This window comes from Glaciimonas sp. Gout2 (assembly GCF_035018905.1).
Classification (GTDB): domain Bacteria; phylum Pseudomonadota; class Gammaproteobacteria; order Burkholderiales; family Burkholderiaceae_D; genus Glaciimonas.
The window spans coordinates 1-57,671 of record NZ_JASJXA010000028.1; the positions used below are offsets into that span (position 1 = coordinate 1).

Sequence of the window (57,671 nt, forward strand, 5' to 3'; positions counted from 1 at the left end):
GTCCCCATCCCCCAAGCAAATTCCCGCTCAAGAAACACCCCCAAGTGCGGAATCAACATCTGCAAAACCACTATCCCACCAAGCAACGTCAAAGGAAACCCTACCGCAAAAATACTCAACTGAGGCGATGCCCGATTGAGAATCCCCATTGCCAGATTTAACGTCAGCAATGCAGCAATTAACGGTAACGCCAACATCAGTCCGGCAGAGAACACATTCGCCCCTGCGAGAACTAAAACATACCAACCATTTGCACTGAGTGGCGCATCAGAAATTGGCAAGATATGAAAACTTTCCGCCAATGTAGCGATCACCATCAGATGACCGTCCAGTGCCAAAAAAATCAACATAGCTAACATGTTAAGAAGCCGCGACAAGACCATGGTATTGCCGCCGCTGGTCGGATCGAAAAAGGAAGCGAACGATAAGCCCATTTGCAGGCCTGCGTAATCGCCCGCTGACTGCACCGCTGCAAATACCATTTTCATGCAAAATCCCATCGCGCCACCGATTATTACCTGCTGCATCAAAATCCAGACACCGCCAGCAGATACTAATGGAACGTTCGGCATCGGACCGAGAGTAGGGCCTATCGCCATTGCCAGCAGCGCTGCCAGTCCGACCTTCAGTGGGCGTTGGACGATCGCTTCACCAAATATTGGGGCCGTGCTAATTAGCGCTAACATCCTTACAAACGGCCATAAAAATGCCGCTATCCAAAAGGTTAGCTGTGCAGATGTGACGGATAGAGCTGGCTGCATTAGCCAACCAGTTGTGGAATGCCGGAGAACAACTGACGCATGTAGTCGAGAATGATATTGAGCATCCATGGACCAGCAATAACCAGAGTGGCGAATACCGCAAGTAGCTTTGGAATGAACGAGAGCGTCATCTCGTTGATCTGGGTCGCCGCCTGGAACAGGCTGATAATAAGGCCGGTGATGAGCGCGACCAATAGTAGCGGAGCACCTAGTAACAAGGTGATTTTCATGGCTTGATAGCCAAGGGCCATTACTGTTTCAGGAGTCATTTTGGATAGGCAATAAACGGGAATAAAAAAGATGTGCTCTAGGTATAAAAACTTTGGGCCAGAGCGCCGACCAACAAATGCCAGCCATCAACCAATACGAATAGCATGAGTTTGAATGGTAACGCGATGGTGGCGGGCGGCACCATCATCATCCCCATTGACATCAGGACACTGGCGACGACCAGATCGACGATCAAAAAAGGGATGAAGATGGTGAAGCCGATCTGGAATGCCGTTTTTAACTCACTGATGACAAATGCCGGTACCAAAATCCTGAGCGACACTTCCTCTGGACCTTGCATTGGACCGGTATTGGCTAATCTGGCAAACAAGGCCAGATCGGCTTCGCGGGTTTGTTTTAGCATGAATTGTTTAAACGGTTGAACACCTCTTTCGAGTGCTTGCTCTGCGGTGATTTTATTTTCAGAGAAAGGTTTGTAACCGTCGGTATAAGCTTTATCGAATACCGGAGACATGACAAAGAAGGTCAGAAAGAGTGCTAATCCAACCAATATTTGATTTGGTGGCGAGGACTGTGCACCGATGGCCGTCCGTAATAATCCGAGCACGATGATGATGCGAGTGAAGCCCGTCATGGTCAGTAAAATTGCGGGCAGGAACGACAGCGATGTCAGCAGCAGCATCGTCTGGACACTCAGCGACCAGGTTTGGCCGCCTCCAGGACCTGGTGTGGTGGTGATGCCCGGAATTCCTTGTGCACTGGCAAGCGCAGGCATTAAGGCAAAAAATAGAATCAGGGCGGCAACCGTAAGGCGGACACCGGTGTCTTGACGAAATAGGTTTGGTGCTGACATTAGTCGGACTTTGAATTTTCTGCTGGCTTGGTGTTGAACTGGCTCATTGTTTGTTGGCCTAGCATCGATTTTTGTAGCTTTTGCGCAAAGCTGGCGGCAAGCCCGCTACCAAATGGCTTATTTGATAAAGCCGACCCAGCCGATACAACTGATTCAGTCGTCGCTTCAGCGGACATGGTATGTAGCGCATTGATTCGTCCCGGCGTGACGCCAAGTATGACCCACGTGCCAGCGACTTCGACAATCACAACCCGTTCGCGCTGGCCGACCATTGTGCTACTGACTACTTTGAGCAGGCTGCCGTTGCCTTGACGTTGCATACCCAGACGACGCGCCACCCATGCGCATAAAAAAATCAGGGCGAGGACTACAATCAAACCGAAAGCAGCTTGCAGTAATCCCGCAGCGCCCCAAGACGGAGAGCCGGCCACGCCAGCTCCCGAGGCCGCAGCGAATGCCGGCGCAGATGCTGCACTAACTGTTGATGCTAAAGGCGTTCCGATTGTATTAGATGCTGACGATGCGTTGGCTAGCGCCGGTACGGTCAGCAGCATGCATAAAATCGCGATCAATCGCTTCGCAGAGGTAGACGACAACATTATCGATTCAGTTTATGAATGCGTTCAGACGGTGTAATGATATCGGTCAGACGAATACCAAATTTTTCGTTCACGACAACGACTTCACCTTGCGCAATTAAATAGCCGTTAATTAACACATCCATAGGTTCACCGGCGAGCCCATCCAACTCGACTATTGAGCCTTGCGCTAGTTGTAGCAAATTCTTGATGGTAATGCGGGTGCGACCCAGCTCGGCAGTCAGTTGTACCGGAATATCGAGAATCATATCGATATCTGCTTTGGGAACATCGACGCCCACGCCTTCGCCGCGTAAAGGCTGGAATACGTTGGCTGTGCTTTCAGTCTTTTCTGCTGTGGTCATCGGAACGGGTGCCGTTGGTGATGATCCCATGGTTTGTTCCGCCAGCGCACTGGCCCAGTCATCGGCCGCATTGTTGGTTTTGTCCGATTGCTTGTCATCACTCATTGTCGTTCCCCTTACTTGCATCGCTTTCGCGGTGATTAATCATTTTCTTTACACGCAATGCGTAGCGGCCATTTGATGTACCGTAGCCACATTCCATCACAGGAACATTGTCAACCTTTGCCAGAATCGTTTCTGGCATATCGATCGGCAAAACGTCGCCTACTTTTAGTTGCAATAGCTGGCCGATAGTTGAGGGCAGGGTGATGAAATCGGCTTTTAGCTTGACGTCTGCACTTTGCACTTGTTGCGATAGTTGCTTCACCCATCGCTTGTCTATTTCCACTTCGTCCTGTAACGGATTGGAGAGCAGATCACGAATTGGCTCAATCATCGAATACGGAATACAGACGTGAAGCGCACCGCCAATCGGGCCGAATTCGATGTGGAACGTTGTATTGACTACGACTTCATTCGGAGTCGCAATATTGGCAAACTTGGTATGCATCTCTGCACGAATATATTCAAATTCGATGGGATAGACGGGTTTAAAAGCAGCGCGGTAGCTTTCCAGCGCCAGATCCAGCAAACGTCGGATGATCCGGTGCTCGGTTTGTGTGAAATCGCGCCCTTCAACCCGCATATGAAAGCGACCTTCGCCACCGAACAGATTATCGACTACCAAAAATACCAGATTAGGGTCGAAGACGAAAAGTGCCGTGCCGCGTAACGGCTTCATGTGCACCAGATTGATATTCGCTGGAACGGGTAAATGCCGGACAAACTCACTGTACTTCTGAATATTTACCGCTCCCACAGAAATATCAGCAGTGCGACGCATGAAGTTGAACAATCCTCTGCGCAATTGGCGTGCGAAGCGTTCATTGATAATTTCAAGTGTATGGAGGCGGCCGCGTACGATACGCTCCTGGGTCCCCAGGTTGTAAGACTGGACGCTGCCCGGTGCAATGGGTGGCAGCGGTGTGTTCTCAGAATCACCAGCGACGCCTTGTAGTAAAGCGTCTACCTCATCTTGAGACAGTAGCTGTTCATAAGCCATTGAATAATCTCATCATTACTATTGCACTTTATTAAAAGTCTGCTGTTTTCGCTAATTATTCATCTTCAATGGCCACATCTATTTGATCGTCCATTGGGGCGCTTTGGCTTCATATTTTTTAATCGCCTTGATTTAATATCTCTATATCAGAATGTCATTGCACCACGAACGAAGTAAACAGAACGTCGGTTATCCGCTGTGTCAGCTTGTCAGCTGAAAGAGGCTTGCTGAGCGTCTTAAGAATTTCGACGGATAGTTGTTTTTTGTCGTCTGCCGTGATCAGAGAATCTGGTGTTCGATCCGCTAGCATCAACAAAACCCGACTGCGGGCCTCAGGTAAATACTGTGCAATTGTGCTCTGTGATCCCGCATCTGCGACTTTTAGCGTGATGCCGATATGAAGAAAGCGCTCACGCTCATCCGAGCGCAAATTGACTGTGAATGGCTCTAACGCAACAAAAATGGGTGCTTCAATTTTGACTTCTTGCGGCGTACTCAGATTGGTGCGAGCGACGTTATTAATGCTGCCTATATAATAGGCAATAGCGCCAGTAATGGCCGCGACGAGCAATAGCGTTACGGAGAAAACAACCTTGGCTTTTTTCGATATTGCCGTTGGTTTGGTAATAATGGTCGCCATCATATGCCTGCATAAAATTCTGACGTTCATTGTTGGCGATAAGCGCCAGAAACTATCTGCTAATCAAAAGGGATAAATTACTTCAACTCAGCGCTTCGACTATTAGCTGTTTGCTCGAAATAAACCTTGTCCCACTTAGGCCCAATTGATTGTGATAAACATGCTGAAGAAATTGTTACCGCAAGCAGGAAAATATCGACGTACAGTTTCTGGAGTGTTCATTGTTAAAAAAAACACTTGATATCACTGCTTGGTGCTACCGCCTCATACAAATGTATCAACGCCACGGCTGCTTTGAGGGCGCAATGGTTGAACGGTCAGGTTCTGGTTTGTCTTCGACTGCGCCAACAATCCTGATTCTGTGCTTCCGTGGTTGCGCTGGCCGGATTGCTTTCCGTCATGTTGTGTAAAGGCGCTTTGTTGCTGTTGTTGCTGTTGTTGTGCATCGGCGCTGACTGACGTATTGCTTAGATTAATACCATTTTCCGCAAGTGAACTACGCAACTGCGGCAACGCTGCTTCGATGGCTGCCCGTACTGATTGATGGGCTGATATGAACTGCGCTTGTGCCTGATTGTCATTGAAAGTCAGCGTCACTTTTAATGGACCTAAGTCTGGCGGGTTCAAATGTAGTTCGGCGACGGGTTGGTTATTGTTGCCCATCCATACCACTTGTTTTCCTAACGCCGTACCCCAATCACCGCTGGCGACCGAAGGACCGAGGTGCAGTTGCACAGGATTGGTCAGGTTCGTGTCGAGGTTATTCATATTTGGCGATAACGGCGAAGAATGCACAACCGGTATCATTGCAGCTGATCCTGCAATATTAAACTGATCCAAAATAGGGCTTGTGTTGGCTGCAAGATCTCCTGCGATTGTCTTGGATGTTGCCGTTGCCAGCGCATGCTTTGCACTGGATTGCTCATCTTTACGGCTTTGGTCGTTACCTTTATCAAATTGCTGTTGGAATCCAGTCCCATTTGCAAGGATATTCTGTGCATGCGTTTTTTCAGCGGGCGAGGCTATCTTGTCTTCCGTGTTTGCTGTCTTGCTATCATTTAACGCGGTTTGCCTGTGTTCCGTCGATTGGCCAAACAACCTTTGATCAATACTCACATTGCTCTTGCTGAGGGCTGACTCAGCAGCAGTGCCGTAGTGAGTTTGATCACTAACCTGATCGTTATCTGTACTGAACTCTTTGGTAGTAGCGTGAGAATGATGGCGGTTGCTATTGTTGGTCGTCGCCATCGCATCTCGCAATTGTGTATCTGCCGCCGATGGAAGAGTGTTGAGAGGGTTGGACGGGACATCGGTTGTAACACCTTTTGCCGTTACAGCGGGCTTTTCACTGATCTCCATCAGGGCGAGCCCTAATGATGGCGTTTGATCTGGTGATGTTGTTTGATCGAGGCTCGTAAGTTCAAGGTGTTTTTTCAGCGGTTGATCCGATGTCTTTTCTGCGCTCGGGTCTGTGTCCTTGCTGGCGGACCGACTCTTTTCAAGAGACTGATCGAATTCTTTCCCAAAACTATGCGCTGCATTTTGGTCGATATTTTTAATCGAAGAACTGTCACTAACGAAATTACTTTGAGTAACGGCGATGGCCGCAAGAGCGAGAGACATGAGAGTTCCTTAAAAATTAGTCCGTCGCGGTACGCAACTGGAATTGTCGGGCGGCATGTTCGTCGCTATCGCGTTGTTCACGCTTGTTGATTATGCCAAGTTGTCGTTGTCGATTGCGTTCGGCTAAGGTGCCGAATGATGACAAACGACGTTTGTTCTGTTGCCAGTCGATACGGCCATTCGACAAGCGCGTATCCGCTTGCGCGGCAATCGCACTTTGCTGGTCGATAGCACCGTCTAATGTTCCGATGAAATGCTGAAAGTTACGCCACCGCGCCGACGGCACGCCATCGCGCATTTGGGCTTGCAGCTTATCGTAATACTCTTGTCGATATTCCAGTAGCAACGCCAATTTTTGCGCTGCGCTGGTGTGGGCATTTTGTAGTTGGCCGAGTCGACGAGTAGATTCGTCGGTTTTATTTTGAGCCAGTTCAATTAACATGGCGAGCGGTAAAGTATTGGACATGGGCTTCTTTCAGATCGGGTCAGGACCGGGAAAAGATGGCATTTAATCGGGCCAGTGACTCTTCGACACCGGTACGTTCATCCATCTCCTGCTGTAAAAATGCTTCGATTTCAGGATAGTGTGCGATGGCCTTATCCAATTGCAGGTCATTACCGGCGGCATATGCACCGACACTGATCAAATCACGATTACGTTGGTAGCGCGATAGCATTTGCTTGAAGTGCCGAACCGATGCAAATTGTAGTGGCGTGATCAATGCGGTCATGGCGCGGCTAATGGATGCCTCGATATCAATTGCAGGATAGTGGCCCGCTTCAGCCAGGCTGCGCGATAGGACGATGTGACCATCCAGAATGGCACGGGCGGCGTCAGCGATGGGATCTTGCTGGTCATCGCCTTCTGTCAGCACTGTATAAAAAGCGGTAATCGATCCACCTTGTCCACTGGCGTCGCGTGCACCGTTACCGGCTCTTTCAACCAATGCTGGCAACTTGGCAAATACCGATGGTGGATACCCCTTAGTCGCGGGTGGTTCGCCGACCGCTAACGCAATTTCACGCTGTGCCATAGCATAGCGCGTCAGTGAGTCCATGATCAGTAATACATCTTTGCCTTGATCGCGGAAAAATTCAGCCAGACAAGTTGCATAAGCGGCCCCTTGCAGACGGAGTAATGGCGATGTGTCTGCTGGTGCGGCAACGACTACTGCACGCGCCATTCCTTCTGCGCCGAGCGTGTTTTCTATAAAATCTTTTACTTCGCGGCCGCGTTCGCCGATCAAGCCAACCACTATTACGTCAGCGCTCGTATAGCGCGCCATCATGCCGAGCAATACGCTTTTACCGACGCCGGAGCCGGCAAATAAGCCCATGCGCTGACCGCGCCCGACTGTCAGTAAAGCATTGATGGCGCGTACACCGACATCCAGCACTGAGTCAATCGGCGCGCGGGTCAATGGATTGATTGGCGCAGCAGAAAGTGGCACTTCACGGGAAAAATTGAGCGGCCCTAAGTCATCCAGTGGACGTCCCATAGCATCGACCACACGTCCCAGCATGCCCGAACCGACTGGCAAACGCTTGGCACCGTTCTGTATTATTGGCTCATCAATATGGCCTGATTCAGCATCGTTTGCTATCAACGAGGAGGGTGCTGCCGTCATTGGATAGACGCGTGCACCGGGTATCAAGCCAGCGACTTCACTCCGTGGCATCAAAAAGGTACGGTCACCGGCAAAGCCGACGACTTCGGCTTCGGTGGTACGTTGGGAATAACCTTGAGGCAATTCGATCAGGCAATCACTGCCGACCGGCAAACGTAATCCGACCGCTTCCAACACCAAACCGACGGCGCGCGTCAGCCGACCGTAAGTGCGGATTGGTGTGCTGCGAGCAATATCGATACTGGCACTACCAAGACTCCGCCGCCAGGTTTGAAGATGGGCGTTGGTCGCCGCCGAGGCGGCAAGATCGGTATCGGCGTAGTTATCGGTTTCGTGGAGGTTCATTTTAATCATGGCGAATGATTAAGATTTTTTTCGCTGCGACCAAGTGCAGTCGTTATCCGGTGCCAGCGTGTTTCTAGTGTGGCGTCGATTTCACCGCTGGTCGCATGCACTCTACATCCGCCGCGGTTCAGACTGGGATCAGCGCGCAGCAACCAGCCCGCGGTTTGCAGGTCATCAGACAGATATTGTTTGACCAGCGTCAAATCTTCCGGATGCAGTAAAAGTCGGGGGTTGCCACTCAGGGCAGGCTCAGTTTGCAATAGCGACCGGACTGCTATCAGAATCAATTCTGGATCAGTCGCGAGTTCCCTTAAAACCAATTGTCGCGCAATGTCCAGCGCCAGCGTTATCAGATCATCGGCGATTTCTTTATCTACATTGCGTAAGGCGCTTGATAGCGAAGCCGTGAGCACACGCAATTGGCTTGCTTCACTTTCGCCCAGGGCAATAGCGTCGGCATAGCCTTGCTTTTGACCTTCGAGGTAACCTAACTTAAGGCCTTCTTCCTGGCCCGCCTGAACTGCTTCGGTCCGCAGTCGTGTCAGTTCGGCCTCATCAATCAGAAGCACGGGTTGGAGTTGTTTTAGAGTAGGTTCTTCATTAGCCGAAAGGTCTTGACTGGCGCTGCCGGGTGGAGGTGCGGCAGGTCCGGTTGTCTGGAATGATCCCATTTCCCAACGTTCCCACGCGCTTAAAGACTCTTTGGACTTTAAGGCGGTGGGTCGCTTGGCAAGCGACTTCGGTGGTGCTGACTTATGATCGAGATCAGACAAACGCGTCATCGCCTTGCCCGCCCATGATAATTTCACCAGAATCAGCTAAGCGCCGGACAATTTGTAGAATCACTTTCTGATGGGTTTCTACTTGAGACACACGTACCGGCCCACGTAGTTCTAAATCGTCACGTAACATTTCTGCAGCGCGTTGTGACATATTGTTGAGGAATTTGTCGCGTAATTCCTGCGGTGCACCTTTGAGAGCGATGATGAGTGTTTCCGATTCGATTTCTTTCAACAGCATTTGAATGCCGCGGTCGTCGATTTCCAGCAGGTTTTCGAACAGGAACATCTCGTCAACAATGCGTTGTGCCAAATCGTCATCGTAATTCCGTACGTGTTGAATGACCGACTCTTCCTGCGCACTACTCATTAAATTAAGCATTTCTGCGGCTGCGCGGACACCGCCAAGTCGACTGCGTTTTGTGCCATGTCCGGAAAGCAGACCAGACAATACTTCGGTTAGTTCATTCAATGCAGCAGGTTGTACACCACCAAAAGTAGCAATCCGGAGAACCACATCATGACGCAGACGTTCGTCGAGTAATTCCAATACTTTGGATGCCTTGCTGCGCTCCAGATGCACCATCATGGTGGCGATAATTTGCGGGTGTTCGTCGCGAATCAGTTCGGCGACTTCAGTCGCTTCGAGCCAGTTCAGGCTTTCGATACCACGCGTATGGTCGGCCGAATTGAGAATGTCTTCCATTAGGTCGGAGGCACGATCGCCGCCGACCGCTTTATTCAGAACGGCACGGATATAGCTACTTGAATCCAGACTGATGGCCGAGAATTGCTCGGTCTCTACCCGAAATTCGTCGAGTACCGTTGAAATGTGATCGCGCTTTACGTTACGCAATTGGGACATAACTACACACAGCGCCTGCACAGCCTGCGGTGTCATATGTTTAAATACATTGGCGGCGCCATCCTCGCCGAGTGATAACAGGAGGATTGCGCTTTTTTTGATTCCCTCGTTATCCATTGGCGTTCTTCCCTGAGTCCATCCAATTTTTAATCACCATCGCCACCAACTTTGGATCTTTTTCTGAAAGAGCTTTGGCATGCGTCAGATTTTCCTGATGACGCATGTTGGCACGCACTTGGGCTTCCGCACTCAAGGAGACAGTTTCTGCCGGGATGTCTTCGGCCGGCTCAGCATTGATTGGCAATGCCTGCGGTACTTCTAATGGTGGTGCCAGATATTTGCGCAATAATGGCCGTAGCACGCCAAACCACAACCAGAGGCCAAGTACAGCAATGAGCAGGTATTGGCCCAATGTCTTCCCCAGAGCGATATTTTCAGGTTGCTGCCACCATGGCAATACCGGTTCTACAATCTCGGAGGAAACAAACTGGCTATTGACAACATTGAGCGAATCGCCACGCTCAGTGTTGAAACCCATTGCTTCCCTGACGAGATTGCGCACTTGTTCTAGTTCAGCTGGCGGAATCGCTTGTGCAGCTATTTTTCCCTGAGCATTGCGAATGCCACGGTAATTGACGACAACAGCAACCGACAATCGTTTGATCCCGCCAGCGCTCTGCTGAACATGACGAATTGAGCGGTCAACCTCATAGTTGGTAGTGACATCGCGGCGTACGTTGCTGGAACCGCCAGTACTTGCAGGCCGATTGGCTGCGCCGATTGGATTTGCGCTTGCCTGCGTGGTTGATTGACCACCGGCGGCGGCCGTTGCGCCCGGCAATGGTCGGTTGGCGGCTGCGGTGACAATCGGTGCTGTTGGGTTGAGTGGCGGTTGATTCGATAAAGCGCCGGGAACGCCGCCTGCCGGAGTGGCGCCCTGTTGATTAGAGTCACTCGATTGCTGACTGCGGATTGCTGCTTTTTCCGGATCTTGATTTGGGCGATATTTTTCGTCGGTATTTTCGACTGTTGCAAAGTCAATGTCGGCCACAACTTGGGCCTTCACATTTCCAGAGCCGACAATTGGTTGCAAAATTGCTTCTATGCGACGAATATAGCTTTGCTCTATTTCCTGAGAAAACTTGAGTTGGCTCGCGTCCAGCCCGCGATTGCCTGCGCTTGGCACCGAAAGTAGATTTCCTGCTTGATCGACTACCGTGACGTTATTCGCGTTCAAGTCCGGCACACTGCTGGAAATCAAGTGAGCAATGGCGCTCACCTGGCCCTCATCAATTGCGCGCCCGCGATGTAGTGTCAGGATCACTGCGGCGCTTGGCTTTTGCTGATCACGGACAAATAACGATGGTTTAGGAATGGCGAGATGAATTCGCGCGGTAGCGACGGAAGAGATGGACTCTATCGAATGGGCAATTTCACCTTCTAATGCGCGTTGATAGTTAACCTGCTCAGCAAACTGACTGACGCCGAATTTTTGATTATCCATCAATTCGAACCCAACCGAACCGCCTTTTGGCAGCCCTTGCGAGGCCAGTTTGAGACGCGCGTCGTAGACTTGATCGGATGCGACCAAGACAGCGCCACCGCCGTCTGCAAATTTGTAAGGGATATTCATTTGCTGCAATGAAGCGATGATGGCGCCGCCGTCACGGTCTGACAGATTGCTAAACAGTACGCGATAATCGGGCGCACGCGTCCACAGCCAAAGGGCGACAATCGCGGCAATCACCGCCGCGCCGCCAATAATTATTGGTAACTTGGGATTAGCACGCAGCTGTTCTAATAATGAAAATTTATTTGTATCTGCTGCATTTTCTTTAGCGCCAGTCGAAGCTACGCTCATTCGTAGCCTCCGGAATTAAACGCGGTGGGCGTCAATAAAGATCGAAGCTGCGCTAGTTTCGATGTAAAAAAATGCAATATGTTTTTTTCGTTCACTTGTCGTTTCTTTACCGTTTTTTTGCCGTTTTTTTGTCGCTTCTGCTTAGGTGATAAAAAGCAGATTTCCTCATTTTTGAGAACGTGTTCCGGTTTTTGTATCGATTCAGCATCGATGCAAAATGCGCTGCCACTACTAATCTGTGCGGACAGCCTGTACGACTTTAACAATTGTCGACGCCTTGAGAGGCTTTTGATCAGTGGAATAGGATTGATTTTTGCCATCACTTGGCGCTTTGCCTGATTGGCATAGCTGGTACGCTTCATCACTTCGGGATGCTAGGTGGATGAATGTGCCCAACAATAGAGGAGAGCAACATGGCGATAGCGGCAATTGAGTCGGTTTTGCAGCAATTACGGGCTACCGCGCAAGTTGCGGGAGCGTCTTCGTCTAGTGCCGCTAATCCTGTTGGGGAGTCGATTGGTGGTGGCTTTGCAGGTGAAATGAAAAAATCATTGGAGCGTATTAGCAATGCGCAAACGCACGCGATGGGTCAGGCGGAGTCGTTCGAACTAGGCAAACCGGGAGTTGCGCTCAATGACGTCATGGTGGATTTGCAAAAAGCCAATGTAGGCTTTCAAATGGGACTACAAGTTCGCAATAAAGTGGTAAGTGCTTATCAAGAGATTATGAATTTGCCTGCTTGATAGATTAGGTGGCTAACCTGAGCGTGTGGCGTTTTCCTAAGTGTGTGAGGTTTTTTTGAAGCGACCCTACAGTTTTAGATGTCTATTGCCGATAACCTGATTAACGGTGGCTTGCACATAATGGTGGCTTGCACAATGTACAGGTCCAACGTTACGGCAACGTAGCCGGCATCCATCAATTTTGCAAATAGGAGTCGTACCATGGCATCAGTCATTAACACCAATTCCCTTTCGCTGCTGACCCAAAACAACCTTACCAAGTCACAGTCTTCGTTGAGTACCGCGATTGAGCGCCTATCGTCCGGTTTGCGGATTAACAGCGCTAAAGATGATGCGGCAGGTCAAGCAATTGCTAACCGCTTCACAGCAAACATCACCGGTTTGACCCAAGCCTCACGTAACGCGAACGATGGTATCTCGCTAGCGCAAACCACTGAAGGCGCGTTGACCGAAGTTAACAATAACTTGCAACGGATTCGTGAGCTGGCGGTGCAGGCAGCTAACGGTAGTAACTCCGGCAGCGATCTGAAGTCGATTCAGGATGAAATTACCCAACGTTTGGCGGAAATTGACCGTACATCGGCACAAACTGATTTCAATGGCGTCAAAGTATTAGCCTCAAACAAAGCGCTCTCCATTCAGGTTGGTGCAAACGATGGTCAAACCATTGACATCAATTTGCAAAAGATGGACACCACTGCGCTAGGTATGAACGGCTTTAACGTCGATGGCTCAGGAACGGCGAACTCAACGGCAGCGGTTAAAGACTTAAAAGCAGCGGGTTACGCAGCTGGGACTGTTACCAACGGCACGACAGCGTATACCAAAGCATATGGCGCATCGGACGCTGCGACGCTGTCGACAGTATTTGGCAAGATTGCAAGTGGCGACACGGTCACGGATTCTGTTAATCCAACCGCTTCGTATAAATCTAACGGTACAAGTTTTGACTTTGCCGATACGGCACGTAGTCTTGCCAAAGTACGCACGGATTTAAAGCCAGCTGCAGGCGCATTCACAACAATCAATGTAAAAATTGGTGGTACCTCACAAGATGCCAAAATTGATTCAAGTGGTAAGTTAACGGCAGCCGATGATGGTTCCGTTCTTTATCTTGATGCAACTGGAAACCTGTCAAAAACTAATGCTGGTAGTGATCCGCAAGCGAATATCAATGGCGGTACGGGTACCGGTGATATTCTTGAAAGTATGAGTAAGACAGGTGGTACAAGTGGTGTAATCACTTCAGGCGCAGCCAAATACACACTGACTGTAGCCACTGCTACTGTAGGATCTACTGGTCTCAATATATCCAACTCAGCGTTGAGTTCGCAACTTAGTGCTAGCAGCGCTACTGTTGGTAGTACGATGGCTATCACGCTTGCTGGAACTAAGTACGATGTCAAAAATACTGCTGGTACTGTAGCAGTCACTGATGATGCTTCAACCAAAGCAGTGAATGTTGATATGAATGGTGCGCTAACGACTGATACTGCTGCAACATTGTATGTGCATGACAATGGCACTGTCACCGATAGCGCTTCTAACCAGGTCTACAACGACTCTGCACATGCTGATAAGTTCACGTTAAATAAAGGTAGTGGCAGCACTGCTACCGCCAACGCGTTATCGGTCATTGATGCTGCGCTGTCGAACGTTGACGGTTTGCGTAGTTCATTGGGTGCGGTACAAAACCGTTTTGCATCCACGATCTCTAACCTTGGTACAACTATCGTCAATTTGTCTTCTTCACGTTCACGTATTGAAGATGCAAATTACGCGACTGAAGTGTCGAACATGACGCGCGCTCAAATCTTGCAACAAGCCGGTACTTCGGTGTTGTCGCAAGCGAACAAGACAACGCAAAGTGTTCTGTCGTTGTTGCAATAAATTTATCAGAAGTTGCCGTCAGCGATTAGTTCGCTGACGGCAGTGGGGTGATCGATTATGTTGCTGGATCGTGAATCCGATAAACAAGCATTTAGACAGTCCTGGATTGCCTATCTGCTTGTGTTGTCTGCTTCCCTTACTTACGTTAACCAGTCTGGCTTTTGCTAATTGTCAAAGGCGTGAGTGGTTAGCGAATGGTTGAAGTGCTGCACGTGACATATCGATTTAATTTGGTTAGCAGTATTGCCGCTAAAAAACGGTAAGTCGCGAATCTAATATCTATACCGCTTAATTAGCTTTTGCATAAGTTAATAGAGCGACGCAAATGACAGAATTTGGAGATTTATCATGACAGGGATTGTTACCGATGGTATTGGGTCTGGACTTCAGCTTGGCCCTTTGCTGGATCAGTTAAAGGCCGCTGAGCAGATTCCACTTCAGGCGTTGCAGGCGCAGTCGGTCAGTTATACCTCTAAATTGTCAGCCTACGGGACGTTGAGTAGTCTGCTGAATAATTTCCAGACGGCGTCCAGCGCGCTTGCTGCATCCGCTTTGTATCAGACAGTGAAAGCGACTTCAGGTTCGGCCAGTGTGCTGACGGCAGTTGCGGGCGCGAACGGCGCTGCCGGTTCATACGCTATTAACGTATCGCAATTGGCGCAAGCCCAAACGCTGGCAGCTGTCGGCCAGGCCAGTGCTAAAACGTCGATTGGTAACGGCACGGTGACGATTCAGTTCGGGAAAGTGTCCGGCGGCACGCTCGATCCATCGACTGGCAAATATAGTAATGCGACGTTCGCGGCAGATGCTAGTCGTGCTGCCGGTTCGGTGACGATTGATAGTTCCAGTAATACGTTAGAAGGGATTCGTGACGCCATTAATAAGAGTACGACGCTGGGAGTAACAGCGACCATTGTGAATGATGGTGGTACTAACCCAAACCGTTTGGTACTGACATCAAATACGACTGGTGAAACTTCCAGTATGCAGATTTCGGTAACTGGTGATGCGGCATTGGAAAATCTTTTGTCGCAAAATGTGGGTGGTGGCAATCAAAATATGCAGGAGACGGTGTCTGCCATGAATGCGAAACTGACCGTCAATGGCATCGCTATTACGAGCGCCAGTAATACGGTGACGGATGCGATTCCAGATGTGAGCATGACCCTTGTTTCAGCAGCTAATACGACACTTACCGTGGCGCGCGATACCACTGCTGTCTCGACAGCCGTAACGGCGTTCGTAACTGCTTATAATAATTTACAAAAAGCCGCTACGACCTTGACTGCGTATGACGGGACCAGCAAAACTGGGGCTGTACTATCAGGTGACTCCGTCTTACGCTCAATACAGAGCGGCATTCGTTCATTACTGACTACGCCGCAAAATGTCACTGGAGGTAGTACAGGTGGATTCGCCTCCCTCTCGCAAATTGGTGTTTCTCTTCAGACCGATGGCACGTTGTCCATCGATTCAGTTAAATTGAGTAAGGCACTGAACACTAATCTGGATAGCGTTGGAGAATTATTTAGCGGGACCACAGGCAATAGCGGCACTGGTTTGGGGACGCAGTTAACGTCATTGTTGAAAGGTTTTAACGCTACAGATGGGATGTTGACGGCGGCTACTTCCGGTGTCAATAAGACGCTGGATGATCTCAGCAAGCAATACAAGGTCATGTCTGCGCAAATCGACGACACGATGGCGCGCTATAAAAGTCAGTTCACTGCGTTGGATTTGATTGTCACCCAACTAAATGCGACAAGCACCTATTTGACCCAACAGTTCGACGCAATCAACAATACGAAATAAGGTAGATAGCCATGTACTCGTCCCAAGGTTCCAAGGTGATCAATTCAGGCGCACAGGCCTATGCAAAGATGGGTGTCGAAAGCGCCGTTATGAGCGCCTCGCCACACCACCTCATTACCTTGCTGTTTGATGGTGCCAGGACCGCTATTAACATGGCACGCCATCATATGGTTAATAAAGAGATCGTTGCCAAGGGCAATGCCATTTCTAAAGCGATTAATATTATAGATAACGGCCTGAAGGCAAGTCTTGACGCTGAGATAGGCGGTAAGGATGGCGCTGAACTGGTAGCGAATTTGTCGGCTTTATATGACTATATCAAGCAGCGTTTGATGTTCGCCAACTTGCGTAACGATCCTGCGCTGTTGGATGAGGCGGCTCGCTTACTGGAAAATATTGGCTCAGCGTGGCGTGAAATTGATCCAAATAAGAAGAGTTGAAAGAAGCCCCGACGATACCGCTGGAAATTTCAGTAATGGGTACTCGTCTGGCAACTCAGTCAAGCACGCCGTTTAGTTTCAACATTGCGCTAAAGTGAACCGATAGAGCAGCACAACAAGAGAATGCGATGAGATGTCAAAGCGATGTAATACATTGTTACGAGCAAATTAAACCCATCACCGGCCGCATGCTGGCATTGGCTCGGGCTGGTGATTGGGACGCAATGCCACCGCTGGAGGAGGAATTTAGAAGATATGTTAATCATCTCAAAACGATAGAGTCGAGCTATCCACTTGATCCGTCTGAGTTGGAAAAGAAATACTTATTACTCCGACAAATATTGGCTGATGATGCCGAGATCCGCGATCTGCTGACGCCGCAGGTTGCACGATTAGGTATTCTGATGGGAAATCTACGGCGTCAGCAGAATCTCAATCAGGCCTATGGTCGATAGCGTTGGTCTGGTCGTATGAGTGGCATTACACCTATCGTCGATACGCTGCTGGCAACGACATTGACGCAGCGCCTCGATCTGGTTCCCCTCAAGTCTGCGTTGCAGCTTTCCGAGCCCACCGCGGTGACCAATGCTGGCGCAGTCAACAACGACCTTCGTCTTCCTTCCCGCGCTGCAACGGACACGCAATTGGGTCGAGGTTTGCAGCCAATGCGTGGCGCTGCAGATGTGGTTTTGTATTCCGCTGAGACGCCACCCACATTGAGTGCCACCGCGCGGGCTATTAGTGCTATTTTGGGCGGCCCTCAAAATGGTCCCGGTTCAGCGGTCTTCATTAAGGGAGAAGCGCCGTTATTGCCGGCCATGCCGATAGATGGTCGCGCCTCTTTGCCATTGCACTTGCTGGCATCTGTTTTGGCGAGAGTGGTATCCCACAGTGGCTTGTTTTACGAATCCCATCTGTTGCAATATTCCAGCGGCCGTCGTTCACTGGCACAAATGGCGCAGGAGCCACAGGCGCGACTCGGCACACTGGTGCAAAGCCGTCCAGAGTTATTTGGCGCGAATGGGACGCGTGCAGATTTGCCGTTATGGGCCGAGCAGGCCAGGGGAATGTCTTCTGTACTCGCCACGACTACGAGCAGCCGTTTATCCGGTTTTTCGATGACTTCCGGTTCACAGGATCCGACAGGGATAATGGAATCTGACCATGGCGTCACCACTGACCGCTCCTCGGCAATCGCGCCGCATGTACCACAGCAATTGACTAATCCTTCTCTACCTAATACGTTGGGTACCAGCATGCTGAGAGCTTACAGCGGGCAATATACGCAAAAGGATACAGATCCCTCAAAAAGTGATTCCAGCGATGACAATGGGGCGAACGACATACTATTGTCGGAGAAAAATTCGGCCCCCTCGATATCTCAAAATGATAAAACGTCTGTTATTAATTCTATGACCGCAGAAATGCGTCCTGATGCGGCAGAGTTGGTCCGTCAACAACTTAATTTTCTGGCGTCTCCGGTGTTTCGTTGGCAAGGCGAGGCATGGCCCGGTGCGTCTATGGAGTGGGAGTTGAACCAACAGCATACGCAGCGTAAAGATCAACCCAATTCACAAAATGCCCAGATTGATCCAGCGGTAGTTGGATGGAGTACCTATTTGAAGCTGAATCTGCCTTCTTTGGGAACGTTGGAGTTACGATTGCATTTGGCCGGACAAAGCATTGAAACCAACATCGTGGTCGGCGATAACACAAACGCTAACCTGCTGCGCGATCACACTGCTGATTTGCGTAGTCGTTTTATTGCTAGTGGCCTGGATGTGACGTCGTTACAGATATCAACCTCAGAGTCAACGGGCGCGGATGTTGAGGATGATAATGTTGTAAAAAAACGTTAAAACTATTTAAACAATCTAACCAGCAGAATAAATCTCGCCGATACTGTAATATTATAATAGAGAAACATTTGTGCAGTTTAAAACAATATCATTGAATTTTGTCTAAGCATAATCGGCGCAATGCACGCAGGTTGCGATAGAAGCCTGGCAAATAAAAAGGTTGAGTATGGAGGCTTTTGATGTGGCGAAGCGTCATAGTGCGGTAGCGCTCTCCTACTCAGGCAAAGAGTCGGCACCAATTGTTGTGGCTAAAGGTTACGGCGTTACTGCTGAAGCGATAGTGGAACGCGCACGAGAACATGGTCTATACGTTCATTCGTCACCGGAGTTATTGAATTTATTAATGCATGTTGCGCTGGATGAGAAGATTCCTCCCCAGCTTTATCATGCAATTGCGGAGTTGCTGGCATGGCTCTATAGGCTTGAGGGAGGCCCGGTAAGGGAGGCCCGGTAAGGGAGGGGATGCCGAATGACAAACGATAAAGGGTGGTGGGGACATGCGCAATCGTTTGCCTGGATTGATATAACGTTATCTAAACACAAATAGAGATTCTGACGCAAAAAAAAGCGAGTCTCTTTACATGCGGGATGTTCGCTGAAGGAGTGTGCTCTACGATTGCGGCAATCTAATGAAATTTCCTTTTTTTGGAAATTTATTTATAGTTGAACACAACAGGTGCTTTGGTATCGATGGACTGGTGACGTAAATTGTTTAAATAAACGTTGCACCATCCACGATAGCGAGTTGCCATTGTCTGGCAAAAAGTAATGAATACGAACGTTGTTTCATCAATCCGGGTCGTGATTGCAGATGATCACCGGATTGTCAGAAGAGGGTTAGCGCACATTTTGAGTGCGAGTCCGGGCATAACAGTGGTTGGGGAGGCCAGTGACTATGTCGGTATAACGCAGATATTGCGAGAACAACCTTGCGATGTATTATTGCTCGATATTTCGATGCCGGGGAAAGATGGTATCGAAATTTTGCATTTGCTCAAAAAACGTGAGCCCATGTTACGGATCATGGTTCTCAGTAGCCACGGTCCGGAAAAATTTGCAGTGCGTGCGCTGAAAGCTGGCGCTGCCTGTTATCTGACCAAAGATGAGGCACCAGACGAACTTATTGAAGCTGTTCGGGTGGTCGCTCGCGGTAAAAAATATATTACCGAGGGAATGGCAGAGTCTCTGGCGAATCACGTTGTCGATGAAGATGACCTGATGCCGCATCAAACGCTTTCTGATCGTGAGTTTCAAACCGTCCGGATGATCGCATCAGGACAAACACGCACTGAAATTGCCCAAACTTTATCGATCAGCCCTAAAACTGTCAGCGTGTATCGCTCACGGGTATTTGAAAAAATGGGTATTCGTACCAATGCGCAGCTAACGCAATATGTCATTAAGCATGGCTTGCTTGATTAAACCGAAAGGTATCGCAGATATCAAGTTTTAATAATTCACTTTCGGAGGTCTTTTAAGTCATCGTCAGTGCGGCCTTTAGATAAATCTGGCGCCGCCAACAATGATTGGATTATCAGCTAACGTCGTCTAGAGCGGGAACTAAGTCTGATTGATAGTCCAAATTAAGTTCTATTCCATGCCTTTTTCCCCGTATCAGCATGCGGTGGATGTGTTTATATTTGATGTTCCAGTGTGATTGTTATGCGCGTGTCGGTGCCGAGACCCCTGTGAACTAAATGATGCTTTACATTTGACAAGGATGAAGTCTATGCCGCATACCGCAATAACCGCAGCCAAAATGCTAAACCAACCTCAGGCACAGTTTCATACACGAAAATCTGCTGCACGGCAGGAAGCTGTCGGACGTGAATTTTTGATTTTTACTTTGGGTAAGGAAGAGTACGGGATCGATATTTTAAAGGTGCAAGAATTACGTGGTTACGACAACGTCACCCATATTGCCAATGCTCCTGATTTTTTAAAAGGGGTCATCAATCTTCGTGGAATTATTACTCCGATTATTGATATGCGCATCAAGTTCGGGCTTCACGCGGACGCCTACGATCAGTTTACTGTCGTCATTATCTTACGTCTCTACGACCGTGCTGTGGGCATCGTTGTTGATAGTGTTTCTGACGTGATTACCCTGTCGTCAGAACAGATCAAGCCAGCGCCTCAAATGGGGATGCTGGTCAATACCGACTATTTGATCGGATTGGGTACGGTTGATGCGCGTATCCTGATTTTGATGGAAATTGATAAGCTGATGTCATCCGATGAAATTGGCATGATTCAGAAACTGACAACATGATCAGGTTTTAACGGCGTGTGGTCATGACCATTCCGAAGTATCGATGTCAGTCTGGTTATATTATATGAATGGTGCGTAGTCTCATTTATTAACGCCTTATTGACGCCACTTCACGACATCCTTTTTTCATTTCGCTATAGCGATGATTTTATCTGAACCGATAGTCTGGCAACCGTAATGCAACGATTCAACCCTCGCCGATCACACCGGTACAATCAGACCAAGACTGGAAGTATTTTTTCTGGAATCCGGTATTTTCGACTTCTCAACGTCATCGTGATAATGGTTGTCGTGACGATCGGTTATATCTGGCTGCATGCCGGTTATCAAATCGGATTTGAATTTGATAGGGATCTTAATGAAGCCCAGCGCGACAGGGTGGTATTGGTTGGGCATTATGTGAAGCACCTCGTCCACGAGATTGACGAACGAGATCGTATGTTAAGACAGGTGCGTGCGGACTATGGCATTAGTAGTGAAAAATTTACACAATCGGCGCAGGTCCAGGAAAATCACTTACCAGCGCGCGCATTGTCGGCGCGCTCGTCCTCGCAAATTCCTCCTCAACCATCTTTAACGCAAAGGTCCTTAACTCAGCGCTATGCTCCTGCATATGCCGGTCTTTATAACGAGTTAGCGATTGTTGGTGAAAATGGACACGTGGTCGCATCAACAGCGATTCCGACAGTGACTAAAGTAAAGATGGCGGAAGGTGTCGATCTGAGCCGGCAGGAACTGTTTATAGCGAACCGTGATAGCAGCGAAGATATCCTGAGAATAGGAAAACCATATCAGACACCCGGAACCAGTCAATGGGTGATGACCATGTCGCGTCGCCTATTGTCGCCAGCTGGCGAGTTTGCCGGTATTGCACTGATACGATTTCCTATTGAGCAGATGTCCTATTTTTATCGCAATACTGAGCCTCTCAGTAATAGCGAAATATTTGAACCTGGACATGTAAATCTGGACGCCGAAAGTGCGATTGAGCGAGTTGTACTATCTTCCATCATAGGGCTGCCGGTGTTGACAGATGGGGCTTCAATGGTGAAGCCGATTGATCAATCTCATAATCCGAGAAACGCGGGTGATGGTTTTCCTGCCGCAGACCCGTTGGCGTCGCGCGCAATCGTTTATAAACTAGGTCCTTATCCCATTTTGGTATCGGTCGTTTTTGCGCAATCGGCGGTAATTCCCTCGCAATTTACGCATCAAATTACTAACTACATCACGTTTGCTTTGGTGCCGACTTTATTGATATTAATCCTCGTATTCTTTATTTATAGAACGATTAAACGACAGTATTTTGTTGTCAAAAAATACGATATCATGCGGCGCCGCGCGGTTGATGCAACCAAGAGAAAATCACGCTTTCTTGCCACTGTAGTGCACGAGTTACGGACGCCACTAACTAGCATACAAGGTTATTCAGAGCTGGTACGTGATGGTAGTACGGATGATTTGAGTCGAGAATTTAACGATCTGATTCATCAAAGTGCAGTCCATCTTCATAGCTTGTTGAACACTTTGTTTGATCTGGCAAGAATTGAGGCTGGAAAGGTGGTGATATTTCGGGAGTCTATTGATTCGGTGACTTTCTTTAACTATATTTGCGCCGTACACCAACCGGCAGCAAAAAAGAAAAGTTTGAGTTTTGGCATGCTGCTGGCTACAGATTTGCCAATACAATTCTTTAGTGATCGGATGCGACTCTCACAAATACTAAACAATTTGTTAGACAACGCAATTAAATTTACGGCAAAAGGGGGCGTCTCGCTAGAAGTCGTTGTGGTGAAAGGAAAAATTCGGATCAAAGTGCTAGATACCGGTTCTGGTATAGAAAAAAAGGATTTGGCGCATTTGTTTGAATATTTTTACCAAACAGATACGGTGAGAGTGCAACGTGGCGAAGGCTTGGGGCTTGGACTGTCGCTCGCCAAGGAGTTCGCAGAACTTATTGGTGGCGCTATCAGTATCGAATCACAGTTAGGTGTTGGTACCGTTGTGGAACTCACCATTCCTATCGATTCACGCTAGTCACCAGCCTTCATTTTGCGTAATGCCGGAGTACTTTTAAATCGGCGCAGTAACACATCGCATGATGTAGGGAATAGTGCATTCTGCTGCTGGTTCACTCAAGAAAGTAATTATGAGACTATACAAATGTTGTTACTGAGGGCATCACCGCTGTTACTATTATTTCAGCCATACCAGCAACCGCAGCGGTTGCTGCGACGACCGCCATTTGTCTTTTCATCAGTGAATCACTGACACGCGATGTGTTCCTACCTTATTCTTGTCGTCGAAGACAATCCCATTAATCGTCGCCTGTTGCAAGTGCAACTGGCGTCTGAGGGCTGGCAAAGCGAGGTCGTAGAGACAGGCGCAGCGGCGCTGTCCTGGTTACGCAAACGTCATGCTGATAAACAAGCCTGGCCTTCAGCGATGGTGACGGACTATGTGCTGGAAGATATGACGGGCGTACAACTGCTTCATAGAGTGCGGGAATGGGAAGTGGAACTGGCGGGAGCTGATGCTATGGATAGTACGGCACTTGCGTCTATTCCCGTCCGATTACCGCTACCAATGATTCTATATAGTGGAATGTCTCTTGATTTTTTAAAGACCAAATCACGTGGGCTAGATTGCCTGGCCATTATCACTAAGCCGATTGGTCGCCGACAATTGCGGGATGCATTGTCACCATTGATCAACCGCCGTACATCCACGCGTTACTCTTTTGCGCGATCCAGATTGCCGAATGATCCGTCGCCCTTAGCTGAGTCGTATAACTCTCTCAGTGTGGTAATAGCGGATATGCCGATGGATTTGCTAATTGAATTGCTGCAGTTTGGTGAGGAAGGATTAATATGCATCCGCAATAGCCTTCGCATCGGGGCATTGGATCAGGCCGCGAGTGTCGCTCATGGAATAAGGGGAGCGGCGGGGATATTGCGGTGCGTTCAAATCGCACAATCGGCGACAGAAATTGAAACGCAGGCGCGGCTTGGAATCGCAACACATTTAGATAGAGGATGCAATCATCTTCAGATCGGGCTAGAACATCTTCGCCGACACATCGCCTTTTCGGAGCAAGTCCACAATACCCAGGTTAGTCGCTGACTTCCTGACCTAACTGACCCATTTTTCACACTCCGTGTATCCGATCAGGCCATTGCTGCGATCAATTTCGTTTGCATGGCTTGATCGTGAAATCGTGATCATTCTTTTTGTAGGAATAATTCCTACAAGCGATAGCCCAAATATTTCATTTAGATTAAGAAGAGTGCCGACTCTTTTTGCGTCAAATATATTTCATAATTGCCGTGTGGAAAGTTGAACTAAAATAAAACGTTATATTTTTTTCAGTTTTATGGAAGTGTTGTTGTCGTCTAGGGGAATTAAATGGGTGGCCTTGGCAGTGAAATCGGGGAAGTAAACTTATCTTATTTATTGTTGGCACAGCGCTTGTTAAGGGAGGACCGCGCAACAGCAATGTTCCGTCTGGGGTTGTCAAAGGAGTTAGCCGAGCTAATCAGTGATTTGTCTTTATCGCAAGTGATTAAACTTGCCGCTTCGAGTTTATTGTTATGTCGCTTCCGTTTCGATGACCACGCCATCTTGTCGTCATTAACCCACGAGGGCAAAGATAACAGTCTGCAGCAGGCACACGCCGCTATTCTGTTGGCTAGTCAAGAGGTTGAAGGCATTCATTGATGAAACTTCAACTTGATGGAATTTACGCAAGCTTTGATGACTATTGGCCTCTGAAAGTGCTTCATGGCTAGCAAAAGCGTGATTCTTGAAGCACAGGAAATTCAGCTGGCAATGGATTTGATCAAACTTGGTGCGCGCTTACAGTTTTTAGAGGCTGAGACCAGCTTGAGTCGTGATCGGCTCATAAAACTATACAAAGAAATCAAAGGGATGTCGCCCCCTAAGGGATTGTTGCCGTTCTCTACCGATTGGTTTATGACATGGATGTCTAATATTCATTCGTCTATGTTCTACAACATCTATCGTTTTATGATTACGCATGGAGAGTGTAAGCAGATTGTTGCCGTTATAAAAAGTTATCGGCTTTATCTGGAGCAGGTACAGCAACAAGGCGGTGAACCGGTACTCGATTTCACTCGCGCCTGGACGCTTGCCCGCTTTTTCGACAGTGGCATGTTGCAATTGACTCCTTGTAGCCGTTGTAAAGGCCATTTTGTGGCGCATGCGCACGATCCTCAACAGGGATTCGTTTGTGTCTTGTGTCGCCCCCCTTCGCGCGCGGGAAAGACCCGCAAATTAGCTGCTAGCAACAAAGCAGAAGCAGAAGCTCTACAGCACAAACTTAATCACCACCACCACGGAATACGCCATGCATCCGTGGCCTGACGGCGTCGTTGCTTTGAAAGATAGTGTGCAATTGCCGCTCTGCCAGCGCTGCCGGATTCATCAATACGTGGCACCGAAAGGTTCAGTTTCATAGATTGAACCCGCATATTGGCGGTATTTTTGCTGCCCGGTGTGGTTTTTTATAAGGGGATGGATAGTGCTGGTTTTAATTGGTTATATCGTGGTGGCGGTATCCGTATTCGGGGGCTATGCACTGTTGGGTGGCAACCTCGGCGCACTCTATCAGCCGGTAGAATTATTGATGATCGCCGGTGCGGGTATTGGCGCATTTGTGGTCGGTAATAATGGAAAGGCAATCCGTGCCACGTTGAGAGAACTTCCTAAGTTGTTACGCAGCTCTAAGCACGATAAAGCGCTTTACATGGAGTTGATGGCGCTAATGTACGTGCTGCTGGCAAAGGGCCGTAAAGATGGGATGCTGGCACTGGAGTCAGATATTGATGATCCATTGAATAGTCCGCTGTTTGCACAATATCCGATGATTTTGAGCGACGCTAACGTGATTGAATTTTTGACCGATTATCTGCGTTTGATTATCAGCGGTAATATGGATTCGTTCGAAATTGAATCCCTCATGGATCATGAAATAGAAACCTATAAACATGAATCCGAGGTTCCTGCCCAAAGTTTAGCTAAGGTAGGTGACGCTTTGCCTGCATTCGGTATTGTCGCTGCAGTCATGGGCGTAGTCCATGCGCTGGCCTCCGCCGATTTACCGCCAGCGCAAATGGGGATGTTAATTGCCAACGCGATGGTGGGTACTTTCCTTGGTATTTTATTGTCCTACGGTTTCGTATCGCCGCTGGCGACATTGATCGAACATCAGGTTGCTGAGTCTGCCAAACTATATCAATGCATGAAGGTAACTCTGCTTGCTAGCCTGAACGGATACGCGCCGCAACTGGCAGTTGAATTCGGTCGAAAAGTATTGTATTCGACAGAGCGGCCATCCTTTTCCGAACTCGATCAACATGTGCGCGAAGTGAAGAATCGGTAAGTGGATTATTGACCGGTTGCATGAGCGCCGCGCGCATAGACGGCGATCAAATACATAAAATAATTTATTAGGACGATGGACATGCGGAGATGGTATGAGTAAGGGGCAACATCGCATTGTCATAAGACGTTCCGCACCTGTCAAACCGCCACAACATGGTGGTAGCTGGAAGATTGCATACGCTGATTTCATGACCGCGATGATGGCCTTTTTTCTGGTGATGTGGTTATTGTCGATATCAACCCCGCGGCAACTTGTTGGCATCGCAGAATACTTTCGGACGCCGCTAAAGGTAGCCATTAACGGCGGTGACCGTAGCAGCATGAGTAATAGCGTGATACCTGGCGGCGGCCGCGATCCAACGCGATCGGACGGCGAAGTTAATCGGGCAGCAAAGGTTGCCGCTGATCTTGTCGGTGCAGGCAATGCTAGTGATGCCAGTGATAACAAACGCCTGCGCGAACTTAAGAAGCGGCTCGATTTGGTAATTGAAGCCAACCCTTTGCTTAAAAAATTTAAACCGCAATTACTGATTGATATTACGACCGAAGGTCTGAGGATTCAGATTGTGGATAGTAAAAAACGGCCAATGTTCAATCTGTCAAGCGCTACGGTCGAGCCTTACATGCGCTTAATTTTGCGAAAAATCGGGCCGGTTTTAAGCGAGTTGCCAAATAAAATTACTCTGTCTGGCCATACCGATGCCACGCCTTATGTGGCGAGTGAGAGAGCCTATAGCAATTGGGAATTGTCGGCCGATCGCGCCAATGCATCGCGTCGCGAGTTGATTGCCGGTGGGATGGCAGAGGACAGAGTGCTGCGGGTTATGGGGGTTGCTTCGAGCATGCATTTAAACAAGGCAGATCCATTCGATCCGATCAATCGTCGCATCAGTATTGTCGTGCTGAATCGCCATTCGCAGGAGCAGATTGAATATGAGAATGCGACTGGAAATGAAGTGCAAACAGTCGGTTCGAAGTCGCGCATAGGAAATGGCAGCAATGCTGGCAGCGACACCAGCGTTGGTACAGATACGGCCACGATCGGCCCCGGGCGTCCTGATGTGGTAACACAGTTACGCAAAATGGTACCGTCCAAACCGTCACCCTGACGTTAGAAGTTAGGCGACGATTTCGCCAATCCCTGGCAATCGGGCTGCGTGGTAAAGCATTTACTTCATCACCAATAAGCGCCGGCATATCCTCACAAAAAAAATTATCCTTTAGGTATTCAGAAAACCCATTTGCGTCCGTAATACCGTATGCAGCAGTATTTGCGAAGTAGCGAGCATGCCGTATTTAAGGCGTTAAAAAATAGGCAGTATTGAGCAAGGATGTGAGTGCCAATGGACATAACCGAGTTTTACCAGACCTTCTTTGAGGAGGCAGAAGAATTACTCGCCGAAATGGAGCAATTGCTACTGGGCCTTGATCTTGACGCCCCTGACAATGAGCATTTAAATGCTATTTTTCGTGCCGCACATTCAATTAAGGGTGGTGCTGCAACGTTCGGATTCGTCGCATTGACTGATACGACCCATCTTTTAGAAAGTTTGCTGGATCGGGTACGACATCAGGAGTTGATATTGCACAGCACAATGATCGATGTATTTTTGGAAACAAAAGACGTGCTACAAGAGCAATTAAATGCCTATCGGGTTGGCGTCGAACCAGCGCCGGAAATGGTCGCTCGTATTTGTTTGGTATTACAACATTTGGCGCAGGAAGAGCTGAGGAAACAAGGATTGTCAGACATTCCTGTTAGACCTGTATCCGTTGTGATGCCAATCACGCCCATTCTCCCTAATCCTCTAATCATCGTTGATGCAGAGGATTTGGCCCAGCAGAATGATTCATCAAAATCCATCTGTTTGAAGGTGCGATTTTCTGGTCTGGTCGACAGCGACCATTCGTGGTTGATCGCTGAAATGGCAAACTTAGGCGATGTGCTGGCACAGACGCAAAGTGACGATAGCTTGGTAGTCTGGCTTAGAACTTCCTGTGAACCCGATGACATTATTGCAGTATGTTGTTTTGTTATAGACCTGGATCAAATCGAAATTACACGTGAACTGGCGGAGAGAGTCGAGACTTTAGTCGCTGCACTACAATCCGAAGTGTTGCCATTGCCGCTGGTTTCGCCTCCATCTATTACCGAAGCGCAAATAAAGGTTTTGATTACCACCGCGGGTTTCAGCGATGTTGCGTCTGCGGCTACCTTAATGCCAAATATAGCTGCTGAGGCTAACGTTGATGCTCCTGAATCTATTATTTTCAATCCGGGTACGTCCGCGAGCGCTGGAAGTACTAAAGAATCGAGTTCAATTCGTGTCGATGTAGACAAGGTTGATCAAATTATTAATTTGGTCGGAGAACTAGTGATCACGCAATCGATGCTGGTTCAAACCGCTTCGACCCTGGATTCAGTCATCCACGAGCAGCTATTAAGCGGCATGGCGCAGTTACAACGTAACGCCCGTGATCTTCAAGAATCCGTGATGTCGATTCGCATGATGCCGATGGATTATGTATTCAGCCGGTTCCCACGTCTGGTGCGTGACCTGACCGTCAAACTAGGTAAAGAAGTGCAACTGGTGACGGTTGGTAAAACGACGGAACTTGATAAGAGTCTGATTGAGCGCATCGTCGACCCATTGACGCATCTGGTACGAAATAGTCTCGATCACGGTATCGAGCGAGCAGAGCAGCGAATTGCTGCTGGCAAAGATCCTGTTGGTGAATTGGTTCTGTCGGCGCAGCATCAGGGCGGCAATATAGTGATCGAAGTCAGTGACGATGGTGCGGGTTTAAGCCGTGAAAAAATCCTCGCTAAGGCCATCCAGCAAGGCATGCCGCTGCTGGACGTGGCTAATATGACGGATGAGGAAGTTTGGCAGTTGATATTTGTTCCCGGATTTTCGACTGCAGAAAAAATAACCGACGTTTCCGGGCGCGGTGTTGGGATGGATGTTGTTAAGAGGAACATTCAGGAGATGGGCGGATATGTCGAAATTTTTTCCCATGAGGGCAAGGGCAGTACGGTCAAAATCATATTGCCATTAACTTTGGCGATACTGGATGGGATGTCGGTCAAGATTGGAAACGAAGTATATATTTTGCCCCTGAATTACGTGATTGAGTCGTTACAACCACGTTCGGAAGACATACATTCTGTCGCTAATGACGAGCAAATCATGCACGTACGCGGTGAATATTTGCCGCTGACTGAGTTGTATCGCGTGTTTGATGTTCCGCATGCTCGCACCGATCCCACAAAAGGCATTGTAGTGATTGTGCAGGCAGATGGCCGACGCTTTGCCTTGTTGGTGGATCAACTGGTCGGTCAACATCAGGTTGTCGTTAAAAATTTGGAAACAAATTATCGTAAGGTTCCAGGCATTTCGGCTGCGACTATTTTAGGGGATGGCAGTGTGGCGTTGATTGTTGATGTCTCGGGCCTAAAGAGTATTAATCGATAAATATGGGCCTTATATCGATGGTAAAAAAATGTTGCCTAAAGTATTGAAAAAGGTATTGAAAAAGATTCTACAGCCGATCCAGCTAGCTCCAGGCAGTGCCGATATCTTACTTTGTTAGATAAGTATATAAGTCCTTGCGGCTAGGTTACGTAATCAATGATGACGTAACAAATGGTTATGCAACAACTGCGCGTCGAAGATTGGAGAAAGAAATGATGGCAATAAATGTAGCAGATGTGCTTAATGCAGTAACAGACGGAGACGGTGAAAAATTTCTGGTCTTTACGTTGGGCGCGGAAGAGTACGGAATTGACATCCTGCGCGTTCAGGAAATTCGAAACTATGAGGAAGTGACACGGATTCCCCACGCGCCGACGTTTATAAAAGGCGTCAGCAATTTGCGTGGAATTATTGTGCCGATTGTCGATTTTCGCATTAAATTAAAACGCGATAATATCGATCAAAATGACGATACTGTTGTGATTATTTTGAATATCAGGAACCGTGTCGTAGGAATACTCGTCGATGGCGTTTCGGATGTTTTAACATTAACCACAGATCAAATAAGACCCGCACCCGAGTTCTGCGCGACATTATCAGCCGAGTATTTGACCGGCCTTGGTGCGCTGGAAGATCGCATGCTTATTTTGCTGGATATTGAAAAATTGATGTGTAGTGAAGATATGGCATTATTCGATACAAAGATCGCAGCCTGACGATCAAACTGTTAGAAATTGTTGATATGGCATATTCATAGGGTAGATCGAAATAGGCACCCAAAGTTTTGATAGGTTTTATGCTTCATCTGGTTGACTAAAGCTTTAATCGGTAAAAGACCTGTTCATGTTATCTCTACTCACCGTCGATTCATCGCATGTTGCAGTTGCGACAGAGGATTTGGATGGCAGGCAATTGCTTATCTGTAATTGAGAATGTTAGCGAGATGGTTGTTAAAATATGTGCATAATATCAAACACATTAACGACCAAGGACAATCGACATGACGTCAACTCTGACATCAACTACGCACCCGAATCAAAAAGTTGCTCTCGTCACTGGTGCAGGTTCGGGGATCGGTAAGTACATTTCTCTCGCACTGCTCAACAATGGCTATTCTGTCGTATTGGCAGGACGGCGGCTTGAGGTGCTTAACGAAACCGTTATTGCAGCAGGTGAGTTCGGCGTCAATGCGCTGCCGATATCAGCAGATGTGAGTGATCCTGCATCGGTTAAATTATTATTCTCCCAAGCCCGGGCGCGTTTTGGACGACTTGATCTATTAATTAATAATGCCGGTGTTTTTACGCCATCGGTCTCGCTTGAAGATGTTGAGTATGCCGACTGGAAAGCGTCAGTGGATATCAATTTGACTGGCGCATTTTTGTGTACGCAAGAGGCTTTTCATCTAATGAAGGTGCAGCAACCGGGTGGCGGCCGGATCATTAACAACGGCTCGATTGCAGCACATGCGCCGCGGCCAAATTCAGTGGCCTACACCGCAACTAAACACGCCATGACCGGCCTTACCAAGGCTACCTCGCTAGATGGACGCAAATACAATATCGCTTGTGGACAGATTGATATCGGCAACGCCGCTACCGATATGACCGAGCGGATGGGAAGTGGAATCTTGCAGGCCAACGGGGAAATGGCAGCTGAACCAAGAATGTCGGTGGAGCATGTTGCGCAGGCGGTGTTATATATGGCGGGACTGCCGTTAGACGCTAACGTGCAATTTATGACGGTGATGGCGACTAATATGCCGTTTGTTGGTCGGGGATAAAGTTGCCCATTGCTTTGTTGCGGTCTTGTGAGCGGTAGTTGTTTAACGATGTCTCGACATCAGTAGATGTACATCTCAACCGGCGCGACAGTCGATGCTTCTTGACATGGATTGGCGAACCGGTTGGATGAAGTATCTACAGTGGCTGCCGTCAAGCCGTGGTTTGTAAATGACGCGAAGCTCTCTAAAGCTCAAAGCAAAAATGCTCCTTGTATCTCTAACTGGTTTTCGTGATCTTGCTCAGATGGCGCGGTCGGTCGGGGTCCATACCGCGCGCTAACGATAGGTGTGCGGCCATGACATAAAATGCTTGAATGGCGACGATGGGATCCAGATCGGGGGTCGCTGCCACGGGAAGTGTCAGGTTACGCTCTGCGATGTCATCAGGTGCGGCTAACAGGACCTTTGCTCCGCGTCCACGCATTTCTTCTGCCAGTTTGAGTAAACCTGCCTGTGTTGGGCCGCGGGTGGCGAATATGAGAAGCGGGTATCCTTCGTTGATGAGCGCCATTGGGCCGTGTTTGATTTCGGCACCGCTGAATGCTTCTGCCTGAATCGCCGACGTTTCCTTGAATTTCAACGCTGCCTCTAACGCCAGCGGAAAACTGATCCCGCGCCCGACCACCATGATGTTAGTGGCGGGAATTAATACTTCTAGTGCGGCTGACCAGTCACACTGGGTTGCTGCATCCAAAGATTCCGGCAATGTGTCGAGAGCGGCCAGAAATGTTGGATCGTCTTGCCAATGCCCTGCAAGTAGCGCTCCGGCGACCAGACTGGCAATAAAGCTTTTAGTCGCGGCGACGCTAAGTTCTGCACCGGCATGTAATGGCATCGCCCATTCGGCACTGGTTGCCAACGGAGATGAGGCGTCATTCACGAGCGCAACTGTGGTCGCGCCACCGTCGCGGAAGTAGCGAATCGGGGCAATCACGTCGGGACTTTGGCCCGATTGAGAAATGGCAATGGCGAGTGCATCACGCGCTACTAATGGCGCGTTGTTCAGAGTGACCAAAGACATTGGTAAGGATGCGACGATGCGACCAAGGCGGGCCATGATCAGATAAGCGCAATAACTGGCCGCGTGATCGGAACTACCACGTGCCACGGTCAGAATACTGGTCGGTGGTTCGGAGCGCAATCTACGTCCAAGTTCTGCGTAGCGATCACGATCTTGCTTTAGCTGCGCGGCAACATGGGCGCTGGCGGAACACGCTTCTTCAAGCATGCGCGATGATGGGGCCGATGATGAATTAATTGGTGTTGGCGGCGTTGAGGTCAATCTGTTCTCCTTCTACATACACTGCTGTGAGGTTAAGCTGGCGATCAAATACCAGAATATCGGCGAAGCAGCCGGTTTTAAGGCGACCACGTTCTGTGATCCCAAGATAATCAGCAGGATAGGTTGAGGTGCGTAACGAGGCTTCGGCCAAATCGAGCCCGAGCGATACCAGATTCCGCAACGCCTGATCCATCGTGAGCGTGCTACCCGCCAGTGTGCCGTCAGCCAGGCGCACGCCACCCATACATTTATGGACGACTTGCCGTCCCAGCATATATTCACCATCTGGCATGCCGGATGCAGCGGTTGAATCAGTTACACAATACAAACGTGGAATAGCGCGCAATGCCGCTTTGATCGCGCCGGGATGTACGTGCAACAAATCAGGTATCAGTTCGGCATACTCGGCATGTGCCAGTGCTGCACCGGCCATGCCGGGAGCGCGGTGATGGAACGCGCTCATGGCGTTGAACAGATGGGTAAATCCAGTCGCGCCATTATTTAGCGCAGCCACGCCATCCTCGTAAGTGCCCAGCGTATGCCCGATTTGTACGCGCATGCCGCTTGCACTGAGTGTCTTCACCAGTTCCAGATGACCATCCACTTCTGGCGCTATCGTAATGAGTTTAAGCGGTGCAAAGCTACGTAGCCAGTCAACTTGCTCCAGCGTTGCTGCGACGGCGAAGTCGGGCTGCGCACCCAGTTTTCCGGGATTAATATAGGGGCCTTCCAGATGCGCGCCAAGTATCCGCGCACCACCGTCACAGCGTTGCAGACATGCGCGGCCGATAGCGCTCAATGCGGCCTCAAGATCTGCTGCCGGTGCGGTCATAGTGGTCGCCAGCATACTTGTGGTGCCATGTTGTGCGTGCATTCTGGCGATTAAGTGCACGGCATCGCCTGCGTCCATCACGTCTTTACCGCCACCGCCATGGACGTGACAATCGATAAAGCCGGGCAAAATAAACTGATCAGAGGGCGAATGTCCTAAGGGCTTAATGCCGATGGGCAATGGCAGGCTCGGATCAAAGTCCAGGGTTTCGCCGCTGATATCAGTAATCAAATCGTTGAAGCTGATTGCACCGGCGACCCAGCCTTGCGCAGTAAGCACGTTGCCATGAAGTTGGGTGGTGAAGGGCATCAAATTTTCTCCGTTATGAGGGTGTAAATGACAGCGGAAAATACGTCTCTATAGTGTTTATGACGGTTCTTCATTCCGCATCTAAGCGAGACAAAGTTGATTTGAACATGCATAGTGAGGTCATCGTAAAAATTGTTAATTTTCAACATCATTGCTCCAGATGTTGACGAATGAGTAGCAATCCGCCGCTTGAAGAGTCAGCTTCTGGCGGAACGGTGCGCAATTGTAAAGTCTGTGGCAGATAGTCTTTCAATACATGCGCGAGGCCGCCGCACAACGCTAACGGTAATTGCTCTGATACATCCAGAGCAAGCGCCATTTTGGCGATTTCATTACCCGCTCTCCAGAGCATATTTCTCGCCACCTCATCATCCACCGCGTGCTGGAAAATAAAGGGTGCTAATTGCGCGTACATGCTCTGATTGGCATTTGCCAGCCAGGCTAGGACGCTGTCCCGATTGCTTTTGTCAGTGCCATCGCCGCCGCAATGCCGGATGATGTTCGTCGCCAAAATACTTTGGGGCGTCCGACCATCAAACACTTGTTGCACATGATTGATTGCCAATATTCCTAACCAGGCGCCACTTGCCTCATCGCCAGAAGGAAACCCCCATCCTCCAATAATGTGTTGGACTCCATCGGGTTTTAGCACCGCGCCAATACTTCCCGTGCCTAACGCGATGATCGCGCCCGGGCGACCCTGATGCGCGCCGAGAAGGGTGGTAATGGCATCTGAGGCCACGGCGATGCTGCCAAATCCAGGATTCAGGGCCGTGAATTCTGTGGCCCAGGACGGGACGTTGACACCGGACAATCCGAAGCCAGCGGCGATTCTGTTGTAAGAAGGGGCTGAAATACCTGCTTTATGAAAACCTGTATGTATTGCCGATCCAATAGCCGCCCACGCCTTATCACGGCCATGCATGAGAGCGGACGGCCCACCGGTTGCTTCTGCAATCACGCTGCCATCTGCACGCGCAATACGGATCTGGGTTTTGGTGCCGCCACCGTCGATCCCGATCAAATACTCGTAAGCTGAGTCAAGCGCTGTATTCACTTCAAATCCTGTTTGTTGTGGCCTAAAGCAAAAGTTTATCTATTTTTGCCGTTAAATGGTGCGCAAACTACTAAATAGAAATGTTTTTTGGTCATCATGCGCTTTTTAGGACTTACGCAAAACTGTCTGATCATGACTTGACGACAAAGATAGTTCGCGCTGAGAGCGGGCAGCGCAGGCGGCTAGGATGGCATATCGCCGTTAGGGCGATTTTGCGTTAGTCCCAATTTTGATGAAATCATGTTGCCTGGCTTGATGCGACGTAGCGCATTGCCATTTGCATCGAATACGTGAAATGCATTGCTGGCTGCCGATAACGTGATATTTTCACCGATAAGGACGGTATTGTTTCCATCGCCGCGTACGACGATATCCTGACCGTTTTGCAGCGTGGCATAAATGAAATTTGCTTCTCCAAGATGTTCAACGACGTTAACTCTCCCGCTAAAGGTCTCGCTGCCGCTGTTGTTCTCCAGAATGTGTTCGGCGCGCACGCCTAAAGTGACCGGATCGCCGATGCGCATAACGCCGTTCACTTCGGTTGTGCAGACATCAGCACCCACCTCCTGACCTCCCTCTAATTGTATTTTTAGATAATCTGCCTCAATAGAGGTAACCAAGCCCTGCATCAGATTCATTTTGGGCGAACCGATAAAGGTTGCCACAAACAAATTTTCTGGCTGCTGATATAGCTCTAGAGGCGTACCTGATTGTTGTATTTGGCCATCATTCATCACGACAATTTTGTCGCCTAACGTCATGGCCTCAACTTGATCATGCGTGACGTAGACGATGGTTGCTGCCAGTTGACGATGTAATTTGGCGATTTCCAGGCGAGTCTGTACGCGTAAGGCCGCATCCAGATTGGATAGTGGTTCGTCAAATAAGAACAGCCTCGGTTTCCGTACGATAGCGCGACCAATCGCCACACGCTGGCGCTGACCGCCGGATAATTCACGCGGCAATCGATCCAGTAAATGATCAATCTTCAAAATGCCAGCGGCATGATGAATCTGTTGGTCGATCGTATTTTTATCGGAACCAGCAACTTTTAGCCCGAACGCCATATTTTTATACACCGTCATATGCGGATACAGCGCATAGCTTTGAAATACCATCGCGATACCACGCTCGGCAGGCGGAAGATGGTTGACGACTTGATCGCCAATGGCTATTTGGCCATCGGTGATATCTTCGAGTCCGCATAAAAGTCGTAGTAATGTCGATTTGCCGCAGCCGGAAGGGCCGACCAGTACGCAAAATTCGCCGTCGTTTACGTCAAGGTTGATGCTTGCCAGCACATCTTGCTTGCCATCGTATGATTTTCTAAGATTCTTAATATTGACGTTAGCCATGATTTTTTACCTGTTTTACTCTGCCGTGCGATCAGAAATACGCGGACGAATTTGTATAAGTTTGTTGGTTTATTTGACCGCACCGGATGTCAGGCCGCGTATCAGTTGGCGTGAAAACAGCATGTACAAAATCAAAATGGGAATCACCGCCATCGATAAAGCCGCCAACACAGAATTCCAGTCAGTGGCGTACTGGCCGATGAATTGCTGGACGCCGAGGGTGACGGTTTTAGTGTCGTCGCCGGGTGCCAGAATCAATGGAAACCACAGATCGTTCCACGCTGGAATCATCGTAAATACAGCAACGGTCGCAATCGCCGGACGAATCAAGGGAAGTATCACGCGGAAAAAAATTTTGAATTCACCAACTCCGTCGCAGCGTGCGGCTTCCTTTAATTCCTTTGGAATTTGCCGAATGAACTCGGACAAAATCATCACAGCTAATGGTAATCCCTGAGCGGTATAAACCAGTATCAACGCCGTGCGCGTATTGATCAGATCAAGCGTCACGACCAATTGCAAAATGGAGACTGTGCCAAGGCGGATGGGAATCATGATGCCAAGTGCCAGATACAACGTCATCATGCGATTGCCGCGAAATTTATATTCGGATAGCGCCCAGCCTGCCATGGCACCGAACAAAACAATGAGTACCAACGAGCCGAGTGTCACGATCAGGCTATTGCCAAAATACAGCATGAAGTTGGTGTTGGTTAACACCTTCTCAAAGCCGATCAGCGAGAACGTGTCGACGGTGGGAAATGCCAGCGGATTGTCAAAGATGGCTTCGCGCGATTTGATGGAGTTGATCAGTATCAGCGCAATGGGGAACAGTGCCACCAGCGCATAGGCGCACAGCACAAGGTGTACCCAAATGCGGCCGATATTACTATGTCGCATTGACGGTCGTAGCGAGGGGCGAAGTGTGGAGGAAGTCATGGAATACACCTTACAATTCATAGCGTGTCAGCCTGCGCTGGACGAGATAGAAATACACGGCAACGCCGAGCAAGATCACCAAAAACATGAGGGTTGCCACTGCAGCGCCCATCGTGGGACTGCCAATTTGCGCCTGATAGCCAAAGAACGTCCGATAAAAGAATGTACCCAGAAGATCGGCTGAATAGTTGGGTCCAGCCAGTGCACCCTTAACCGAATAGATCAGATCAAATGCATTGAAGTTGGCAACGAAAGTCAGAATCGTGACTAATCCCAAAGTTGGCAAAATTAGCGGTAATTTGATTTGCCAAAAGATGCGCCACGAACCAGCGCCTTCGACGTAAGCCGCTTCCAGCACTTCTTCTGGCACGGCCAATAATGCCGCGTAGATCAGCATCATGGGGATGCCGATGTATTGCCATACCGAGATTAGGGCCAGTGTGATTAATGCAGTAGATTGCTGACCAAGCCAGGGCGCGAAGAAATTTGCCATTCCGACGAAGCCCATCAATTTTTCACCAACACCCCATAACGGCGACAGAATAAGTTGCCAGATAAATCCGATTATCACCACCGACAGTAATGTCGGCAAAAATATCAGGGTGCGATATGAGCGCGCCCAGCGCAGACCTTTGAGACTAAACAGCGTCGCCAGCAATAATCCGATTGGATTTTGCAGCAGCATGTGGATTGCAAAAAACTTGACGTTATTCCACATCGCGTTCCAGAACGCGTTGGACCAGTCAGAATCGAAAAGGATGATGTGATAGTTGGATAGACCGACGAAGCTATGAACACCAGCATCGTTGGTGGTATAGAAGCCAAGCCGGAGTGTGTCCAGCAGCGGCAGCGCGCTGAACATCGAGTAGATGATCACCGCTGGCGCTAGAAAAATTACAATATGCCAGGGAAATGCTTTTTTCAACTTGATTCTCCAAACAAACTCATTGTCATATTGAGTTGGACTTATTCAAAACCGCTGTGGCGGGGTTTATCGCGATCACTTCGTTACCGTTGAGATATCTCGTCACAAGGCCCGGTAATTTTTGTGCAAAAGAGTCGATCTTGTTTGGCTGTTAGAACGGACAAGCAAGTGAAAAAAATCGCTTGTATTGCTTGCTCGTTCGGCCACTCGACTCATGCTTTCGATAATTATTTTTGTTGTGGCTTGTACCATTTGGCAAAGCCGGTCTGAATTTGTGCCGCTGCATCTTTTGGTGCCAATTTGCCGTTAATGACTTGTGCATTGACGTTCCACAGTTCATTTTCCATGCTTGGTGTTCCGCGATTGAGGATTTGCGAATTCAGGCGAATGGTTGATGAGCAGGTTTTGCGCCAGTCGATCATTTGTTTGGCGACGGGGTCTTTGACCGATATCAGATGATTGGACAAAGAGAAGAAGCCGGTCACCTTATTGGTATAAATATCGGCGAATTCTTGTGATCCCAACCAGGCCAGGAATTTGTACGCGTCTTCTTTGTTTTTCGACTTTTTGTTGACGCCCATACCGATATCGTTATGGTCGGAGATGTAGCATTTATCGCCAGCTTTTGGCACAGGTGGTGGAAAAGCGCCCATTTCCAATTTGGCATTCGCATTGAAGTACGCGATATCCCAGGAGCCTGCGGGATAGATTGCTGCTTTGCCGAGACCGAACAGGTTCTGACTATCGCCATAAGTTTGGGCGCTTGCGCCTTTGGACAGGTATTTGCCTAGCTTGGCCTCGTAGTCAAATACGGACACAAATTGCGGATCGGTGAACTTGGCTTTGCCTGCGATGAGGGCTTTACGGCCTTCCTCACCTTTCCAGTAGTTGGGGCCAAGACCGGTAAACATGACTTGACTAGACTCCCACTGATCTGCAGTACCGATTGAGATAGGCGTATATTTGCCGTTAGCTTTGATGGTATCGAGAATTTTAAAGAACTCGGCCTCGGTCTTTGGCGGCTGAATGTTTAATTCTTTGAAGATTTTTTGGTTATATAAGAAGCCATGTATGACCGAAGCGATAGGCATGCAGAATGTATCTTTTCCATCATCGGTTTGCCATGCGACTTTTGCCGACGGAGGGAAGTTTTCCATGCCGGGTTTGCCATCCAGTTTTTCCAGATTGCCTTTGTTATAAAGTGACAGCGATACATCAAAAGGACGGCAGGCAATCAGGTCGCCAGCGGTGCCACCGGCGAGACGTGCTGTGACGGTGGAGTCGTATTCGGTCGGCGCAGTGGGGGAAAACTTGACCTGAATGCCCGGATTTTTCTTTTGGAATGCAGGAATCAGGACGCTTTCCCAGAGTGCCTTATCGTCGACGCGCCAGCTTTCTATGGTCAATGTGCCGGCTTGGGCAGTGGTGACGGCGGCAAACGTAGCGACCGTTGCAAGCGTTGCTAGCGCGGTGAGAACGGCATTGCGGAGGGTCTTACTTCCCTGGATTTTGCTGACGGATTGCATGGATTGTCTCCTCTGTATTTTGTGGTGAAGGGCGTTTTGCCGCATTTTTTCGCAGTTTATGGTCTGGCTTGCGGGTTATCCACTTGCCCTCATCCTGCTGTGGATTGACAGTAGCATCATAGGGATTGTGATGCTATCGGTCTTTGTTATGATAGTTAATTGCTACGTAAGTTATTGATTTAATGCGTTTTTTATGGAATTTCCAAGATCGGCAAGTTACATATATTTACACCACGTTGGGGCCGTGTTTACGCTGCCATAGTGTGATGATTTTTGCGCAAGCCGCAGAAGACTTTGCATCAGAAACGAAAGTTAATTGTTCTTTACAAATCTTTACAAAACTAGCGTGAAATTTAGCTAAATGGAGGCTTAAAACCAAATCAAGTCGTGAACTTACGTTATAGTCTCTCGCGATACGGGACAGAAAAACGGTATAAATTATTCACGAATGACGCAAGAAGCCTGATGGATACCAAGCCTGGCCAAAAAAATAAGAAGCAAAAAAGCGCGATAAGTTACACATGTTTAGATAAATAAAAATACAAATGACTGAACAATTAAAAAGGTCGTACTGCGCATTGAGGATTAAGCAATGGCGATGGGGATGGTGCATGGCGATGATGCTGGGATGCGGGTTGTCGCCGTTTTCATACGGCACAAATACCAGCTTTGTAGTGTATTCGCAGGCCAACGCATTGCAAGTTTTACATTGGTGGACCTCAGACAGTGAGCGCAAAGCCGTTAAGGTCCTCTCGGATCGGTTGGTGGATGAAAACATTGAATGGCGCAATGCAGCAATACCGGGCGGGGCCGGTGTCGGGGCTAGCAAAGTCTTGAAGAGCAGAGTGTTGGCGGGGCATGCGCCCGAGGTGACCCAATTGAATGGTGTGGTCTTTGGCGAATGGGCTGATCTTGGCCTATTGCTGGAACTGGATGATGTATCGAGGCCTGGCAATTGGAAAAAACTATTGTTTCCAACGGTGTGGTCATTGGTGCAAAATCGGGATCATGTTGTTGCTGCTCCTATCGGTATCCAACGTATCAATATGCTGTTTTACAACAAGAAGATATTTGATCGATTGGAGTTGATTGCGCCCAAAACATGGGCCGATTTTGATCGTGTCGCATTCAAATTAAAACAGGCGGGCGTCGTTCCTTTGGCACAGAGTAGCGAGGCATGGCAAGTCGCAACCTTGTTCGAAACGTTGGTTTTGGCAGAAAGTGGTCCCGCATTTTATCGCCGATTGTTTGTCGACATGAACGCTAAAGCTTACGCCGATCCTCGTCTGGCGCATGCACTGAAACGATTGCGCGGACTTAAACAATGGATGCCGATGCCACTTCGGGAGCAGCCCTGGAACGAGATGACGCGGCAACTTGCCGATGGTGATGCTGCGATGTTTGTGATGGGGGATTGGGTAAAAGGTGAGCTACATGCGTGGGGCAAGATAACCGACGTTGATTTTGGATGCAGTACGGTGCCGGGAACGGATGAGTATCATCTTTATAGCGTTGATACGTTGGCGATGTTTGCCGGAGATTATTCGCATCAACAGGCGCAGGAGAAACTCGCGCAGGTCTTGATGTCGGCAACGGTTCAAACCGATTACAATCAAGTAAAAGGGTCGATTTCAGTCTGGCGTGATCCCAATAAAGCGAAAATGGATAGTTGTGCGCTGGCATCGTGGCGTACGTTCAGCAAAGGCGGCGCGTTTCAGGCACCAAGTCTGGTGCATAGAATGGCGACTGATGAGACAACAAAGGATGCCATCGTTGCGGAGGTGCGGCGCTATTTTATGGACGATCAAATAACTGAATTGGATACGCAACGTCGTCTGGCGGCAATAGCGCGCAGTTCACCTAAAATAGAGCGTCCTGAAGAATAAGAGAGATCACAACAACACATTTATCGATGCATCCATTCGTTTTTTCAACTTATGTATCCACTCTTGTACCTACTCTTGAAGCCTCACTATGCGTAAGATTTTGATCGTTGACGATGACCAGAAAACCCGGATCTTGTTAAAGGCCTATCTTGAAAAAAATCAGTATGAAGTCATGCTGGCGCATAACGGCGAAACTTTTCTGGCAGAATTTCAGCGTTTTGCTGACGAGTTGTCGCTGGTTATCCTGGATGTCATGTTGCCTGACACGGATGGTTTTGCATTGTGTAAAATCGTCCGTCGCCGCTCAAATGTGCCGATTATCATGCTGACAGCCAGCTCAGATGAAACTGATCGGGTTGTTGGTCTGGAGTTAGGCGCGGATGATTATATGGGCAAGCCTTATAGCCCGCGCGAGTTGCTGGCGCGGATCAAGGCAATCCACCGGCGCATGGGATTCGATAACGCCGCTGCACCGCGGTATTACCGGTTTCTGGGTTTTACGCTGGATACGGTCGAAAGAACCGTTGTTGACGCCGAACAAAAACTGGTGGCGTTGACTGGACTGGACTATCAATTGTTGAAGTATTTTGTCGCGCATCCGGGCGATATTTTGGATCGCACCGTATTGTGTGAAGAAACCCGCGGTCGGGATTCGGGGCCGATGGATCGTTCGCTGGATGTCCAGATTAGCAAGTTGCGAGATCGTCTGAACGATGATGGCAAATCACCGCAGTTGATCAAAACTGTACGTGGCGCAGGTTACGTATTTTCTGCTGACGTTGTTTCTTCCGCCATTTAGGCTCAGGTTGGCAAACACAACTACCCATCGATTTATTACCCGTGTTTTGGCGCGGGTATTGCCGCATTCGCTGCTTGGGCAATTGTCGGTGGTGATGGTGTTGGGCATATTAGTGACACAATTAGTCGGTGGGTTGATTTGGGCTACTCAACTACGATCTAAATCAGAAATAGAAACCCGGATCGCGGCGCAGCATCTCGGTCATAGTGCCGTTAGTGCCATCCGTTATTTCAAGAGTTTGCCCGCCAATTATCGACCAATCATGATTCAGCAATTGCGCGAAATGGGCGGCACGCGCTTCTTCGTGAACGCCAATAACGCCCCGATTCTGATTCAACCAATTGGCAAGAACGCGTTAGCTGATCTGGCAAGCCAGACTGTCCTCAAAACTCTCAAGGAAGAGCTGCCATTTTTGCCCGAGTTTCGACTCGCTTTTGCGTGGCCGGATGATGTGAATGTATCAGACGACGGATTGAAAATTGCGGATTTACCGGACAATTGGGTACAACATATTTTATTGATTAAACCAAATCCCGCGCCAGTGTTGGTGATCCAGACCCAGCTCGAACCGGGCAAATGGTTATATCTTGCGGCGCTGATGCCCAATCCCTATTTTTTGGAAAGTAACGGTCCTTTGTCGCCAGATCGTTTGGTATTGCAGGCTTTGTCGCTGGCGGCGGTATTGCTGCTATCGATATTGGTGGTGCGCTGGACGACGCGCCCGCTGGCCGCACTGTCGGATGCGGCAGAAGCTTTTGGAAAAGGTGAGACCGTACCAGAGTTGCCGGAAACCGGCAGTCGCGAGTTTGTCAAAACGGCGCGTGCCTTTAGCGCAATGCGTGAAAGGATAAAGCGTTATCTGGAGGATCGCGAGCGTTTGTTCGCTTCTATCTCGCATGACTTGCGCACTCCCATTACGCGTCTGAAACTACGTACCGAACTGCTCGATGATGACGCGATGCGCGCCGATTTTCACGAGGACCTGGATGAACTGGACATGATGGTGAAGGGCGCATTGCAATCGGTAAAGGATAGCGATATACATGAAAATCGTACCGAGGTCCGGCTTGATGCATTGATACAAAGAATGATCCGTGATGCGCTGATGGCCGGTCATGCGGTGGCATTTGAGGAATCTGGATTGACAGTGATGGCGAAACCGCTGGCACTCAAACGTGCAATCGGCAACCTGTTTGATAATGCACTTTTTTACGCTGAAAGGGTGGAGATTTCTGTGCGGCAGATTAGCGCGCAGTCAGCAAATGAGGGGTCAGATAATATTGAAATTCAGATTCGGGATCATGGGCCTGGCGTGCCTGAACAGGCGTTTAGCAGTTTGTTCCAGCCTTATTTACGACTTGCACATGGTCGTGAATTAAATGCCAACGGAATGGGACTTGGCCTGGGAATTGCGCGAAACATTGTGCAAGCGCATGGTGGGGAGTTATTGCTGGTGAATCATCCTGAAGGTGGATTGGTGGTGACAATTGTGTTGCCGCGCACCTAAAGATCAGTCTTGATTTTGACGCACTGATTGTTTCGCTCATTGTTTCATTTATTGCTTCATTTATTGTTTTGTATCGCCGTCTTTGTACATCTCAACGTTTTGCGCCACCAGAGAATAACCGGCATCGCCCATGTCGGTGGATGTTGGTTTAACGTTTAATACGCCACTGATCCATACAGCATCCATCGTACGCACGCCCTTGATGGCGTTGGTGCTGTTGACGTGAATAATCTGGTTTGCAGGCGGCGGTGGTACATGGATGCAGCCGCCAAAATACGGAACGAGTAAGAATTCTTTGAGCGCATCGCCTTCGCGATCCAGCGACACCACGAATCCCGGAATTTTGACCATTTTGCCGTTCATCGCAGGATTGATCGGTGCACTTTTCCAGTAATCCTTGGCTTTTTGGAGCGCTGCTTCTGCACGTGGATCAGCGTCGTCGAGCTTGTTAAGATCGATTCCCTTGAACGGCTTCATCGGGTCCCAACTGGCGGGGGCAAGGTCTTCCCATTTTATTTCTTGAAACGGCGACTTGATTGCTGGCGCAGTCTTGGTTGGGTTTGATGCTACCAGCGGATTCTGTTGCAGGCGGTCGCCAATTTTGTAGCCGCCATCTTGCGTCGCTAATTGTGCCGCCGCCGATGCTTTAAGCGCTGCTGTTGCATTGCGGTCAGCCACCACATAACGTCCTACCATTCCAGTACCCAGACCTGCGATGACGATTGCCAGGATCCATAAAAATATTTTCATAGCCAACCTCTTATATTTACACTCGGGGCGTTAATCCGTCGGATAGACTGAGCCGATACGCTCGCAATCCCGGCAGCAGACTAGCGACCAGACCGCCAATGATGGTCCATAGCAATAGGAATAATTCTCCTGTCGTGGGGAGTGCTGGATGTAAGGCGATACCGAATTCCGTCACCAATAGCGGTCCTAGCATCACAATGGCGAGATTTAATATCACAATCCCGAGCAGTACGCCGATCAACATAACGACAAAACCCTCTATTGCGAGCAGAAAAAAGATGTCTATCGGGTGCGCGCCCACGGAGCGCAGGATGGCTAACTCGCGACGTCGTTCGCCCAGACTGGCAAGGATAGAGGATACCAATCCGGCCAGTCCGACGACGACGACCATGGCGGAGACGGCTAACAGCGCTTTTTCGCCGATACCGACCACTTGCCACAACTCATCCAATGCGACGCCCGGCAAGACCGCCATCTGCGGATCGTCCTTATCGTCGGCAATGGCGCGCTGCAAGGCAAAAACGCTGGCACGATTTTTTAGTCCTACGAGAACGGCCGTGACAGTTTTGGGCGTCAGATCGAATTTTTTAACCATTTCCGATGGGATCATCAATCCCTTGATCGGCGCGCCGCCTTCCCAGTCGAGATGGATCGCTTCCATCCCGTCGAGGCCGATGTGTACGGTGCGATCGACCGGCGTTCCGGTTATCGCTAAAATTCCACTGACGACGAAGGGTTTATCAGCATGTTCGGTCAAATGCGCATCGCCGCTTCCATGGCTGAGGATAATTTTGTCACCGAGTTTGTAGTGCAATTGTTGTGCGACGTCGGCCCCGAGTACGGTCTGAAACACGTCATGGAACGGCTGGCCAGATGCGAAAAGCAGCGGTTGTTTGTCGCCATAGTGAAAATGCGTGAAATAGTCGCCATTGGTTGCCAACACGGGAAAGCCACGATGCGAGTCGCCCAGCGATAGCGGAATAGTCCAGGCAACGGCGGGATTGTGCGCCAGTTTTTGGGCGCTATCCCAACCGATATTGTTGGTGGCGCCACCGATATGAAAGATCGCATAAAGCATCAGTTGCACTGAGCTGGTACGGGCACCGACCACCAGATCAGTACCGGATACGGATTGGGAAAAACTCTCGCGCACGTCGTGCCGAATACGCTCTATGCCCAATAACAATGTCGTTGATAAGGCAATTGCTAATAGGATTAGCCCAAGTGTAAAGCGGCGATTCCATGCACTGCGCGCGGCCAGACGAATCAGCATGCTCATGCCTGATCCTCCAGGTGGGCAGCATGATTGAGTTCGTTTAACGCTAACCGGTGGCTAAAGCGCGATGCCAGCCGCTGATCATGGCTAACGAAGAGCAACGTAGAACGTGCTTGTTCACACTCTCGCTGCATCAGATCCAGGAACCGTTGTTGGCGATCGGCGTCGAGTGCTGATGTTGGTTCGTCGGCAACGATGATCTCGGGTTGGCCGATCAATGCGCGGGCGGCAGCAACCCGTTGTTGCTGCCCTATGGATAGTTGCGTCACCGGTTTGCGCCATAACGATGGTGCCAGATCAAGACTGTGTAGTAAAGATTCAGCAGCATTCCGTAACGTGGTGCCCTGCGCCACTGCACGTTGGCGTCGATAGCGGGAAAAATGGCATGGAAGCAATACATTATCGAGGATTGATAAGTACGGAATCAAATTGAATTGCTGGAAAATAAAACCTATGTGATCAACCCTAAACTGGTCTCGCGCCGAGGCAGAAATACTATGGAGCTCAGTATCAAGTATCGTGATGGTTCCGCGTTGCGGCACCACAATACCGCCGATCAATGCCAGCAATGTGCTTTTGCCACTACCACTTGGCCCCGCGATAAATACCTGATCCTGACGATCTACCTTTAATGCATCCATTTGCAAGGTCGGCACAGACTGTCCGGGCCAACTGAACGATACGTCATCTAATTTAATGACTACTTCACTCATGACATTACACGCATTTTATTCCCAGGACAGAAGTGTGGCCGATGGTCGTAGCGTGGCGGCTAGCTGGTTTTTTGGCGTCACCATTTGCACATCAATTTTCTGAAAGCCTTTGAATTTTGCAAATAAGTTAACGTCAATAGTTTTTAAAAGATGAGGATTTTCACACTGTAAAACGATATCGGCATCAAGGTCAGCATGTACCGCTGCTTTTGCGGTGGCGTTGATCTTGGTCGCAGGCGTTGGCGACTCGCCAAGGAGTATCGGATCGATCGCATTGGATGCCAGTTTGACCGATATAGGGCGACATTCTGCGGCAGGCGTTGTCACGAATATTTTGCTGGCGTTGCGAAGTTGAAGCGCCATTTTTTGGGCCGCCGCGCGATCTTTGGTATTTTTTGCGGCGTGCTCGAATCCGAGCAGATTCATTAATGGTGTGTCCAGATGGAGCGTAATTTGTGCGCCATCAATTGCCACATCCAGTTTGCCGACGCCATGGACGTGTGCTTCGTGCGCGATTGCAGGTGAGAGTGCCAAGCAGAGCAGGGCGCTAATGGCGACGCTAGAAAATATGTGCTTCATGTTGTCCTTCATATTTTTTGATTCAATGTCGACTAAATTTGCAGGTATGTTTATTGTGCAACAGTGTTGCATTATAAATCTAAACCATCTTTTCGTTGATCGGAGAATGTTTCAATTGGTGACAGTTATTGTGTTTATTTTGTTTTCAATGGTCCGTTTCTAAGGGGCCAGCAAAGACGCCAATAACCAACCGCCAGCTTGGCCCAATCCATGTCTTCTAGACCAGACTGCGTCAACCTGAACCGATTTTGGCCATCCGCGTACTTGTAGTTCCAGTAAGCCATCGGCGGCGAAGCGTTGTGCCAACCATCGTGGAAGCTCGGCCCAACCGAAGCCCAGTTCCGTCATCTCAAGCAATAATAAGTAGCTGGAAGCCGACCAGCAAAGGCCACGGCGGCGCTCGATGATGTCATTAAGGTAAGTGTTGAGCCGGAGTTCACGGGCGTTGTGCAGCATTTCCGTGGTGACAGGCGTAGCAGTTGCGAGAGGGTGACGCTTGCTGACATACAACCCAATCTCTGAACGTTCAGACATGGATTCGAATCCCACGTCGGGTGGATAGTCTGACTGCGCGCCGACCAAACCAAGCTGCGCGCGGCCTTCTTGTACCAGGGCGACAACGTCGGTATGTTCGGCAATCATGCATTCAAGTTCCAACTCAGGGTAACGCTGTTCAAATTCGGTCAGGATCGATTCGAAGCGATTCGATTGATACATATCTGATAACACTAATGTAAGCGTCGGTTCCAAGCCATCAGCCAGTCGATGGGCTGAACGGGACAGACGATCATTGGCGTCCAGCACTTGTTGTGCGTGGATCAACATCGCTTTGCCATGTTCAGTCAAAGTAGGCCGCCGCGTAGTGCGGTCAAACAATAATAGGCCAAAATCAATTTCGAGATTGGCGATGGCCTCGCTGACGGTTGACTGTTGTTTGTTCAATTTGCGCGCAGCAGCGGAGAACGATCCTAACGTTGCAGCTTCGACAAACATGAATAAAGATTCAAGAGAATGTGACATGACCGAGGTTATTTCAGTTGTTTATATTTTAATATATCGGAAATTCCGATGGTTACTCATTTTTTAGTATCATTAAAAGCAAGGAGAATAGCAAGGATCAGTTATAAATAAAGCTTAGGAGCTTGTATGCGTATCACCGAACACACCAGTCACGTCAGTCACATCAGTCAGACCAGTGACACCAGCCAGACCAATAAAACCAATAATATCCATACCAAAAAATCGTTTGCCGAGCGCGGATTTCACGCCTTGACCTTCGAGTTGTTGGCCGTTGCCATCAGCGCGCCGGCACTGTCCTGGCTAATGGGTGTATCGATGGCCCACGCTGGCTTGCTTACATTAATGATTTCGCTCATTGCGATGGTTTGGAATGTTGTCTTTAATGCGCTGTTTGACCGGATTGAGCGACGTATGAATCTGGTACGGACATTTGGCGTTCGTGTCATTCATGCAATTTCATTCGAATTAGGACTGATTGTGACGGTGGTTCCATTGGCCGCTTGGTGGTTGAATTTGAGTTTGCTGGATGCGTTCGTGCTCGATATCGGCTTGCTCCTTTTCTTTTTGCCCTATACGTTGCTGTTCAACATAGGCTACGACAAAGTACGCGAAGCCCTGATTAAAAGACGCCTGGCAACTTCTTAACCGCAACAAAACCGTTCTGAACGTTGTTTGGGGCGGACTCTCATTGCACTGGTTTGTCAGTAGGTGCGCGGCTCATGCCAGCTTTATAAATCCAGTTTGATTGCCCACTGCGCAACAATGGATCAATAGGCCCGATCACGCAGGTTATCTCTGTGATGGTTTATTTTTTACTGTTAGCCCGATTTCATTTTTCTCCAACGTTGAACAGGTGGCGTAACGCCCCGATTGCAACGCATCAGATCGACTTTTCTGCTAATACGCTACTAAAATTAACGCTCTACTGAAATCGTGCATTTCTTACACAATAGAAAATCACGTTTTATGCACAACACTTCCACAAAATCCCTGTTAAAACAATTTATTGCCTTAGCGATTCCGACTTTGCTTTCAGGCTGGGTGTACACCCTCTACACGTTCGTTGACGGCATTTTTATAGGACGCTATCTCGGGGCAGAATCACTAGCGGCGCTCAATCTGCTGGTCCCTTTGTTGTATGTGCCTTATGCCGTCAGTCTGATGATTGGCGTCGGCGGTGCGACGTTAATTGCACGTTTATCTGGCGAGGGGCGTTTCGATGAAGCGCGTCGCGTATTTACCCAAGCGTTATGGACCATGCTTGCCATTGGCATTGCGTTAAGTGTAGTGGTGTTAACTAACACGTCAAAAATAGCAGAAATGATGGGTGCGACCGGCCATCTGGCGCTTCTGGTGGAAGACTATCTGCGTGCGTACGCATGGTTTATTTTGTTTGCGCAAGCGTTGTACGCACTAGAATTTTTCTTACGTACGGAGGGGACAAAAGCGACGACATTTGGTTTGTACGCGATGTTGTTGGGTGCCTTTGTGAATGTTGTTTTAGATTATTACTTTATCGTTGTCCTTCCGCTTGGCATGCAAGGGGCTGGATTGGCGACGGGGCTCAGTATGCTGGTCTCGAGTTTCACCATGTTGAGTTATCACGTTTTCAAAGCAAAAAATATCAAACCTTGCTGGAATGCGTTTAAAGAGGGCAGTAATGTCGGAACGATTTTGTACAACGGATCGTCGGAATTTTTGGGAGCGATTGCCGCCGTCGTCACCATTTTCGTTTTCAATCGATTGGTGTTGAACACATATGGTGAGAGCGGATTGGCCGCTTACGCTATTTTGGAATACATGACGCTGGCCGCCACCGTCACCATGGTTGGTTTGGTTCAAAGTATGCAGCCGATGATCAGCTTTTATCGCGGAGCAAATCAGCCCCGCGCGATGCACGTGGTCTTTGCTTTTGGAGCGACCTCAGTGATGGCCGTTGCCGTGATCATTGCGGTTGTCATGTGCGTATTTTCCAGACAGCTAACGTTTCTTTTTCTGCCCGATGGTGGATCAGCATGGGAAATATTGGCGCCAGTGATCATCTGGTATGCGCTGGCTTTCTTGCCAGCAGGTTGTAACTTGATTGCAGCCGGTTATCTGACTGCGGTTGAACGTCCCGGTGCTTCTGCGATTATTGCCATTTTGCGAAGTTGGGTTTTGTTGCTGGGTTCTTTATGGCTACTAAATACCTATTTGGGTGGCAAGACAATCTGGTATGCATTATTAATTACGGAACTCTTAACCTTGGCGGCTAGCGGATGGCTTATCTGGAGATATCAACGTGAAGGCAGGCCCACACCGTCCAGCCACATGATCCATGGGTGAGATGCGCTGGCGATGTTGGAATTGAGGGGTTGTGTTAGTTACTTACTGTGACAAATCGTGATGGCACGGCAATGGCGGAGTATGATCAGGCAACTATGCCGATACCTTACTTAAGACAACTCACCGGCCGGGAGCGCAGCCAGCGGGGCAATATTCATCTGGCCTGCTTCTTGTCATTCATTGCAGGGGCGATCAATGCCGGAGGTTTTTTGGCGGTGGGACAATATACGTCTCACATGTCAGGAATTATTTCTTCGATGAGCGATAACCTGGCGCTTGGTTCAATTGGCTTCCTGTTGTCCGGCCTGGCATCACTTCTGTTTTTTACGTTTGGGGCAGCCTGTTGCGCGATTTTTATTAATTGGAGTCGAAAACGCGATCTCCATGGAGAGTATGCGATACCCCTTATGTTAGAGGCTGCATTGCTATTATTGTTTGGCTTGTTGGGGAGCAATTTGGAAAACCATCAATGGTTGTTGGTACCGTTCACGGTCTTGTTGCTGTGCTTCATTATGGGTTTGCAAAATGCCATTATCACTAAAATCTCCAAGTCAGAGATTCGTACAACCCACATGACTGGGATGGTCACCGACATTGGTATCGAATTGGGAAAATTGCTCTATTGGAACAGCGCGCGGCATGATCAAAAATTATCAGTCCATGCTGATCTGAATAAACTGCGTTTGCTTGGAACGTTAGTGTTTCTATTTTTTTGCGGCGGCTTTGTCGGTGCGTTGGGATTTAAAAAAGTAGGATTTATTTCGACAGTGCCGCTGGCTGCAACTTTGGTGGTGTTAGCCATGGTTCCCATTGCAGATGATGTGTGGCGAATGGTGCGGGGATTTTTACGAGAACCTAAATAAAGCATGCAAAGTCATAGTGTATAAAAAAACCGCGATCCTTACTAAGAACGCGGTTTTTTTATTTGAATTTCAGACAAACTTTACGAATGCGGATTTGCTTTAAAGCGAAATATGCCTAAAATTCAATCAAGCTTTTGCGTGTGCGTAGACTCTGGCTTTTTCAGCATTGACCATTAATTGCTTTTGCGCCGAGGTCAAATGCAGATGCGGGGTGTCGCCGGCTATAGTGGCATATTCATCTTCATGGACTGCTTTAAATGTCACAAAAAAAGCGTCGCCGGGCAGGCCGGTATCTTTTTTAACCATGACAACCGCGTAAATTGCGGTATGTAAATTAGCAATGCTAGTGCAAGCAGCTTCCAGTGTGGCATGGACTTTTTGCGCTGGGGTGTTCTTCGGGAATAGTGTATACAAAGCATTAAAAGCAACGCTGTCACTATCGCTTGCTGCTTTTTGGATGAGTGCCGTTACGGCGGGTAGTTGTGCTTCAATGATCACGAGATTCTCCAACAGTATATGGGAGCCAAGATGTTGCGAGTGGCTGGGGGCGCATTATCCACTATAAATTGTGATGCAATATTTTGTTTGATGTTTATTGTTGTTGGAGGTCAAGAAATGGTGTTGGGCAGCGCGGTTTGGGTCGAGAAATTATGTAGCAAGATTACATAATTTTTACTTACTTAGGCGATAGTCTGGTTTTTGACACTTGTTCTTTTGAATAAAAAGAGATTGTGCGCAGCAGCAAAATCGACCCTCGCGGGAAAATTTTATCCGATAGGGTTACCATTGTTGCCTTAAGCGATGCTGATCGCTGTTTTTTGTTTTACCTAACAAAGGAAATTGAAAATGCCTAAAGCAATTGGATACGCCGCACAGTCGGCGCAAACACCCTTAGCACCATTCACCTTTGATCGTCGGGAACCAGGTCCGCACGATGTCCAAATCGACATTTTGTATTGTGGGGTCTGCCATTCTGACCTGCATACTGCGCGCGATGAATGGCATAACACCATCTATCCAAGTGTACCGGGCCACGAAATTGTGGGGCGTATTACCAAGGTTGGAACTCATGTAAAAGCCTTTAAAGTAGGCGAAATGGCTGGCGTCGGTTGCATGGTCGATTCATGTCAGACTTGTCCGAGCTGCGCAGAAGGCCTTGAACAATATTGTGAGACCGGCTTCATCGGCACTTATAACGGTGAAGATAAGCATAGCGGCGGCGTGACTTTTGGCGGTTACGCTAACAATATCGTTGTCAGTGAAAAATTTGTTTTACATATTTCAGACAAACTCGATCCGGCGTCGGCGGCTCCACTTTTATGTGCGGGTATCACCACTTATTCACCGTTACGCCATTGGAAGGTCAGCAAAGGCCACAAGGTTGGTATCGTTGGATTAGGCGGTCTTGGCCACATGGGCGTAAAAATTGCCCATGCAATGGGCGCGCATGTGGTGTTGTTCACCACGTCGCCAAACAAGATAGACGACGCGTTGCGTCTGGGCGCCGATGAAGTTGTTATCTCCAAAGATCCTGACCAAATGGCAAAACACGTCAATAGTTTCGACTTCATTCTGAATACCGTGGCTGCACCGCATAATCTGGATCATTTCTTAAACTTGCTAAAGCGTGATGGAGCGATGACATTAGTCGGTGCGCCAGCCGAATCGCATCCTTCACCGAACGTGTTTAATTTGATCATGAAACGACGCACCTTGGCGGGATCACTCATCGGCGGTATCAAGGAAACGCAAGAAATGCTGGATTTCTGTGCTGAGCACGGGATTACTTCGGATATTGAGTTGATTCCGATTCAGGACCTCAATACAGCTTACGAACGCATGCTCAAAAGCGATGTTAAATATCGCTTTGTGATTGATATGGCGTCACTGGCGAAGGAAAAAGCGGCCGCCTGATTTTGGTCGATTTAATATTCGGCGAGTGTAAAAAAAACCATGCTGGCTTTTGCCAGGATGGTTTTTTTATTGATTCATGGCGCGATACCATTTTCGAGCATCAGTGCTTTATGGCTAGACACGTTTTGTAGTATTTAATATTTTCATGGCCCGCTGGCATGCTGGTCATGACTAACTTTGGGGCAGCGGAATAAACTCCGTTTCGCCCGGTACGGACGGAAAAATATTCTGCTCTTGATTTAACCAAGCCAGTTTAGCGCGTTCGATCCGCTCCTTTGTGCTCGCCACGAAATTCCACCAGAGAAAGCGGGGACCATCAAGCGGTTCACCACCTAAAATCATGAAGGCGGTATCGCGCGGTGCAACCACGGTGACCGTGCTCCCGGATTTAAGCACAATCAATGCGCCTTGATCCACCGCTTGACCATCGACCGTCAACGCCCCGCTAATGATGTAAATAGCGCGTTCAGCATAATCGGGTGTTACTTGCATGCTTGTACCCGCAGCCAGTCTGGCAGAAACGTACAGCGTATCGCTGTGTGTTTTGACGGGAGATGTCTGACCAAATGCTGTTCCTACCAGGACGTGGTACGTTGCACCTTCTAATTGCACAAAGGGAAGATCTGCTTCCGGATAGTGCCAAAAGCCGGGTGTCGTTTCTTCGTTTTTTTGTGGCAGAGCCACCCACATTTGCAGGCCCTGAACGGCCACGCCTTGTTGGCGAATATCTTCAGGCACGCGTTCTGAGTGCGTGATTCCTCGCCCCGATGTCATCCAGTTAATATCGCCCGGTACGATGCGTTGCACGCTGCCCAGACTATCGCGATGCATCATCGCACCAGAGAACAGATAGGTAACGGTCGCTAATCCGATATGTGGATGAGGCCGAACGTCGCCTGAACTACCTTCGGTCGAAAACGTATAGGGTCCCATGTGATCGAAAAAAACAAAGGGCCCGACAGTCCTCACCTCCGCGGCTGGCAACAAACGCCTGACCGGGAAGCCGATATCGCGGACATGTGCGTGAATGATGTGGCTGATGCTACTCATTAGGTAATCCTTTTCGTTTAACTCTTTGCATTTTTGATGTTTATCGAAAAATCTATCGGTGAGATATCATCTAAAAAAATCATCTAAAAAAAATCATCTAAAAAATTGCCTAAATGTGACTTACGGCATTTTAGCGTGCAAAAGACTGCCAAGTGGGACGCGTTACGAAACGTCGGGAAAGCCTGAAAAGTGCACATACATGTACTGGGCCGTAAGGCACAAGCGAGCGTTGCATGGCCTAAGGACATTGAGTAAAAACTATTTTAATAGCATTCTATCCAGCCAATCGGCAGGCATTATAGTAATAAAAACACAACATTGCAATCGCGCAAATGCTCCCTGATAAATTAGGATTGGACGAAAGTCCCGCTCTCCCTCTATCCTCCTCCTATTCTGAATAAAATGATAAATGGAGATTGTAATGAGTGGACCGCTTAAAGGTATCCGTGTCATCGAAATTGGCACGTTGATCGCCGCACCTTTCGCCGCCCGCATGATGGGTGAGTTCGGTGCAGAAGTAATAAAAATCGAAGCTCCCGGTGTCGGTGACCCTATTCGAAAATGGAGAAAGCTCTACGAAGGCACATCGCTTTGGTGGTATCTCCAATCGCGCAACAAAAAATCCATTTCAATCAATTTGAAGTCTCCTGAAGGCATCGAGATCATTAAGCGTCTTGTCAGTAATGCCGACGTTCTGATCGAAAACTTGAAGCCCGGTGCGATGGAGAAACTGGGTTTGGGGTGGGACGTGCTCCATGCCTTGAATCCGAAACTGACGATGGTACGCATCTCTGGCTATGGTCAGACTGGCCCGTATAAGGATCGCCCTGGATTTGGTGCCATTGGTGAGGCCATGGGCGGTATCCGTTACACAACGGGTGAACCAAATGGCGCTCCGGCCCGTGTTGGTGTCAGTTTAGGTGACTCACTCGCATCCTTGCACGCCGTAATGGGCGCCTTGATGTCGGTATTGCGCGTCAAGACGGGTCAGGGCGACGGTCAGGTGGTGGACGTGTCACTGGTGGAGAGTGTCTTCAACGTGATGGAAAGTCTGATTCCCGAATATGATTTGCTCGGTCATGTGCGCGAACGTAGCGGTGGCGCTTTGCCTGGAATTGCTCCTTCGAATACCTATCCGACTCGTGACGGCGCTTATGTCGTTATAGCTGGCAATAGCAATCCCATTTTTAAGCGCCTGATGCAGGCTATTGGACGCGCTGATCTGGCTGATGATCCACATTTCGAACACAACGATGGACGCGTCGCACAGGTCGTGTTGCTCGATGCAGCGATTGCCGGTTGGACCTCAGCGAATGCGATCGAAGACGTATTGGCGACGCTGGAAAAGGCTGGCGTACCGGCAGGGCGAATATACTCTGTTGCCGATATTGTGGCCGATCCTCATTATCAGGCGCGGGATATGCTTTTGTCGGCAGAGTTGCCCGGCGGCGTGCATGTCAAAATGCCCGGGATTGTGCCTAAACTGTCGGAAACACCGGGCCAGGTGAATTGGCAAGGTCCAGCGCTGGGCGCACACACAGCCGAAGTACTTACTGAGTTAGGCTTGGGCGATAGCGAAATTCAACGATTAAGAGATACCGGAGTCATCCAATGATCACCGACTTTTCTGAACGACTGATCGTGCAGGAAGTAGCACCGCGGGATGGCCTGCAAATTGAGCCGAGGTGGGTTTCTACAGACAATAAAGTAGCGTTGATTGATCAGCTCTCTGGCGCTGGCTTTAGCCGTATTGAAGCCGGTTCTTTTGTGTCGCCCAAGGCGATTCCCGCGTTACGTGACGGTGAAGAAGTTTTCGCACGAATCCGACGCCAGCCGGGCGTTGTGTACGTTGCCTTGATACCGAACCGGAAGGGTGCTGAACGCGCGATCCATGCGGGCGTCGATGAGCTTAATCTCGTGATGTCCGCAAGTCAGACGCACAATCGCGCCAATATGCGGATGCGTTGCGAGGAATCGCTCGCAGCGTTTGGCGACACCGTTGCCTTGACTGCGGGGACTGGACTCTCCCTTAATGGAACGATTGCCACAAGCTTTGGGTGTCCATTTGAAGGAAAAATTGATGAAGACCGCGTGATGGGGTTCGTGGAGCAATATCTCGAGATGGGAATTGGGGCTATCACGCTGGCAGATACGACTGGGATGGCTAATCCGCGCCAGGTCGCACGTTTGGTTGAACGCGTACTCAGGACACTACCGTCATCGGCGTTGACATTACATTTCCATAACACGCGTGGACTCGGCCTCGCGAACGTCCTTGCGGCGTATGAGGTCGGTGCGCGACGTTTTGACTCAGCCCTTGGTGGTCTGGGAGGTTGCCCATTCGCACCCGGCGCGTCGGGCAATATATGCACCGAAGATCTGGTGAATCTCTGCGAAGAAATCGGCATTGAAACAGGTATCGACTTGCCAAAACTGATCGCTATGTCGCGCCAGTTGCCAGCGTTGCTCGGTCATGAAGTGCCTGGACAGGTAGCCAAGGCCGGTCGCAACTGTGACCGCCATCCTGCACCTTGGGAACAGGAAATAACGACCGTTTAGCCTGGTGATGGTTGGCCTTCCGAATAATTAACGCCGCTAACCTTAGCGCAACGTAAACCCGAACTCAGAGCAGCATTCATAGAGTGAAATAGACGACGTGAATGCGAGTGGTTATCAGTAAATAAAATTGCATTGCTCTATCTATTTCTATAATCAATAATAGTTACCCCTATAACAATAAAGACATTAAGTGAGACGAATTCAGAATATAGGATTGCTTTTATTTTTCCGAAAAGTGTACGGTGAATCTGAATTCATAGCTAAAATGCAAGAAAAATCATGATTAGTCTTGCCGATAAATCGAAATCTCAGGATGGTTTAAAACCCAAACTTATTTCTATAACGTCGTTGGCAGGTATTTTCGTTATTTTAGTGTGCCTTTCGCTTGTATTTGTTGATGGATGGCGAAGCTGGACCGCGCGTAAAGTTCAGCTGCACGAGATGGACATCGCTACGTCCAACATGGCGCGCGCAATAGCCCAGCATGCAGATGACACAATTAAAGAAGTGGATACCGCGCTGGTTGGGCTCGTTGAGCGGGTGCAAACAGATGGAATCAGCCCTATAGCGCTGAACCGACTTCATACTCTGCTGGCGTTGCGGGTGACTGAATTGCCGCAACTGAATGGTATCTACGTCTACGATGAAAACGGCCGTTGGTTGACCTATTCATTACCAGCAGTAGTGTCAAACGTCAATAATGCGGATCGCGACTATTTTATTTATCATCGGACGCACTCTAATTCTGGGCCTTATGTTGGAATTCCGCTCCGAAGCCGGTCTACCGGAGCCTGGATACTGACTTTATCGCGCAGAATTAATCATGCCGATGGTAGCTTTGCTGGCGTGGCACTAGCCACAATTAGCATCGATTATTTTAATAAATTTTACGAGAG

At 49.0% G+C, this 57,671-nt stretch carries 54 protein-coding genes and 1 pseudogene (1 of these 55 running past the window's edge); 28 read left to right on the forward strand and 27 right to left on the reverse strand.

Annotated elements, in window-relative coordinates; all coding sequences use genetic code 11:
• From fliR to fliF, 13 genes are all read right to left on the reverse strand, one after another.
• The coding region (fliR, locus tag QN379_RS16930) for a flagellar biosynthetic protein FliR (RefSeq protein WP_323507143.1) at window positions 1-761 on the reverse strand (761 nt) is incomplete at its 3' end.
• A complete protein-coding gene (gene fliQ, locus QN379_RS16935; protein ID WP_322238146.1) occupies window positions 761-1,030 on the reverse strand; it encodes a flagellar biosynthesis protein FliQ in 270 nt (89 codons plus the stop codon). The genes fliQ and fliR, both read right to left, overlap by 1 nt.
• 38 nt (window positions 1,031-1,068) lie before the next feature.
• Window positions 1,069-1,845: a flagellar type III secretion system pore protein FliP gene (gene fliP / locus QN379_RS16940; protein WP_322238148.1), complete on the reverse strand. Its 777-nt coding sequence runs from the start codon at window positions 1,843-1,845 to the stop codon at window positions 1,069-1,071.
• Entirely contained in the window at window positions 1,845-2,444 is a 600-nt protein-coding gene (gene fliO / locus QN379_RS16945) for a flagellar biosynthetic protein FliO (protein ID WP_323507144.1), read from the reverse strand. Before fliO ends, fliP begins: the two co-directional genes overlap by 1 nt.
• Window positions 2,444-2,893 (reverse strand): flagellar motor switch protein FliN, encoded by a 450-nt coding sequence (fliN, locus tag QN379_RS16950; RefSeq protein ID WP_322238152.1) that lies wholly within the window; start codon window positions 2,891-2,893, stop codon window positions 2,444-2,446. Before fliN ends, fliO begins: the two co-directional genes overlap by 1 nt.
• Window positions 2,886-3,890, reverse strand: a complete 1,005-nt coding sequence (gene fliM / locus QN379_RS16955; protein WP_322238154.1) for a flagellar motor switch protein FliM — start codon at window positions 3,888-3,890, stop codon at window positions 2,886-2,888. Before fliM ends, fliN begins: the two co-directional genes overlap by 8 nt.
• A 154-nt stretch (window positions 3,891-4,044) precedes the next feature.
• Entirely contained in the window at window positions 4,045-4,533 is a 489-nt protein-coding gene (gene fliL / locus QN379_RS16960) for a flagellar basal body-associated protein FliL (protein WP_323507145.1), read from the reverse strand.
• A gap of 261 nt (window positions 4,534-4,794) precedes the next feature.
• Window positions 4,795-6,153: a flagellar hook-length control protein FliK gene (locus tag QN379_RS16965; protein WP_323507146.1), complete on the reverse strand. Its 1,359-nt coding sequence runs from the start codon at window positions 6,151-6,153 to the stop codon at window positions 4,795-4,797.
• Between the two features lie 16 nt (window positions 6,154-6,169).
• A complete protein-coding gene (gene fliJ, locus QN379_RS16970) occupies window positions 6,170-6,619 on the reverse strand; it encodes a flagellar export protein FliJ (RefSeq protein WP_322238161.1) in 450 nt (149 codons plus the stop codon).
• 19 nt (window positions 6,620-6,638) lie between these two features.
• On the reverse strand, window positions 6,639-8,126 hold the full coding sequence (gene fliI / locus QN379_RS16975) for a flagellar protein export ATPase FliI (RefSeq protein WP_323507147.1): 1,488 nt from the start codon (window positions 8,124-8,126) through the stop codon (window positions 6,639-6,641).
• 5 nt (window positions 8,127-8,131) lie between these two features.
• Window positions 8,132-8,908: a flagellar assembly protein FliH gene (gene fliH, locus QN379_RS16980; protein WP_323507148.1), complete on the reverse strand. Its 777-nt coding sequence runs from the start codon at window positions 8,906-8,908 to the stop codon at window positions 8,132-8,134.
• Window positions 8,892-9,887, reverse strand: coding sequence for a flagellar motor switch protein FliG (fliG, locus tag QN379_RS16985; RefSeq protein WP_322238167.1), 996 nt, complete (start codon window positions 9,885-9,887; stop codon window positions 8,892-8,894). Before fliG ends, fliH begins: the two co-directional genes overlap by 17 nt.
• On the reverse strand, window positions 9,880-11,631 hold the full coding sequence (fliF, locus tag QN379_RS16990; RefSeq protein WP_323507149.1) for a flagellar basal-body MS-ring/collar protein FliF: 1,752 nt from the start codon (window positions 11,629-11,631) through the stop codon (window positions 9,880-9,882). Before fliF ends, fliG begins: the two co-directional genes overlap by 8 nt.
• Before the next feature lie 413 nt (window positions 11,632-12,044).
• Here fliF and fliE point away from each other — a divergent pair, with 413 nt between their 5' ends.
• The 18 genes from fliE to QN379_RS17080 all read left to right on the forward strand — a co-directional run bounded on the left by fliE (window position 12,045) and on the right by QN379_RS17080 (window position 31,309).
• Entirely contained in the window at window positions 12,045-12,374 is a 330-nt protein-coding gene (gene fliE / locus QN379_RS16995; RefSeq protein WP_322238170.1) for a flagellar hook-basal body complex protein FliE, read from the forward strand.
• Window positions 12,375-12,575: 201 nt separating this feature from the next.
• The gene (locus QN379_RS17000; RefSeq protein ID WP_322238172.1) at window positions 12,576-14,264 is read left to right on the forward strand and encodes a flagellin; all 1,689 of its coding nucleotides are present in this window, start codon (window positions 12,576-12,578) and stop codon (window positions 14,262-14,264) included.
• A gap of 348 nt (window positions 14,265-14,612) precedes the next feature.
• Window positions 14,613-16,076 (forward strand): flagellar filament capping protein FliD, encoded by a 1,464-nt coding sequence (gene fliD / locus QN379_RS17005; RefSeq protein ID WP_323507150.1) that lies wholly within the window; start codon window positions 14,613-14,615, stop codon window positions 16,074-16,076.
• A gap of 11 nt (window positions 16,077-16,087) precedes the next feature.
• On the forward strand, window positions 16,088-16,516 hold the full coding sequence (gene fliS, locus QN379_RS17010; RefSeq protein ID WP_322238177.1) for a flagellar export chaperone FliS: 429 nt from the start codon (window positions 16,088-16,090) through the stop codon (window positions 16,514-16,516).
• Window positions 16,517-16,644: 128 nt separating this feature from the next.
• A complete protein-coding gene (locus QN379_RS17015; RefSeq protein ID WP_322238179.1) occupies window positions 16,645-16,971 on the forward strand; it encodes a flagellar protein FliT in 327 nt (108 codons plus the stop codon).
• A 15-nt stretch (window positions 16,972-16,986) separates the two neighbouring features.
• Window positions 16,987-18,375: a flagellar hook-length control protein FliK gene (locus QN379_RS17020; protein WP_323507151.1), complete on the forward strand. Its 1,389-nt coding sequence runs from the start codon at window positions 16,987-16,989 to the stop codon at window positions 18,373-18,375.
• Between the two features lie 166 nt (window positions 18,376-18,541).
• The gene (locus tag QN379_RS17025) at window positions 18,542-18,829 is read left to right on the forward strand and encodes an EscU/YscU/HrcU family type III secretion system export apparatus switch protein (RefSeq protein WP_322240638.1); all 288 of its coding nucleotides are present in this window, start codon (window positions 18,542-18,544) and stop codon (window positions 18,827-18,829) included.
• A 314-nt stretch (window positions 18,830-19,143) separates the two neighbouring features.
• Window positions 19,144-19,797, forward strand: coding sequence for a response regulator transcription factor (locus QN379_RS17030; RefSeq protein WP_323507152.1), 654 nt, complete (start codon window positions 19,144-19,146; stop codon window positions 19,795-19,797).
• Between the two features lie 337 nt (window positions 19,798-20,134).
• Entirely contained in the window at window positions 20,135-20,647 is a 513-nt protein-coding gene (locus tag QN379_RS17035) for a chemotaxis protein CheW (RefSeq protein WP_323507153.1), read from the forward strand.
• A gap of 177 nt (window positions 20,648-20,824) precedes the next feature.
• Window positions 20,825-22,684 carry an ATP-binding protein gene (locus QN379_RS17040; protein WP_323507154.1) on the forward strand — a complete coding sequence of 620 codons (1,860 nt, stop codon included), beginning with the start codon at window positions 20,825-20,827 and terminating at the stop codon, window positions 22,682-22,684.
• Window positions 22,685-22,924: 240 nt separating this feature from the next.
• On the forward strand, window positions 22,925-23,770 hold the full coding sequence (locus QN379_RS17045; protein ID WP_323507155.1) for a response regulator: 846 nt from the start codon (window positions 22,925-22,927) through the stop codon (window positions 23,768-23,770).
• A 282-nt stretch (window positions 23,771-24,052) separates the two neighbouring features.
• A complete protein-coding gene (flhD, locus tag QN379_RS17050; RefSeq protein ID WP_322238191.1) occupies window positions 24,053-24,364 on the forward strand; it encodes a flagellar transcriptional regulator FlhD in 312 nt (103 codons plus the stop codon).
• 63 nt (window positions 24,365-24,427) lie between these two features.
• Window positions 24,428-25,030 (forward strand): flagellar transcriptional regulator FlhC, encoded by a 603-nt coding sequence (gene flhC, locus QN379_RS17055; protein ID WP_322238193.1) that lies wholly within the window; start codon window positions 24,428-24,430, stop codon window positions 25,028-25,030.
• Window positions 25,031-25,187: 157 nt separating this feature from the next.
• Window positions 25,188-26,048: a flagellar motor stator protein MotA gene (motA, locus tag QN379_RS17060; protein WP_322238195.1), complete on the forward strand. Its 861-nt coding sequence runs from the start codon at window positions 25,188-25,190 to the stop codon at window positions 26,046-26,048.
• Between the two features lie 94 nt (window positions 26,049-26,142).
• On the forward strand, window positions 26,143-27,159 hold the full coding sequence (gene motB / locus QN379_RS17065; RefSeq protein WP_323507156.1) for a flagellar motor protein MotB: 1,017 nt from the start codon (window positions 26,143-26,145) through the stop codon (window positions 27,157-27,159).
• 234 nt (window positions 27,160-27,393) lie between these two features.
• Window positions 27,394-29,526, forward strand: a complete 2,133-nt coding sequence (cheA, locus tag QN379_RS17070; protein WP_323507175.1) for a chemotaxis protein CheA — start codon at window positions 27,394-27,396, stop codon at window positions 29,524-29,526.
• Between the two features lie 212 nt (window positions 29,527-29,738).
• On the forward strand, window positions 29,739-30,242 hold the full coding sequence (locus QN379_RS17075) for a chemotaxis protein CheW (protein ID WP_323507157.1): 504 nt from the start codon (window positions 29,739-29,741) through the stop codon (window positions 30,240-30,242).
• 284 nt (window positions 30,243-30,526) lie between these two features.
• Window positions 30,527-31,309 carry an SDR family oxidoreductase gene (locus QN379_RS17080; RefSeq protein WP_322238201.1) on the forward strand — a complete coding sequence of 261 codons (783 nt, stop codon included), beginning with the start codon at window positions 30,527-30,529 and terminating at the stop codon, window positions 31,307-31,309.
• Window positions 31,310-31,526: 217 nt separating this feature from the next.
• On the opposite strand, the gene QN379_RS17085 is transcribed toward QN379_RS17080, so the two are convergent.
• The 7 genes from QN379_RS17085 to QN379_RS17115 all read right to left on the reverse strand — a co-directional run bounded on the left by QN379_RS17085 (window position 31,527) and on the right by QN379_RS17115 (window position 39,534).
• A complete protein-coding gene (locus tag QN379_RS17085; protein ID WP_322240641.1) occupies window positions 31,527-32,537 on the reverse strand; it encodes an SIS domain-containing protein in 1,011 nt (336 codons plus the stop codon).
• A gap of 25 nt (window positions 32,538-32,562) precedes the next feature.
• The gene (gene nagA / locus QN379_RS17090; RefSeq protein ID WP_323507158.1) at window positions 32,563-33,732 is read right to left on the reverse strand and encodes an N-acetylglucosamine-6-phosphate deacetylase; all 1,170 of its coding nucleotides are present in this window, start codon (window positions 33,730-33,732) and stop codon (window positions 32,563-32,565) included.
• Between the two features lie 148 nt (window positions 33,733-33,880).
• A complete protein-coding gene (locus QN379_RS17095; protein WP_323507159.1) occupies window positions 33,881-34,789 on the reverse strand; it encodes a BadF/BadG/BcrA/BcrD ATPase family protein in 909 nt (302 codons plus the stop codon).
• 182 nt (window positions 34,790-34,971) lie between these two features.
• A complete protein-coding gene (locus QN379_RS17100; RefSeq protein WP_323507160.1) occupies window positions 34,972-36,144 on the reverse strand; it encodes a sn-glycerol-3-phosphate ABC transporter ATP-binding protein UgpC in 1,173 nt (390 codons plus the stop codon).
• 69 nt (window positions 36,145-36,213) lie between these two features.
• Window positions 36,214-37,083 (reverse strand): carbohydrate ABC transporter permease, encoded by an 870-nt coding sequence (locus QN379_RS17105; RefSeq protein WP_323507161.1) that lies wholly within the window; start codon window positions 37,081-37,083, stop codon window positions 36,214-36,216.
• Window positions 37,084-37,093: 10 nt separating this feature from the next.
• Complete coding sequence (locus tag QN379_RS17110; RefSeq protein WP_322238211.1) at window positions 37,094-38,008, reverse strand: sugar ABC transporter permease; 915 nt, start codon at window positions 38,006-38,008, stop codon at window positions 37,094-37,096.
• A 227-nt stretch (window positions 38,009-38,235) separates the two neighbouring features.
• A complete protein-coding gene (locus QN379_RS17115) occupies window positions 38,236-39,534 on the reverse strand; it encodes an ABC transporter substrate-binding protein (protein WP_323507162.1) in 1,299 nt (432 codons plus the stop codon).
• Between the two features lie 620 nt (window positions 39,535-40,154).
• On the opposite strand from QN379_RS17115, the gene QN379_RS17120 reads away from it, so the two are divergent.
• The 3 genes from QN379_RS17120 to QN379_RS17130 all read left to right on the forward strand — a co-directional run bounded on the left by QN379_RS17120 (window position 40,155) and on the right by QN379_RS17130 (window position 43,726).
• On the forward strand, window positions 40,155-41,420 hold the full coding sequence (locus QN379_RS17120) for an ABC transporter substrate-binding protein (RefSeq protein ID WP_323507176.1): 1,266 nt from the start codon (window positions 40,155-40,157) through the stop codon (window positions 41,418-41,420).
• An 88-nt stretch (window positions 41,421-41,508) separates the two neighbouring features.
• The gene (locus QN379_RS17125; protein ID WP_322238215.1) at window positions 41,509-42,219 is read left to right on the forward strand and encodes a response regulator transcription factor; all 711 of its coding nucleotides are present in this window, start codon (window positions 41,509-41,511) and stop codon (window positions 42,217-42,219) included.
• Window positions 42,220-42,313: 94 nt separating this feature from the next.
• Window positions 42,314-43,726 carry an ATP-binding protein gene (locus tag QN379_RS17130; protein WP_416348554.1) on the forward strand — a complete coding sequence of 471 codons (1,413 nt, stop codon included), beginning with the start codon at window positions 42,314-42,316 and terminating at the stop codon, window positions 43,724-43,726.
• A 60-nt stretch (window positions 43,727-43,786) separates the two neighbouring features.
• Here the strand turns inward: QN379_RS17130 and QN379_RS17135 are convergent, their stop codons facing one another.
• From QN379_RS17135 to QN379_RS17155, 5 genes are all read right to left on the reverse strand, one after another.
• Entirely contained in the window at window positions 43,787-44,476 is a 690-nt protein-coding gene (locus tag QN379_RS17135; protein ID WP_322238218.1) for a DUF3299 domain-containing protein, read from the reverse strand.
• 16 nt (window positions 44,477-44,492) lie between these two features.
• A complete protein-coding gene (locus QN379_RS17140) occupies window positions 44,493-45,755 on the reverse strand; it encodes an ABC transporter permease (protein ID WP_322238221.1) in 1,263 nt (420 codons plus the stop codon).
• Window positions 45,752-46,465, reverse strand: a complete 714-nt coding sequence (locus QN379_RS17145) for an ABC transporter ATP-binding protein (RefSeq protein WP_322238224.1) — start codon at window positions 46,463-46,465, stop codon at window positions 45,752-45,754. Before QN379_RS17145 ends, QN379_RS17140 begins: the two co-directional genes overlap by 4 nt.
• 15 nt (window positions 46,466-46,480) lie before the next feature.
• A complete protein-coding gene (locus tag QN379_RS17150; protein WP_323507164.1) occupies window positions 46,481-47,044 on the reverse strand; it encodes a DUF2796 domain-containing protein in 564 nt (187 codons plus the stop codon).
• A gap of 159 nt (window positions 47,045-47,203) precedes the next feature.
• Complete coding sequence (locus QN379_RS17155) at window positions 47,204-48,064, reverse strand: LysR family transcriptional regulator (protein ID WP_323507165.1); 861 nt, start codon at window positions 48,062-48,064, stop codon at window positions 47,204-47,206.
• A gap of 126 nt (window positions 48,065-48,190) precedes the next feature.
• On the opposite strand from QN379_RS17155, the gene QN379_RS17160 reads away from it, so the two are divergent.
• The 3 genes and pseudogenes from QN379_RS17160 to QN379_RS17170 form a co-directional block, all read left to right on the forward strand.
• Window positions 48,191-48,709 carry a multidrug/biocide efflux PACE transporter gene (locus QN379_RS17160; protein WP_323507166.1) on the forward strand — a complete coding sequence of 173 codons (519 nt, stop codon included), beginning with the start codon at window positions 48,191-48,193 and terminating at the stop codon, window positions 48,707-48,709.
• 321 nt (window positions 48,710-49,030) lie between these two features.
• Window positions 49,031-50,389: an MATE family efflux transporter gene (locus QN379_RS17165; protein WP_323507167.1), complete on the forward strand. Its 1,359-nt coding sequence runs from the start codon at window positions 49,031-49,033 to the stop codon at window positions 50,387-50,389.
• Window positions 50,390-50,484: 95 nt separating this feature from the next.
• A pseudogene (locus tag QN379_RS17170) lies at window positions 50,485-51,219 on the forward strand (YoaK family protein); the annotation flags it as partial.
• Window positions 51,220-51,378: 159 nt separating this feature from the next.
• On the opposite strand, the gene QN379_RS17175 reads toward QN379_RS17170, so the two are convergent.
• Window positions 51,379-51,750, reverse strand: a complete 372-nt coding sequence (locus QN379_RS17175; RefSeq protein ID WP_322238234.1) for a hypothetical protein — start codon at window positions 51,748-51,750, stop codon at window positions 51,379-51,381.
• A 348-nt stretch (window positions 51,751-52,098) separates the two neighbouring features.
• Between QN379_RS17175 and QN379_RS17180 the strand changes: the two genes are divergently transcribed.
• Window positions 52,099-53,166 (forward strand): NAD(P)-dependent alcohol dehydrogenase, encoded by a 1,068-nt coding sequence (locus tag QN379_RS17180; RefSeq protein WP_322238237.1) that lies wholly within the window; start codon window positions 52,099-52,101, stop codon window positions 53,164-53,166.
• Between the two features lie 171 nt (window positions 53,167-53,337).
• On the opposite strand, the gene QN379_RS17185 is transcribed toward QN379_RS17180, so the two are convergent.
• On the reverse strand, window positions 53,338-54,216 hold the full coding sequence (locus tag QN379_RS17185; RefSeq protein WP_323507168.1) for a pirin family protein: 879 nt from the start codon (window positions 54,214-54,216) through the stop codon (window positions 53,338-53,340).
• A gap of 421 nt (window positions 54,217-54,637) precedes the next feature.
• On the opposite strand from QN379_RS17185, the gene QN379_RS17190 reads away from it, so the two are divergent.
• The 3 genes from QN379_RS17190 to QN379_RS17200 form a co-directional block, all read left to right on the forward strand.
• The gene (locus tag QN379_RS17190; protein WP_322238241.1) at window positions 54,638-55,831 is read left to right on the forward strand and encodes a CaiB/BaiF CoA-transferase family protein; all 1,194 of its coding nucleotides are present in this window, start codon (window positions 54,638-54,640) and stop codon (window positions 55,829-55,831) included.
• The gene (locus QN379_RS17195) at window positions 55,828-56,775 is read left to right on the forward strand and encodes a hydroxymethylglutaryl-CoA lyase (RefSeq protein WP_323507169.1); all 948 of its coding nucleotides are present in this window, start codon (window positions 55,828-55,830) and stop codon (window positions 56,773-56,775) included. The genes QN379_RS17190 and QN379_RS17195 overlap by 4 nt, the downstream gene beginning before the upstream one ends.
• A 279-nt stretch (window positions 56,776-57,054) precedes the next feature.
• Window positions 57,055-57,671: the beginning of a diguanylate cyclase gene (locus QN379_RS17200; RefSeq protein WP_323507170.1), read on the forward strand. The gene runs 994 nt beyond the window's last position; 617 of the gene's 1,611 nt are visible here — the first part of the coding sequence; its start codon is at window positions 57,055-57,057; its stop codon lies off the right edge, out of view.

Bases quoted from the DNA above. Each gene is read 5' to 3' on its own strand.
- fliQ (WP_322238146.1), bottom strand. From the start codon at position 1,030: ATGACTCCTGAAACAGTAATGGCCCTTGGCTATCAAGCCATGAAAATC.
- fliP (WP_322238148.1), bottom strand. From the start codon at position 1,845: ATGTCAGCACCAAACCTATTTCGTCAAGACACCGGTGTCCGCCTTACG.
- fliO (WP_323507144.1), bottom strand. From the start codon at position 2,444: ATGTTGTCGTCTACCTCTGCGAAGCGATTGATCGCGATTTTATGCATG.
- fliN (WP_322238152.1), bottom strand. From the start codon at position 2,893: ATGAGTGATGACAAGCAATCGGACAAAACCAACAATGCGGCCGATGAC.
- fliM (WP_322238154.1), bottom strand. From the start codon at position 3,890: ATGGCTTATGAACAGCTACTGTCTCAAGATGAGGTAGACGCTTTACTA.
- fliL (WP_323507145.1), bottom strand. From the start codon at position 4,533: ATGATGGCGACCATTATTACCAAACCAACGGCAATATCGAAAAAAGCC.
- QN379_RS16965 (WP_323507146.1), bottom strand. From the start codon at position 6,153: ATGTCTCTCGCTCTTGCGGCCATCGCCGTTACTCAAAGTAATTTCGTT.
- fliJ (WP_322238161.1), bottom strand. From the start codon at position 6,619: ATGTCCAATACTTTACCGCTCGCCATGTTAATTGAACTGGCTCAAAAT.
- fliI (WP_323507147.1), bottom strand. From the start codon at position 8,126: ATGAACCTCCACGAAACCGATAACTACGCCGATACCGATCTTGCCGCC.
- fliH (WP_323507148.1), bottom strand. From the start codon at position 8,908: ATGACGCGTTTGTCTGATCTCGATCATAAGTCAGCACCACCGAAGTCG.
- fliG (WP_322238167.1), bottom strand. From the start codon at position 9,887: ATGGATAACGAGGGAATCAAAAAAAGCGCAATCCTCCTGTTATCACTC.
- fliF (WP_323507149.1), bottom strand. From the start codon at position 11,631: ATGAGCGTAGCTTCGACTGGCGCTAAAGAAAATGCAGCAGATACAAAT.
- fliE (WP_322238170.1), top strand. From the start codon at position 12,045: ATGGCGATAGCGGCAATTGAGTCGGTTTTGCAGCAATTACGGGCTACC.
- QN379_RS17000 (WP_322238172.1), top strand. From the start codon at position 12,576: ATGGCATCAGTCATTAACACCAATTCCCTTTCGCTGCTGACCCAAAAC.
- fliD (WP_323507150.1), top strand. From the start codon at position 14,613: ATGACAGGGATTGTTACCGATGGTATTGGGTCTGGACTTCAGCTTGGC.
- fliS (WP_322238177.1), top strand. From the start codon at position 16,088: ATGTACTCGTCCCAAGGTTCCAAGGTGATCAATTCAGGCGCACAGGCC.
- QN379_RS17015 (WP_322238179.1), top strand. From the start codon at position 16,645: ATGAGATGTCAAAGCGATGTAATACATTGTTACGAGCAAATTAAACCC.
- QN379_RS17020 (WP_323507151.1), top strand. From the start codon at position 16,987: ATGAGTGGCATTACACCTATCGTCGATACGCTGCTGGCAACGACATTG.
- QN379_RS17025 (WP_322240638.1), top strand. From the start codon at position 18,542: ATGGAGGCTTTTGATGTGGCGAAGCGTCATAGTGCGGTAGCGCTCTCC.
- QN379_RS17030 (WP_323507152.1), top strand. From the start codon at position 19,144: ATGAATACGAACGTTGTTTCATCAATCCGGGTCGTGATTGCAGATGAT.
- QN379_RS17035 (WP_323507153.1), top strand. From the start codon at position 20,135: ATGCTAAACCAACCTCAGGCACAGTTTCATACACGAAAATCTGCTGCA.
- QN379_RS17040 (WP_323507154.1), top strand. From the start codon at position 20,825: ATGCAACGATTCAACCCTCGCCGATCACACCGGTACAATCAGACCAAG.
- QN379_RS17045 (WP_323507155.1), top strand. From the start codon at position 22,925: ATGTGTTCCTACCTTATTCTTGTCGTCGAAGACAATCCCATTAATCGT.
- flhD (WP_322238191.1), top strand. From the start codon at position 24,053: ATGGGTGGCCTTGGCAGTGAAATCGGGGAAGTAAACTTATCTTATTTA.
- flhC (WP_322238193.1), top strand. From the start codon at position 24,428: ATGGCTAGCAAAAGCGTGATTCTTGAAGCACAGGAAATTCAGCTGGCA.
- motB (WP_323507156.1), top strand. From the start codon at position 26,143: ATGAGTAAGGGGCAACATCGCATTGTCATAAGACGTTCCGCACCTGTC.
- cheA (WP_323507175.1), top strand. From the start codon at position 27,394: ATGGACATAACCGAGTTTTACCAGACCTTCTTTGAGGAGGCAGAAGAA.
- QN379_RS17075 (WP_323507157.1), top strand. From the start codon at position 29,739: ATGATGGCAATAAATGTAGCAGATGTGCTTAATGCAGTAACAGACGGA.
- QN379_RS17080 (WP_322238201.1), top strand. From the start codon at position 30,527: ATGACGTCAACTCTGACATCAACTACGCACCCGAATCAAAAAGTTGCT.
- QN379_RS17085 (WP_322240641.1), bottom strand. From the start codon at position 32,537: ATGCTTGAAGAAGCGTGTTCCGCCAGCGCCCATGTTGCCGCGCAGCTA.
- nagA (WP_323507158.1), bottom strand. From the start codon at position 33,732: ATGCCCTTCACCACCCAACTTCATGGCAACGTGCTTACTGCGCAAGGC.
- QN379_RS17100 (WP_323507160.1), bottom strand. From the start codon at position 36,144: ATGGCTAACGTCAATATTAAGAATCTTAGAAAATCATACGATGGCAAG.
- QN379_RS17105 (WP_323507161.1), bottom strand. From the start codon at position 37,083: ATGACTTCCTCCACACTTCGCCCCTCGCTACGACCGTCAATGCGACAT.
- QN379_RS17115 (WP_323507162.1), bottom strand. From the start codon at position 39,534: ATGCAATCCGTCAGCAAAATCCAGGGAAGTAAGACCCTCCGCAATGCC.
- QN379_RS17120 (WP_323507176.1), top strand. From the start codon at position 40,155: ATGCTGGGATGCGGGTTGTCGCCGTTTTCATACGGCACAAATACCAGC.
- QN379_RS17125 (WP_322238215.1), top strand. From the start codon at position 41,509: ATGCGTAAGATTTTGATCGTTGACGATGACCAGAAAACCCGGATCTTG.
- QN379_RS17130 (WP_416348554.1), top strand. From the start codon at position 42,314: ATGGTGTTGGGCATATTAGTGACACAATTAGTCGGTGGGTTGATTTGG.
- QN379_RS17135 (WP_322238218.1), bottom strand. From the start codon at position 44,476: ATGAAAATATTTTTATGGATCCTGGCAATCGTCATCGCAGGTCTGGGT.
- QN379_RS17140 (WP_322238221.1), bottom strand. From the start codon at position 45,755: ATGAGCATGCTGATTCGTCTGGCCGCGCGCAGTGCATGGAATCGCCGC.
- QN379_RS17145 (WP_322238224.1), bottom strand. From the start codon at position 46,465: ATGAGTGAAGTAGTCATTAAATTAGATGACGTATCGTTCAGTTGGCCC.
- QN379_RS17150 (WP_323507164.1), bottom strand. From the start codon at position 47,044: ATGAAGCACATATTTTCTAGCGTCGCCATTAGCGCCCTGCTCTGCTTG.
- QN379_RS17155 (WP_323507165.1), bottom strand. From the start codon at position 48,064: ATGTCACATTCTCTTGAATCTTTATTCATGTTTGTCGAAGCTGCAACG.
- QN379_RS17160 (WP_323507166.1), top strand. From the start codon at position 48,191: ATGCGTATCACCGAACACACCAGTCACGTCAGTCACATCAGTCAGACC.
- QN379_RS17165 (WP_323507167.1), top strand. From the start codon at position 49,031: ATGCACAACACTTCCACAAAATCCCTGTTAAAACAATTTATTGCCTTA.
- QN379_RS17180 (WP_322238237.1), top strand. From the start codon at position 52,099: ATGCCTAAAGCAATTGGATACGCCGCACAGTCGGCGCAAACACCCTTA.
- QN379_RS17185 (WP_323507168.1), bottom strand. From the start codon at position 54,216: ATGAGTAGCATCAGCCACATCATTCACGCACATGTCCGCGATATCGGC.
- QN379_RS17190 (WP_322238241.1), top strand. From the start codon at position 54,638: ATGAGTGGACCGCTTAAAGGTATCCGTGTCATCGAAATTGGCACGTTG.
- QN379_RS17195 (WP_323507169.1), top strand. From the start codon at position 55,828: ATGATCACCGACTTTTCTGAACGACTGATCGTGCAGGAAGTAGCACCG.